Annotated in this window: 55 protein-coding genes (1 of these 55 cut by a window edge); 20 read left to right on the top strand and 35 right to left on the bottom strand. The window is 70.8% G+C overall.

All coding sequences use genetic code 11. From position 1 onward, the window contains the following. The 4 genes from DOO78_RS20750 to DOO78_RS20735 all read left to right on the top strand — a co-directional run. Window positions 1-837, top strand: the 3' portion of a protein-coding gene (locus DOO78_RS20750; protein WP_111471792.1) for a cbb3-type cytochrome c oxidase subunit I. Its footprint begins 513 nt before the window's first position; only the last 837 of its 1,350 coding nucleotides appear in the window; its start codon lies off the left edge, out of view; its stop codon occupies window positions 835-837. Further along, entirely contained in the window at window positions 834-1,640 is an 807-nt protein-coding gene (locus DOO78_RS20745; protein WP_111471791.1) for a CbbQ/NirQ/NorQ/GpvN family protein, read from the top strand. Before DOO78_RS20750 ends, DOO78_RS20745 begins: the two co-directional genes overlap by 4 nt. A 4-nt stretch (window positions 1,641-1,644) precedes the next feature. Beyond that, the gene (locus DOO78_RS20740) at window positions 1,645-3,582 is read left to right on the top strand and encodes a nitric oxide reductase activation protein NorD (protein WP_111471790.1); all 1,938 of its coding nucleotides are present in this window, start codon (window positions 1,645-1,647) and stop codon (window positions 3,580-3,582) included. 152 nt (window positions 3,583-3,734) lie between these two features. Next, window positions 3,735-4,208, top strand: coding sequence for a DUF4142 domain-containing protein (locus DOO78_RS20735; protein ID WP_165839004.1), 474 nt, complete (start codon window positions 3,735-3,737; stop codon window positions 4,206-4,208). A 281-nt stretch (window positions 4,209-4,489) separates the two neighbouring features. Here DOO78_RS20735 and DOO78_RS20730 read toward each other — a convergent pair whose 3' ends face one another. After that, window positions 4,490-5,404, bottom strand: a complete 915-nt coding sequence (locus DOO78_RS20730; RefSeq protein ID WP_111471788.1) for a ferritin-like domain-containing protein — start codon at window positions 5,402-5,404, stop codon at window positions 4,490-4,492. Between the two features lie 263 nt (window positions 5,405-5,667). On the opposite strand from DOO78_RS20730, the gene DOO78_RS20725 reads away from it, so the two are divergent. From DOO78_RS20725 to DOO78_RS20680, 9 genes are all read left to right on the top strand, one after another. Continuing rightward, window positions 5,668-7,863, top strand: coding sequence for a NosR/NirI family protein (locus tag DOO78_RS20725; RefSeq protein ID WP_111471787.1), 2,196 nt, complete (start codon window positions 5,668-5,670; stop codon window positions 7,861-7,863). Between the two features lie 14 nt (window positions 7,864-7,877). Beyond that, entirely contained in the window at window positions 7,878-9,827 is a 1,950-nt protein-coding gene (gene nosZ, locus DOO78_RS20720) for a TAT-dependent nitrous-oxide reductase (RefSeq protein WP_111471786.1), read from the top strand. Beyond that, window positions 9,824-11,176, top strand: a complete 1,353-nt coding sequence (locus DOO78_RS20715; protein WP_111471785.1) for a nitrous oxide reductase family maturation protein NosD — start codon at window positions 9,824-9,826, stop codon at window positions 11,174-11,176. The genes nosZ and DOO78_RS20715 overlap by 4 nt, the downstream gene beginning before the upstream one ends. Next, window positions 11,173-12,087 (top strand): ABC transporter ATP-binding protein, encoded by a 915-nt coding sequence (locus DOO78_RS20710; RefSeq protein ID WP_111471828.1) that lies wholly within the window; start codon window positions 11,173-11,175, stop codon window positions 12,085-12,087. The genes DOO78_RS20715 and DOO78_RS20710 overlap by 4 nt, the downstream gene beginning before the upstream one ends. Next, the gene (locus DOO78_RS20705) at window positions 12,084-12,914 is read left to right on the top strand and encodes an ABC transporter permease (RefSeq protein WP_111471784.1); all 831 of its coding nucleotides are present in this window, start codon (window positions 12,084-12,086) and stop codon (window positions 12,912-12,914) included. The genes DOO78_RS20710 and DOO78_RS20705 overlap by 4 nt, the downstream gene beginning before the upstream one ends. Then, window positions 12,914-13,513 (top strand): nitrous oxide reductase accessory protein NosL, encoded by a 600-nt coding sequence (locus DOO78_RS20700; protein WP_111471783.1) that lies wholly within the window; start codon window positions 12,914-12,916, stop codon window positions 13,511-13,513. Before DOO78_RS20705 ends, DOO78_RS20700 begins: the two co-directional genes overlap by 1 nt. Window positions 13,514-13,525: 12 nt before the next feature. Next, the gene (locus DOO78_RS20695) at window positions 13,526-14,524 is read left to right on the top strand and encodes an FAD:protein FMN transferase (protein WP_111471782.1); all 999 of its coding nucleotides are present in this window, start codon (window positions 13,526-13,528) and stop codon (window positions 14,522-14,524) included. A 317-nt stretch (window positions 14,525-14,841) separates the two neighbouring features. Beyond that, window positions 14,842-15,537, top strand: a complete 696-nt coding sequence (locus tag DOO78_RS20690) for a Crp/Fnr family transcriptional regulator (protein ID WP_111471781.1) — start codon at window positions 14,842-14,844, stop codon at window positions 15,535-15,537. 688 nt (window positions 15,538-16,225) lie between these two features. Then, entirely contained in the window at window positions 16,226-16,912 is a 687-nt protein-coding gene (locus DOO78_RS20680) for an HAD family hydrolase (protein WP_111471779.1), read from the top strand. Window positions 16,913-17,017: 105 nt separating this feature from the next. On the opposite strand, the gene DOO78_RS27670 is transcribed toward DOO78_RS20680, so the two are convergent. The 6 genes from DOO78_RS27670 to DOO78_RS20655 form a co-directional block, all read right to left on the bottom strand. Further along, window positions 17,018-17,173: a hypothetical protein gene (locus DOO78_RS27670; protein WP_165839003.1), complete on the bottom strand. Its 156-nt coding sequence runs from the start codon at window positions 17,171-17,173 to the stop codon at window positions 17,018-17,020. A gap of 108 nt (window positions 17,174-17,281) precedes the next feature. Next, window positions 17,282-17,749, bottom strand: a complete 468-nt coding sequence (locus DOO78_RS20675) for a hypothetical protein (protein WP_111471827.1) — start codon at window positions 17,747-17,749, stop codon at window positions 17,282-17,284. A gap of 327 nt (window positions 17,750-18,076) precedes the next feature. Next, window positions 18,077-18,868 carry a carboxymuconolactone decarboxylase family protein gene (locus DOO78_RS20670; protein ID WP_111471778.1) on the bottom strand — a complete coding sequence of 264 codons (792 nt, stop codon included), beginning with the start codon at window positions 18,866-18,868 and terminating at the stop codon, window positions 18,077-18,079. Window positions 18,869-19,136: 268 nt separating this feature from the next. Then, complete coding sequence (locus DOO78_RS20665; RefSeq protein WP_111471826.1) at window positions 19,137-19,898, bottom strand: glucose 1-dehydrogenase; 762 nt, start codon at window positions 19,896-19,898, stop codon at window positions 19,137-19,139. 55 nt (window positions 19,899-19,953) lie between these two features. Further along, window positions 19,954-20,700, bottom strand: a complete 747-nt coding sequence (locus tag DOO78_RS20660; protein WP_111471777.1) for an SDR family oxidoreductase — start codon at window positions 20,698-20,700, stop codon at window positions 19,954-19,956. A 64-nt stretch (window positions 20,701-20,764) separates the two neighbouring features. After that, window positions 20,765-21,160: a (R)-mandelonitrile lyase gene (locus tag DOO78_RS20655; protein ID WP_111471776.1), complete on the bottom strand. Its 396-nt coding sequence runs from the start codon at window positions 21,158-21,160 to the stop codon at window positions 20,765-20,767. Window positions 21,161-21,291: 131 nt separating this feature from the next. Between DOO78_RS20655 and DOO78_RS20650 the strand changes: the two genes are divergently transcribed. Further along, complete coding sequence (locus DOO78_RS20650; RefSeq protein WP_111471775.1) at window positions 21,292-22,191, top strand: LysR family transcriptional regulator; 900 nt, start codon at window positions 21,292-21,294, stop codon at window positions 22,189-22,191. 410 nt (window positions 22,192-22,601) lie between these two features. Continuing rightward, window positions 22,602-23,495: a LysR substrate-binding domain-containing protein gene (locus DOO78_RS20645; RefSeq protein WP_111471774.1), complete on the top strand. Its 894-nt coding sequence runs from the start codon at window positions 22,602-22,604 to the stop codon at window positions 23,493-23,495. A 50-nt stretch (window positions 23,496-23,545) separates the two neighbouring features. Here the strand turns inward: DOO78_RS20645 and DOO78_RS20640 are convergent, their stop codons facing one another. Then, window positions 23,546-24,652 carry a YeiH family protein gene (locus tag DOO78_RS20640; RefSeq protein ID WP_456309801.1) on the bottom strand — a complete coding sequence of 369 codons (1,107 nt, stop codon included), beginning with the start codon at window positions 24,650-24,652 and terminating at the stop codon, window positions 23,546-23,548. 308 nt (window positions 24,653-24,960) lie between these two features. Here DOO78_RS20640 and DOO78_RS27140 point away from each other — a divergent pair, with 308 nt between their 5' ends. Beyond that, window positions 24,961-25,341: a hypothetical protein gene (locus DOO78_RS27140; RefSeq protein WP_128080103.1), complete on the top strand. Its 381-nt coding sequence runs from the start codon at window positions 24,961-24,963 to the stop codon at window positions 25,339-25,341. On the opposite strand, the gene DOO78_RS20635 is transcribed toward DOO78_RS27140, so the two are convergent. The 10 genes from DOO78_RS20635 to mbfA form a co-directional block, all read right to left on the bottom strand. Beyond that, on the bottom strand, window positions 25,317-26,273 hold the full coding sequence (locus tag DOO78_RS20635; RefSeq protein ID WP_111471772.1) for a zinc metalloprotease HtpX: 957 nt from the start codon (window positions 26,271-26,273) through the stop codon (window positions 25,317-25,319). The two genes, DOO78_RS27140 and DOO78_RS20635, sit on opposite strands and share 25 nt — an antisense overlap. A gap of 420 nt (window positions 26,274-26,693) precedes the next feature. Next, window positions 26,694-27,185, bottom strand: coding sequence for an Hsp20/alpha crystallin family protein (locus DOO78_RS20630; RefSeq protein WP_111471771.1), 492 nt, complete (start codon window positions 27,183-27,185; stop codon window positions 26,694-26,696). A 20-nt stretch (window positions 27,186-27,205) separates the two neighbouring features. Next, on the bottom strand, window positions 27,206-27,601 hold the full coding sequence (locus DOO78_RS20625) for an Hsp20/alpha crystallin family protein (RefSeq protein WP_111471770.1): 396 nt from the start codon (window positions 27,599-27,601) through the stop codon (window positions 27,206-27,208). Between the two features lie 15 nt (window positions 27,602-27,616). Further along, window positions 27,617-28,030: an Hsp20/alpha crystallin family protein gene (locus DOO78_RS20620; RefSeq protein WP_243634683.1), complete on the bottom strand. Its 414-nt coding sequence runs from the start codon at window positions 28,028-28,030 to the stop codon at window positions 27,617-27,619. Between the two features lie 333 nt (window positions 28,031-28,363). Then, complete coding sequence (locus DOO78_RS20615; RefSeq protein ID WP_207802990.1) at window positions 28,364-28,837, bottom strand: NADH dehydrogenase ubiquinone Fe-S protein 4; 474 nt, start codon at window positions 28,835-28,837, stop codon at window positions 28,364-28,366. A gap of 116 nt (window positions 28,838-28,953) precedes the next feature. Beyond that, complete coding sequence (locus DOO78_RS20610; protein ID WP_111471767.1) at window positions 28,954-31,773, bottom strand: ATP-dependent Clp protease ATP-binding subunit; 2,820 nt, start codon at window positions 31,771-31,773, stop codon at window positions 28,954-28,956. Further along, a complete protein-coding gene (ftsH, locus tag DOO78_RS20605) occupies window positions 31,773-33,638 on the bottom strand; it encodes an ATP-dependent zinc metalloprotease FtsH (RefSeq protein WP_111471766.1) in 1,866 nt (621 codons plus the stop codon). Before ftsH ends, DOO78_RS20610 begins: the two co-directional genes overlap by 1 nt. Before the next feature lie 77 nt (window positions 33,639-33,715). Then, complete coding sequence (locus DOO78_RS20600) at window positions 33,716-34,219, bottom strand: phosphate-starvation-inducible PsiE family protein (RefSeq protein ID WP_111471765.1); 504 nt, start codon at window positions 34,217-34,219, stop codon at window positions 33,716-33,718. Next, window positions 34,216-35,340, bottom strand: coding sequence for a S1C family serine protease (locus DOO78_RS20595; RefSeq protein WP_243634681.1), 1,125 nt, complete (start codon window positions 35,338-35,340; stop codon window positions 34,216-34,218). Before DOO78_RS20595 ends, DOO78_RS20600 begins: the two co-directional genes overlap by 4 nt. A 126-nt stretch (window positions 35,341-35,466) precedes the next feature. Further along, window positions 35,467-36,453 (bottom strand): iron exporter MbfA, encoded by a 987-nt coding sequence (gene mbfA, locus DOO78_RS20590; RefSeq protein ID WP_111471763.1) that lies wholly within the window; start codon window positions 36,451-36,453, stop codon window positions 35,467-35,469. A gap of 280 nt (window positions 36,454-36,733) precedes the next feature. Between mbfA and DOO78_RS20585 the strand changes: the two genes are divergently transcribed. From DOO78_RS20585 to trxC, 3 genes are all read left to right on the top strand, one after another. Continuing rightward, window positions 36,734-37,486, top strand: a complete 753-nt coding sequence (locus DOO78_RS20585; RefSeq protein ID WP_111471762.1) for a rhomboid family intramembrane serine protease — start codon at window positions 36,734-36,736, stop codon at window positions 37,484-37,486. Beyond that, window positions 37,486-38,307, top strand: coding sequence for an SDH family Clp fold serine proteinase (locus DOO78_RS20580; RefSeq protein WP_243634686.1), 822 nt, complete (start codon window positions 37,486-37,488; stop codon window positions 38,305-38,307). Before DOO78_RS20585 ends, DOO78_RS20580 begins: the two co-directional genes overlap by 1 nt. A gap of 124 nt (window positions 38,308-38,431) precedes the next feature. After that, window positions 38,432-38,857, top strand: a complete 426-nt coding sequence (trxC, locus tag DOO78_RS20575) for a thioredoxin TrxC (protein WP_111471760.1) — start codon at window positions 38,432-38,434, stop codon at window positions 38,855-38,857. Between the two features lie 121 nt (window positions 38,858-38,978). Here the strand turns inward: trxC and DOO78_RS20570 are convergent, their stop codons facing one another. The 8 genes from DOO78_RS20570 to DOO78_RS20540 all read right to left on the bottom strand — a co-directional run bounded on the left by DOO78_RS20570 (window position 38,979) and on the right by DOO78_RS20540 (window position 47,293). Continuing rightward, window positions 38,979-40,811: a pectate lyase family protein gene (locus DOO78_RS20570; RefSeq protein ID WP_111471759.1), complete on the bottom strand. Its 1,833-nt coding sequence runs from the start codon at window positions 40,809-40,811 to the stop codon at window positions 38,979-38,981. 12 nt (window positions 40,812-40,823) lie between these two features. Further along, the gene (locus tag DOO78_RS20565; RefSeq protein WP_111471758.1) at window positions 40,824-42,824 is read right to left on the bottom strand and encodes a phage tail protein; all 2,001 of its coding nucleotides are present in this window, start codon (window positions 42,822-42,824) and stop codon (window positions 40,824-40,826) included. Then, window positions 42,824-43,177, bottom strand: a complete 354-nt coding sequence (locus DOO78_RS20560) for a DUF6950 family protein (RefSeq protein WP_111471757.1) — start codon at window positions 43,175-43,177, stop codon at window positions 42,824-42,826. Before DOO78_RS20560 ends, DOO78_RS20565 begins: the two co-directional genes overlap by 1 nt. Next, entirely contained in the window at window positions 43,174-43,749 is a 576-nt protein-coding gene (locus tag DOO78_RS20555) for a hypothetical protein (protein WP_111471756.1), read from the bottom strand. The genes DOO78_RS20560 and DOO78_RS20555 overlap by 4 nt, the downstream gene beginning before the upstream one ends. After that, on the bottom strand, window positions 43,749-44,435 hold the full coding sequence (locus tag DOO78_RS20550) for a hypothetical protein (RefSeq protein WP_111471755.1): 687 nt from the start codon (window positions 44,433-44,435) through the stop codon (window positions 43,749-43,751). Before DOO78_RS20550 ends, DOO78_RS20555 begins: the two co-directional genes overlap by 1 nt. Then, complete coding sequence (locus tag DOO78_RS20545) at window positions 44,432-46,600, bottom strand: tape measure protein (protein ID WP_111471754.1); 2,169 nt, start codon at window positions 46,598-46,600, stop codon at window positions 44,432-44,434. The genes DOO78_RS20550 and DOO78_RS20545 overlap by 4 nt, the downstream gene beginning before the upstream one ends. Before the next feature lies 1 nt (window position 46,601). Beyond that, entirely contained in the window at window positions 46,602-46,751 is a 150-nt protein-coding gene (locus tag DOO78_RS27665) for a hypothetical protein (RefSeq protein WP_165839002.1), read from the bottom strand. 164 nt (window positions 46,752-46,915) lie between these two features. Next, window positions 46,916-47,293 (bottom strand): hypothetical protein, encoded by a 378-nt coding sequence (locus tag DOO78_RS20540; RefSeq protein WP_111471753.1) that lies wholly within the window; start codon window positions 47,291-47,293, stop codon window positions 46,916-46,918. 165 nt (window positions 47,294-47,458) lie between these two features. Between DOO78_RS20540 and DOO78_RS20535 the strand changes: the two genes are divergently transcribed. Beyond that, window positions 47,459-48,415 (top strand): hypothetical protein, encoded by a 957-nt coding sequence (locus tag DOO78_RS20535; RefSeq protein ID WP_111471752.1) that lies wholly within the window; start codon window positions 47,459-47,461, stop codon window positions 48,413-48,415. A gap of 80 nt (window positions 48,416-48,495) precedes the next feature. On the opposite strand, the gene DOO78_RS20530 is transcribed toward DOO78_RS20535, so the two are convergent. The 9 genes from DOO78_RS20530 to DOO78_RS20490 form a co-directional block, all read right to left on the bottom strand. After that, window positions 48,496-49,452 carry a phage tail tube protein gene (locus tag DOO78_RS20530; protein WP_111471751.1) on the bottom strand — a complete coding sequence of 319 codons (957 nt, stop codon included), beginning with the start codon at window positions 49,450-49,452 and terminating at the stop codon, window positions 48,496-48,498. 12 nt (window positions 49,453-49,464) lie between these two features. Beyond that, window positions 49,465-49,893 carry a hypothetical protein gene (locus tag DOO78_RS20525; protein ID WP_111471750.1) on the bottom strand — a complete coding sequence of 143 codons (429 nt, stop codon included), beginning with the start codon at window positions 49,891-49,893 and terminating at the stop codon, window positions 49,465-49,467. Then, window positions 49,890-50,612, bottom strand: a complete 723-nt coding sequence (locus tag DOO78_RS20520; RefSeq protein WP_111471749.1) for a DUF6441 family protein — start codon at window positions 50,610-50,612, stop codon at window positions 49,890-49,892. The genes DOO78_RS20525 and DOO78_RS20520 overlap by 4 nt, the downstream gene beginning before the upstream one ends. A gap of 3 nt (window positions 50,613-50,615) precedes the next feature. Further along, the gene (locus DOO78_RS20515; RefSeq protein ID WP_111471748.1) at window positions 50,616-50,924 is read right to left on the bottom strand and encodes a head-tail joining protein; all 309 of its coding nucleotides are present in this window, start codon (window positions 50,922-50,924) and stop codon (window positions 50,616-50,618) included. Window positions 50,925-50,930: 6 nt separating this feature from the next. Further along, window positions 50,931-51,206: a hypothetical protein gene (locus DOO78_RS20510; protein WP_111471747.1), complete on the bottom strand. Its 276-nt coding sequence runs from the start codon at window positions 51,204-51,206 to the stop codon at window positions 50,931-50,933. Beyond that, entirely contained in the window at window positions 51,203-51,859 is a 657-nt protein-coding gene (locus tag DOO78_RS20505; protein ID WP_111471746.1) for a structural protein, read from the bottom strand. The genes DOO78_RS20510 and DOO78_RS20505 overlap by 4 nt, the downstream gene beginning before the upstream one ends. Then, window positions 51,856-52,167 carry a DUF2190 family protein gene (locus DOO78_RS20500; RefSeq protein ID WP_243634680.1) on the bottom strand — a complete coding sequence of 104 codons (312 nt, stop codon included), beginning with the start codon at window positions 52,165-52,167 and terminating at the stop codon, window positions 51,856-51,858. The genes DOO78_RS20505 and DOO78_RS20500 overlap by 4 nt, the downstream gene beginning before the upstream one ends. A gap of 122 nt (window positions 52,168-52,289) precedes the next feature. Then, window positions 52,290-54,404 (bottom strand): prohead protease/major capsid protein fusion protein, encoded by a 2,115-nt coding sequence (locus DOO78_RS20495; protein WP_111471744.1) that lies wholly within the window; start codon window positions 54,402-54,404, stop codon window positions 52,290-52,292. A gap of 48 nt (window positions 54,405-54,452) precedes the next feature. Next, window positions 54,453-55,567: ubiquitin-activating E1 FCCH domain-containing protein (locus tag DOO78_RS20490; RefSeq protein ID WP_243634679.1), on the bottom strand; the 1,115-nt coding region annotated here is incomplete at its 5' end.

The raw sequence follows: 55,567 nt of genomic DNA, 5'->3' as shown, positions 1-55,567 counted from the left end.
ACGAACATCGCCGTGGACAAGCTCTACTGGTGGTACGTCATCCATCTCTGGGTGGAAGGCGTGTGGGAGCTGGTGATGGCCTCCATCCTCGCCTTCCTGGTCATCAAGATGACCGGCGTGGACCGCGAGGTGGTGGAGAAGTGGCTCTACGGCATCGTTGGCCTCGCCCTCTTCTCCGGCCTGCTCGGCACCGGGCATCACTATTATTGGATCGGCGCGCCGGGCTACTGGCAATGGGTGGGCAACATCTTCTCGACGCTGGAAATCGCGCCCTTCTTCGCCATGGTGATCTTCGCCTTCACCATGGTCTGGCGCGGCCGCCGCGACCACCCGAACAAGGCGGCGATGCTCTGGTCGCTCGGATGCACCGTGGGCGCCTTCTTCGGCGCCGGCGTCTGGGGCTTCCTGCACACGCTGAGCTGGGTGAACTACTACAGCCACGGCACGCAGATCACCGCGGCGCACGGGCACCTCGCCTTCTACGGCGCCTACGCGATGATCAACCTGGCGGTCATCACCTACGCCATGCCCTACCTGCGCGGGGTGCAGCCCTACAATCAGGTGCTCAACATGTGGAGCTTCTGGATCACCACCTCGGCCGTGGTCTTCATGGCGGTCACCCTGACCTTCGGCGGCGTCGTGCAGGTTCACCTGCAGCGGGTGATGGGGATGACCTACATGGAGGCGCAAGACCAGATCGCGGTCTTCTACTGGATGCGGCTCGGGGCCGGCTGCTTCGTGCTGCTCGGCGCGCTGCTCTTCGTCTGGTCCATCTTCGGCCCGGCGCGGGTGGAGCGCCCGGCGCATATGGTCGCCGAGCCGCAGCCCGCCGAATGAGCGCGGCGGCAACGGGGGCGGCGGGGCAGGCCGTCCCCTACTATGCCCCGACCGGCGACGAATGCGCGCTCTTCGAGCACGCCTTCCGTCACCGCCTGCCGCTGCTGCTGAAAGGGCCGACCGGCTGCGGCAAGACCCGCTTCGTCGCCCATATGGCCGCCCGGCTCGGGCGGCCCCTCTTCACCGTGGCCTGCCATGACGACCTCACCGCGGCCGATCTCACGGGCCGCTACCTGCTGCAGGGCGGCGATACGGTCTGGACCGACGGCCCGCTGACCCGCGCGGTGCGGCAGGGCGGCATCTGCTACCTGGACGAGGTGGTGGAGGCGCGCAAGGACGTCACCGTCGTCCTGCATCCCCTGACCGACGACCGTCGCGTCCTGCCGCTCGAGCGTACGGGGGAGCTCCTCCAGGCCCCCCGGGAGTTCATGCTCGTCGTCTCCTACAACCCTGGCTACCAGAACGTGTTGAAGGGGCTGAAGCCGAGCACGCGGCAGCGCTTCCTGGCCCTGGAGTTCGGCTTTCCGCCGCCCGAGGCGGAGGCGGCCATCGTTGCCGCGGAGAGCGGCCTGCCGCGCGATCGCTGCGTGCCGCTGGTGCGGCTGGCCCGTGCGCTGCGCGACCTCAAGGGCCAGGACCTGGAGGAGGGCGTCTCCACCCGGCTCCTGGTCTATTGCGCCACGCTCATCGCCGCCGGGATGAAGCCCGAGCGCGCCATCCGCGCCGCGATGATCGAGCCGCTGACCGACGAGCCCGATATCCGGCAGGCGCTGCTGCGCGTCGCCGAGATCACGCTGGGCTAGCGGCATGGGCTGGAGCTTCGAGCCGGAGGAGAGCGTCGGCCAGCACTGGCACAGACTTGTCGGCGGCGCCCATTCCTGGCCCCGTCACCCGGCGGCCGCCCTGCGGCTGGATGAGGTCCGGACCCGTCTCGGCATCCTGTTCCGCGCCCTCGGCGGGGCGGGCGGGGTGCAACTCGCGGCGGGCGACGCGACCCTCTCCCGGCACCGCCTGGGGCTGCGCGCCCGGCTCGGCCTCGGCGACACGGAGCGGCTTGACATCGCGCGCTTCGATGGCGCGACGTTGCACCTGCCGCCCGTCATCGACCTGCTGCCCGATCGCGCCGCGAACGGGGCTCTCTACGAATGGTTGGCCGCCTGGTTCGCCGTCGCGCCGGTACCGTCGCCGGCCGGTCCCGACCCGCTGCGGCGGGATGCGGAACGCTTGCGGGCCGCGCGGGCCCAGACGGCCAGGCTGCTCGCGGCGTTCCCCGGATTGCGCCCGTTGCACAGCGATCTCGCCGCGGCCCTCCTCACAGCGCGCCCGGCCCGCCGCCTCTCCGGCAAGGAGGCCGCGATGGAGGCGGCGGTGCGCGCCGCGCTCGGCGACCCGGCGCCGCTGCCGCCGGCTGCCGCCGCGCTGCTCGACCCCGATGTTCCGCTCGACGGCTTTCACGCCGGCCGCGGCTACCGCCCCTTTCTGCCTGTGCCCCTCTGGGGTGAGGTGGAGGCGCCCGCGCCGAGCGCGGCGCGCGACGCTGCCGGGCAGGAGGAGGGCAGCGGCGCGGCGGCCGAGGCGGGCGGGCGCCGCCGCCGGGCCCGCCGCCGCGAGGCCGATCAGACGCGCCGGCGCGACCCGCTGCTGCTGAACCGCTTCGAAACCATCCTTGGCCTCGCCGAGATGGTGAACCTTGCCCGCGCCGTTGAGGATGACGACGAGGCGGGCGCCCGCCAGGCCGCCGAGGACCTGGACGAGATCGGCATCGGTGAGCACCAGCGCCACGCCGCCACCCGATTGCGGATGGAACTCGACCTGTCGCCCACCAGGGCGGCGGAAGGGGCGCTGGCGGCGGCGCCGGAGAGCTTCACCTATCCGGAATGGGACCATCGCAGCGGCCGCCACCGGCCGGCGCATTGCCGCGTGCTCGCCGAACCGGCGCCGGAGGACGCCACGCCAGGCGAGGACTGGCGCCCGGACGAGGCGGCTCGCCGACGGATCCGCCGCGTGCGGCGGCAATTCGAGGCGCTGCGTCCGCGCCGCCAGGTGCTGCATGGTCAACCGGATGGGGAGGAGCTCGACCTCTCGGCCCTGGTGCGCAGCCTCGCCGACCGCCGGGCCGGCGCGCCGGGCAGCGACCGGGTGCACAGCGCGGCGCGCAGCCTCCGGCGCGACCTGTCGGTGCTGGTGCTGGTGGATGTCTCGCTCTCCACCGAGGCCTGGGTCTCGGATCGGCGGGTGCTGGATGTGGAGCGGGAGGCGCTGCTCGCGCTCGTCGGCGGGCTGGACGCCTGCGGCGACGAGCATGCGGTGCTCACCTTCACCTCGCGCCGGCGCGACGCGGTCTGGCTGTGCATGGTCAAGGATTTCGACGAGCGGCTGGCCGCGGCGGTGGTCCGCCGCATCCGGGCGCTCCGCCCCGGCCACTACACCCGGATGGGCGCCGCGGTCCGGCACGCGGCGTATCTGCTGGCGCAGCGCCCGTGCAGCCACCGGCTGCTGCTGCTGCTGACCGACGGCAAGCCGAACGATGTCGACCACTACGAGGGCCGCTACGCGATCGAGGACACCCGCATGGCCATCCGCGAGGCGCGCCGGGCCGGCTGCAAGGTCTTCGGCATCACGGTGGACCGTGAGGCGCGGGACTATGTTCCCTATCTCTTCGGGCCCGGCGGCTACGCCATCGTCCCGGACATCAGCCGGCTGCCAGTGGCGCTGCCAGCGATCTACCTGCAAGTCACCGGCTGAACGATGGCCAGATGCGGGAGGACACCAGGATGATGAGACGGACCACCCTCCTGCTCGTGGGCGCCGCCGCGCTGGCGGGAGGCGCGGCGGGCGCGCAGACCCGGCTCACACCGGATCCGACGCCGCGCCTACCGCCGCAACCCGGCCAGGGCATGGCCATCGCGGACCTGCGCACGCTGCAGCGCGCCGCCCTGTTCTGCGAGGCGCAGGCCGAAGCCGGGCAGATCGGGGCGCAGCGGGCCGCCGCGCCGGCCGTGCGGCAACTCGCCCAATCCATCGCCGCGGACCATGAGCGCTTCCGCCAGGACATCGCCACCCTCGCCGCCGAGCGGCGGCTGGACCTGCCGAACCGGGCCGCGGCGCGCGTCCAGGATCCCTCCCTCGACACCCTGCGCCAGGCATCCGGGGACGGCTTCGACCGGGCTTTCCTGGCGCGTCAGCTCGGGCTCTACCGGCCGATGGCGGAGCTGTTCCAGACCATGGCCTCGAACTCGCCCGACCCGGCCCTGCAGCGCCTCGGCATCAGCGTGCTCGCCGCCGTGCGGGCGCATTTCGAGACCGCGCGGACGCTCGGCGAACCGATGGGCCTGCGCGTCGAGACCATCGAGACCCCGCCGCAGTACTGATCGGCTGCGACGCCGCCTGAAGCGTGGTCGCCTGAGCTGGAAACAGCGAAGGCGTGAATCACGCGACACAACAACACGCCAGACCATGGTCCGTGAACCCGAGTGAACGGATCATGGTCTGGCCACCGCCATGCCCTCCTGAGGTCATGGAGCACGCTTCTTGAAGATGCGGAGGCCGCATGCCACGCAGCATCGTCCTGCTGGCACCCCTGCTGCTCGCCGCTGGAGAACGCGCCCCCCATTGGTGCCGTGCCTGCCGCACCGTTCATACGGCGGCGCCGTCAGGGCAGCATCCGTCCGGCAGGTGCAGCGGCGGCATGTCGCAAGACGGCAACGTGAGCGATGGCCCGCTCGGCCAGGGACTGCAGCCGCCGCACCACCGCTTCGTCGCGCCCCGCATCGGCGGCGTCCAGATAGGCTTCGGAGGCTTGCTCGGCGGCATGCCAGGCAGCGGTCAGGAGATCCGTCCGGACGGCGGATGCTGTTGGCGCGCTGCCCGGAAGCGTCTCCTCGCCGGCCAGCGCCGCACCCTCGGCGGCCATGGTGGATGCCTCACCCGCCAGGCGACGCCAGACCGTCGCCTGTCCGGCGTCCGGTTCGGCCTCGGCGAGGATCGGCAGGAGCGAGGCCAGCCGCAGCTCGGCCCCGATGGCCCGCCCCAGCGGAGACGGCCTTCCCGAACCGGCTGCGTCGCCACGCTCCTCATGATAGGCTCGCCGCCGCTCGCGCCGTAGCAGGGCAGCGTGGCGCAGTTCCTCGCCAGCCATCCGCTCCGCCGCGGCGCGGATGGCCGGTGCCTCGGCATGAGCCGCGATATAGGTCCAGAGGGCGAAGGCCCGCTCCTCGTTCCGCACCGCCATGGAGAGGGCGCGGTAGGCGCTGGCCAGCCGGGACAAGGCGAGTTGGCGGGCCTCCTCTTCATCGAAGGTCTCGGGCGGCTGCCAGCGCAACAGACGATGGTCGGGGAGCATGCCCGTGGTCCCGCGAGCCCAGTCCTCGATGCGCTGGGCATGCCCGCGTTTCTCATCCACGAGGTGCCGGAACACCGCAGCGACCCGAGGCATCTGCAACGCCTCCATCTCCTCCGCCAGGGCGGCGTAGCGGCTGGCCGCCTCCTCCTCGAGCGCGTGCGCGATGGCAAACAATTCCGGCAGCGAGGTGACCCGCGCCGGAGGTTCCGCCTTGAGCAGCGACATCGGTGTGTCTCCGTCCTGCCTCCGTCGTCGATAGCGCGTTTCCACGAAACGGGAACCCGTCTTCCGCGTTGCGGGCGACAAAAGGCAATTGGGGAGGGACAAACAGGCGGTGGTTGTCCAGGATCAAAGAGGCGGCTGCCTGTGAAGCGTAAACTTCCCGACCTGGTGCGGCGGAGACAGTCTCCTTGCAATGGTCGTCGATTGGGATTGCCGTAAGCCGGTGGCATCGGGCCGCGGCCCTGGTCGTCCTCCTGCTCGGCATCATGGTGCTGCCCGCCTCCGCCGCGCGGCTCTCCGAATTCCTGCCCCGCATACAGCCTGGCGAGATCTTCCCGGGGGCCGACCGCATCGGCCCGCCCGAGGGGGAGCCGCCGATCGCACCGGTCTTTTCCGGCAGCCGGCTGGTCGGCCATGTCTGGCTGAACACCGACGTGACGGACTCGACGGGCTACTCCGGCAAGCCCATCGCCGTCCTGGTCGCCGCTGACACGGACGGTGTCATCCGCGGCATCAGCCTGCAGGAGCACCATGAGCCGATCGTCCTGATCGGCATCCCGCAGCGGAAGATCGTCGATGCCCTGAACCATCTGGTCGGCGCGGCCATGGGGCCGGTGGCGCGTGGCGAGCAGCGCCCGCCGCAGGCCGACATCGTCAGTGGCGCGACCGTCACCGTGCTGGTCATCAACGACAGCGTGGTGCGCTCCACGGTGAAGCTGCTGCGGGCCGGGCGGCTGGGCGTCGCGGCCGCGGGCGGCGCGCCGGGCGCGGCGCCGGCCCCGCCGCGGGCAGCGCCGACCCTCGCCCCCGGGCCCGGTGAGGTCCGGGACTGGGAGGGCCTGCTGGGCGACGGTTCCGTCCGGCGGCTGCATCTCTCCATTGGCGAGGTCAACGACGCCTTCGCCCGCAACGGCAACCAGACCGCCGCCGACAACCCCGAGCCCGGCGACCCGGACGACACCTTCATCGACCTCTACGCCGCCTCGGTCAGCGTGCCGACCATCGGCCGCAGCCTGCTGGGCGAGGACGGCTACCAACGGCTGACCCAGCGCCTGCGGCCCGGTCAGCAGGCGGTCCTGGTGGCGGGCGAGGGCGCCTACTCCTTCAAGGGCTCCGGCTATGTCCGCGGCGGCATCTTCGACCGGATCGAGCTTGTCCAGGACGGCCGCACCCTGCGCTTCCGCGACCGCGACCACACCCGGCTCGGCGACATCGCCGCCGCCGGGGCGCCGCGCCTGCCCGAGATCTCGCTCTTCGTCGTCCCGCCGGATTTCGACCTCGACCCGGTCGAGCCCTGGCAGCTCCAGCTGCTCGTGCAGCGGGCCATCGGTGCACGCGACAAGGCGTTCCTGACCTTCGAACTCGGCTACCGCCTGCCTGACCAGTACCTGGTCCAGCCGCCCCCCGCCCCGGCCCTCGCACCGGCCGCGGCGCAGCCCGCGCCGCAGGCCGCAGGCGAAGGTCCGCTCGAGGAGCCGCTGTGGCAGCGGATCTGGCAGGCCAAGACCTGGGACATCGGCGTCACCGCCGTCGCGCTGCTGATCCTGACCGGCATCTTCTTCTTCCAGGACCAGCTGGTGCGGCGCCCCACGCTGTACCGTTGGGTGCGGCGCGGCTTCCTGCTCTGGACCCTGCTCTGGCTCGGCTGGTACGCCAACGCCCAGCTCTCGGTCGTCAACGTCCTGACCTTCGCCAATTCGCTGCTGACCGGGTTCAGCTGGGACTACTTCCTGACCGCCCCGCTCATCTTCGTGCTCTGGTGCGGCGTCGCCGCGGCGCTGCTCTTCTGGGGGCGCGGCGTCTTCTGCGGCTGGCTCTGCCCCTTCGGCGCCCTGCAGGAATTGCTGGCGACGGTCGCGCAGGCGCTGAAGGTGCCGCAATGGACCCTGCCCTGGGGCCTGCACGAGCGCCTCTGGCCCATCAAGTACATCGTCTTCCTGATCCTGTTCGGCGTCTCCTTCCACTCGCTGGCAATGGCCGAGCAGATGGCGGAGGTCGAGCCGTTCAAGACCGCCATCATCCTGAAATTCATGCGCGACTGGCCCTTCGCGCTCTATGCCGTCGCGCTGCTGCTGGCCGGGCTCTTCGTCGAGCGCTTCTTCTGCCGCTACCTTTGTCCGCTCGGCGCCGCGCTCGCCATCCCCGGCCGGATGCGGACCTTCGAATGGCTGAAGCGCTGGCCGGAATGCGGCAATCCCTGCGGGCGCTGCGCCCGCGAGTGCCCGGTCCAGTCCATCCACCCCGAGGGCAACATCAATCCGAACGAGTGCATCTACTGCATGCACTGCCAGGAGCTGTACCGCGCCGAGGACCGCTGCCCGCACAACATCCAGCGGCGCCTCAAGCGCGAGAAGCAGATCGCCATGTCCGCGGTGCCGCTCCCCGGGAGCAAGGGCCCGCCGAAGACCAGCATCACCCGGACCGGGGCCAAGGGCGACGCGCCCGCCGCCCCGGGCCAATGAGCCAGGAGACTCACATGTCGGCCGACAACGAGAACAGGGGCCTGAACCGCCGCAAGCTGCTGGGGACCACCGCGGCCGCGGGCACGATGGGGTTCGCGGGCGGAGCCGCGCTGTCGCCCTTCGGCAGCACCCCCGCCGAGGCGCAGACCCGGCCGCAGACCCCGGCGCGGCCGCAGGCCGCCCCGTCTGGCCGCCAGAGCATCGAGGTCAAGCCCGGCGAGCTCGACGAGTACTACGTCTTCTTCTCCTCCGGCCAGTCCGGCGAGGTGCGCATCTACGGCCTGCCCTCGATGCGCGAGCTGATCCGCGTGCCGGTCTTCAACCGCGACAGCGCCACCGGCTGGGGGCAGACCAACGAGAGCCTGAAGGTGCTGACCGAGGGGCTGACGCCGGAGGCGAAGGCGCATCTCGCGCGCATCGGCCGGCAGACCTACGACAGCGGCGACCTGCACCACCCGCACCTGTCCTTCACCGACGGGACCTATGACGGCCGCTACCTGTTCGTGAACGACAAGCTGAACACCCGCGTTGCCCGCATCCGGTTGGACGTGATGCGCTGCGACAAGATCATCCAGCTGCCCAACCAGGCCACCGTCCATGGCCTGCGGGTCCAGAAATACCCCCGCACCGGCTACGTCTTCTGCAACGGCGAGGATCGGGTGCCGATTCCGAATGACGGGCGCGACCTCGACAAGCCGGAGAACTACCGCTCCATCTTCACGGCGGTGGACGGCGACACCATGCAGGTCGCCTGGCAGATCATCGTCGACGGCAACCTCGACAACACCGACGCCGACTATCAGGGCAAGTACGCCTTCTCGACCTGCTACAACTCGGAAGGCGCGGTCAACCTGGCCGGGATGATGGCGAGCGAGCAGGATTGGGTCGTCGTCTTCAACCTCAAGCGCATCGAGGAGGCGGTCCGGCGCAAGGACTACCGCGAGATCGGCGGCGTTCCGGTGCTGGACGGCACGCATGGCTCGCCGCTGACCCGCTACATCCCCGTGGCGAACAGCCCGCACGGCATCAACACCGCCCCGGACGGCATCCATGTGGTGGCCAACGGCAAGCTGTCGCCGACCGTCACCGTCTTCGATGTGCGGAAGTTCGACGCCCTGTTCGACGACAAGATCCAGCCGCGCGACACGGTGGTGGCGGAGCCCGAGATCGGCCTTGGCCCGCTCCACACCGCCTATGACGGCAAGGGCAACGCCTACACCACGCTGTTCATCGACAGCCAGGTTTGCAAGTGGAACATCGAGGCGGCGAAGCGCGCCTTCAAGGGCGAGAAGGTGAACCCGATCATCCAGAAGATCGACGTCCACTACCAGCCGGGCCACAACCACACATCCATGGGCCAGACCAAGGAGGCGGACGGCCGCTGGCTCATCTCGCTCAACAAATTCTCCAAGGACCGCTTCCTCAATGTCGGCCCGCTGAAGCCGGAGAACGACCAGCTCATCGATATCTCCGGCGACCGTATGGTGCTGGTCCATGACGGCCCCAGCTATGCCGAGCCGCATGACGCGACCATCGTCCACCGCTCCAAGATCAACCCGGTGGATAGCTGGAAGCGCGACGACGCCTTCTTCGGGGACGCGCTGGGGCAGGCGCAGGCGGATGGCGTGGATCTGCTGGTCGACAGCAAGGTCGTCCGCGACGGCAACAAGGTGCGGGTCTACATGACCTCCGCGGCGCCGCAATACGGGCTCGAGGAGTTCCGGGTGAAGCAGGGCGACGAGGTGACGGTCTATGTCACCAATATCGACGACGTGGCGGACCTCTGCCACGGCTTCGCCATCACCAACTACGGCATCAGCATGGAGATCCAGCCGCAGGCGACGGCCTCGGTGACCTTCGTCGCCGCGAGCCCGGGCGTGCACTGGTACTATTGCACCTGGTTCTGCCATGCGATGCACATGGAGATGAAAGGCCGCATGCTGGTCGAGGCGCAGAACGCGTGAGGGGCTCCACGCCCTCATTCGCCCTGCTGCTTGCCGCGGTCCTGGCGACCGCGGCCCTGCCCGCCTGGGCGCGCGTCATCGCGCCCGGGGACGACCTGCAGGCGGCTATCGAGGCCGCCGGGCCCGGGGAGGCGCTGGAGCTCCTCCCCGGCACCCATCGCGGGCCCGTGCGCCTCGACCGGCCGGTCACCCTGGCGGGCCGGGAGGGCGCGATCCTGGAGGCGCCGGACCGGGGGAGCGTCATCACCGTCCTGGCGCCGGGCGCCGCGGTGCGCGGCCTGCTGCTGCGCGGCTCCGGCTCCAGCCTCGACGGCATGGATAGCGCCGTCTTCCTCGAGCAGTCCGCCGCCCGCGCGGTGGTCGAGGGCAACCGGATGGAGGGCAACCTCTTCGGCGTCTATGTCCACGGCGCCCCTGGGGCGATCGTGCGCGGCAACACCATCCTCGGCCGCCGGGGCGGCCGGATGTCGGAGCGCGGCGACGGCATCAGCCTCTGGAACGCGCCGGGGACCCGCATCGAGGGCAACGACATCCGCTGGGGCCGAGACGGCATCTTCACCAAGGCGAGCCAGCGCAACGCCTTCATCGGCAACCGCTTCCGCGACCTGCGCTTCGGCGTGCACTACATGTACACCAACGACAGCGAGGTGAGCGGCAACGCCTCCTTCGGCAACCATGCCGGCTACGCCATCATGTACTCGCAGCGGCTGACCGTGCGCGGCAACCTCTCGGATGGCGACCGCGACCACGGGCTGCTGTTCAATTACGCGAACGGCTCGCAGATCACCGGCAATTGGGTGATCGGCCGCGTCGCCTGGGCGCGCCGCGCCGAGGACGGGGCCGAGGACCGGGAGCATGCCGCCCTCGTCGCGGGCGAGGCCGGTGGCCCGGCCCCGGGCAAATGCGTCTTCATCTACAACGCCAACAACAACCGCTTCACCGGCAACCGCTTCGAGGGCTGCGGCATCGGCGTCCACTTCACCGCCGGCTCGGAGGGCAATGTCATCGCCGGCAACGCCTTCATCGGCAACCGCAACCAGGTGAAGTATGTCGGCACCCGGCACCTGGATTGGTCGCGCGACGGGCAGGGCAATTACTGGTCCGACAACCCGGCCTTCGACCTGAACCGGGACGGCACCGCCGACGCCGCCTACCGGCCGAACGACCTCGTGGACCGCGTGCTGTGGACCGCGCCGCGGGCCAAGCTGCTGTTGAACAGCCCCGCGGTCCAGGTGCTCCGCTGGGCGCAGTCCCAGTTCCCCGCCATCCTGCCCGGCGGCGTGATGGACAGCCACCCGCTGGTCGCGCCGCCCCCGCCACCGGAGGCCGGGTCGGGGTGGCGGTCATGAAGGCCGACCTGCATGTCATCGAGCTGGAGGGGGTCGCCAAGCGCTACGGCGCGGTCGAAGCCGTCCGCGACGTCTCCTTCGGCCTGCCCCAGGGCGCCCGGGTGGCGCTGGTCGGCCACAACGGCGCCGGCAAGACCACGCTGATGAAGCTGATGCTCGGCCTGATCCGCCCGAGCGCCGGAAGCCTCCGGGTTCTGGGCGAGGACCCGGCCGCGGGCGTGGCCGGGGTGCGCCAGCGGCTTGGCTGGCTGCCGGAGAATGTCAGCTTCAACCCGGCGCTGACCGGGCGGGAGGTGCTGCGCTTCTTCGCCCGGCTGAAGGGCGAGCGGGCCGCGGCCGCGGATGAGCTGCTGGCGCGCGTCGGCCTCGCCGAGGCGGCCCGGCGGCGGGTCGGCGGCTATTCGAAGGGCATGCGCCAGAGGCTGGGCCTTGCCCAGGCGATGCTTGGCCACCCCCGCGCCCTGCTCCTCGATGAGCCGACCACCGGCCTCGACCCGGCCGTGCGGCAGGGGCTCTACGAGATGCTGGCGACGCTGGCGGGCGGCGGCACCACCGTCCTGCTCTCCTCGCACGCGCTGGAGGAGCTGGAGGGCCGGGTGGAGCGGGTGGTCATCCTCGACCACGGCCGGGTGGTGGCGGACGGCAACATGACCGAGCTGCGCCAGCTGGCCATGCTGCCCGTGCGGCTGCGGCTGACCCTGGCGGCGGAGGCGGTGCCGGATTGGGTGGACGGCCAGGCCCGCCGCATCGGTCCCCGCCTGTTCGAGCTGTCCTGTCTCCAGGAGGACAAGATGACGCTGCTTCGCCGGGCGGCCGGGGATCCGCGCGTCGCCGATCTCGAGGTGCTGCAGCCGACGCTCGACGAGCTCTACGGCCATTTCCTGCGGAACCGCGCCGGGAGGGGCGAATGAAGGCCGTGCTCCTGGTCGCGGAGAAGGAGATCCGCGAGGGCATCCGGAACCGCTGGGTCGTCGCCGCCACGCTCCTCCTCGCGGCGCTGGCCCTGACGCTGGCCTTTCTCGGCGCCGCGCCCGCCGGGCGAGTCGGTGCCGGGGCGCTCGAGGTGGTGGTGGTCAGCCTTTCGAGCCTCTCGGTGTTCCTGCTGCCGCTGATCGCCCTGCTGCTGTCGCACGACGCCGTGGTCGGCGAGATCGAGCGCGGCACGCTGCTTCTCCTCCTGACCTACCCCGTTGCGCGCTGGCAGGTGCTGGCCGGGAAATTCCTGGGCCATGTCGCCATCCTCGGCATGGCGACGCTGCTCGGCTATGGCGCGGCCGCCGTCGCGCTGGCGGCCACCGGGGCGCAGGTCGCGCCCGCGGGCTGGTGGGCCTTCGCCTGCATGCTCGGCTCCTCGGTCCTGCTCGGCGCCGCCTTCGTCGCGCTCGGCACGCTGGCCAGCACCCTGGTGCGGGATCGCGGCACGGCGGCAGGCATCGCGGTGGGGCTGTGGCTGCTGCTGGTGCTGCTCTGGGACATGGGCCTGCTCGGCGTGCTGGTCGCCGACCAGGGCGAGCACCTCTCCGGGGGCGCGGTGGATGCGCTGCTTCTGCTGAACCCGGCCGACGCCTACCGGCTGTTCAACCTGGCGGGGTTGGCGGATGTCCGGATGCTGTCGGGCATGGCGGCGCTGGGCGGGGAGAGCGGCCTGACGCCGTCCCTGCTGCTCGCCGCGCTGGCGGCCTGGGCGCTGCTGCCGCTGGGCGTCGCGGCCGCCCTGTTCTCGCGGAGGGAGCTGTGATGCGCCGCCTGCCGGTCCTCCTCATGCTGCTCGCCCTGCTGCCGGCCGCCTGCGACGACGAGACGACGGCGGCCAAGGCGCCGCCGCCCGTCGCGCTGACCCGGGAGGCCATCGGGCATTACTGCGGCATGGCGCTGCTCGAGCATCCCGGCCCCAAGGGCCAGATCCTGCTGCGCGGCGACGACCGGCCGATCTGGTTCACCTCGGCCCGCGACACCGTCGCCTTCACGCTGCTCGACGAGGAGTCGAAGGCGATCCGCGCCATCTACGTTTCCGACATGGGGACGGCGCCGAGCTGGGACCAGCCGGGTCCCGACAACTGGGTCGAGGCGCGCCGGGCATGGTTCGTCCTCGGCAGCGACCGGCGCGGCGGCATGGGGGCCGAGGAAGCCGTGCCCTTCTCCGACCGCGCCGCGGCGGACCGCTTCGTGGCCCAGCATGGCGGTCGTGCCCTGCGCCTGGCAGAGCTGCCGCGCGACTGGGTGCTGGGCGATGTCGGCGGCGGCGCCGAGGCCGGGGCCACCCCTGCCCCTGCCGTGGAGCACGCCCATGAGGGCCACCAGCACGGCGCCCCGGCCCCGGCGCCGCAGGCGCACTGAAGGAACGAGCGCATGCGCCGACGCGTCCTCTGCATCCTCGCCGCCGCCGCAGGCCTTGGCCTGCCCAGGCTCGGCGCCTCGGCGACGGATGTGCCCGCCGCGCCGAGCCTCCTCACCTGGACGGGGCCGGTGCTGGGCGGCGTCGGCAGCATCCATCTGCACCACCCGGACCCGGAGGCCGCGCGCGGGCTCATCGCGCAATGCGTCGCCGAGATCGAGCGCCTCGAGAGGCTGTTCAGCCTCTGGCGGGAGGACAGCCAGCTCTCGGCGCTGAACCGCCACGGCGCGCTGGCGGCGCCCCCGCCCGACATGGTGCGCCTGCTGGGCGCGGCACGAGACGCCACCATGCTGACAGGCGGGCTGTTCGACGTGACGGTGCAGCCGCTCTGGGCACTCTACCGCGACCATTTCTCGGCGGCGGGGGCAGCCCCGGCGGGACCGCCCCGGGACGCCGTCGAGGCTGCCCTGGCACTGGTGGATCAGCGACGCCTGCTCGTCTCGCCGGACCGCATCGCGCTGACGCGCAAGGGCATGGCCGTGACGCTGAACGGCATCGCCCAGGGCTACCTCACCGACCGCGTGGTGGACCTGCTGCGCCGTGCCGGGGTAAGCCGAACCCTGGTCGATCTCGGCGAGACGCATGCGATTGGCCGTCACCCTGCGGGCCGCCCCTGGCGGGCGGCGCTGGAGGATCCGGACGCGCCCGGCCGCCTCTGGGGCGAGGTGGAACTGGTGGATCGGGCGCTGGCCAGTTCGGGCGATGGCGGCTTCGTCTTCGACGCGGCCGGGCGCTTCACCCATCTGCTCGATCCGCGCACCGGCCGCAGCCCGCAGCTTCACCGGGCGGTGTCGGTCCTGGCGCCGGACGCGACGCTGGCCGATGCCCTGTCGACGGCGTTCTCCCTCATGTCCGAGGCGGAGGTCGCGGCGACGCTGCGGCGGTTGCCCGGCGTCGAGGCGCGCATCCTGCGGCACGACGGCACCGACGTCGCGCTGCGGGGCGACGCATAGGGCGAACCGGGCTCACGGTTGGAGGAAAGCCGGCCGAGCCGGGGCGGCATATGCCCTGACAGGGCCGAGCGCGGGCATGCGCAGATCCTTGCGATGGATGGTGGAGAGGGCTGTACGGCTGCCCAGGCAGCGGCATCCTCGCCAGGAGCGGTGCCCGCCGGCCTGAGACCGATCTTGCTTCCCGCAACGCCCTCGACAGATCGTCCGAGTTCGGGGATGGGCGAAACGAACAGGTTCGGTGAGGTGCTGTCAGCCAGCGTCGTCGCTGACCGGCATCAGGGCGAGGCGGCCCAAGCGGAACTGGACAGGAACACAGCATGCCTCAGCAGGGTGACGCGGACTTCCTGGGCTGCACGGAACTGTTCGGCGGTTTGGACCCCAAGGTTCTCGAGGGCATTGCCGCCAGGGGGACATCGCGCCTGGTTCGGGCCGGACAGGCCGTGTTTCGGCAGGGCAGCGAGCCGACGCACCTGCATCTCGTGATGAAGGGATGGGTAAAGATCGGGCATGTGACCGGGAGTGGCGCACCCCTCACGATTGGGATTATGGAGCCGGGCGACGTGCCCGGCTGCGTCGCAGTCTTCCGCCACACCCCCTACCCGGCGACCGCCACGGCGATTGTGGATAGCTGGCTTCTCACCTGGCCCGCCGCGGTGGTCAGCGAATTGATGGAGCGGCATCCCAGGATCTCCGCGAACGCTCTTGGGCTGGTCGGCGGCCGGACAGAGGAGATGTTGCATCGGTCACGAGAATTCGCGACGGAGCCCGTAGAGTGCCGCATCGCCAGGGTGCTCCTGCGCCTCGCGGCCAAAGCAGGGCAGCCAGTCGGGGGAGGCACGGAGATCATTTTCCCGCTCTCCAGGCAGGATATCGCCGAGATGGCGGGTACGACGCTCCATACCGTCAGCCGGACGCTGCGCATGTGGCAGCGGAGCGGCCTTGTCGCCGGCGGCAGGCGGCGAGTCGTCATCCAGGACGAGAAGGCGCTCAGGGCAGTCACCCTGGACCATTGATTGTCACGCTCCTTGGGCAATGCCTGCCCATGCGCACCTCGCGCTTCCTCGACGCCCGCTGCTGGATCCAGTGCCGAGAACCGCGAGGCTGCCGGACGTGATCGGCGTCCCTGGTTGGCAGCCGCCATGTTGCTCAGACGAAGCGCGTTGATGCTGTATGGCATCGAGCCCCTCGGCCCGGGCCAGCACCGGCAGACCCATCTCGTGGCTGGAGCCCGGCTACCCTGGGTGAGGCGGGCGGTGATGGCCTCGCCGAGGCCCATGGCACGGCCGACCTCGCAGATGGCGCTGCGGCTGGCGAGGTGGTCGGCGACCGCCGCTGGCGCTGCGGGCAGGACGGCGAGGTTGGACACGGCGCGATTCCAGCAGCTTGCCGGTGGCAGCGAGGCATGCCCCGCATAACACGCTGGGAAGCCAACAGCGCAAGTGCCGTCTCAGCCAGGGCCAAGCTGCGCATGTCGACGAAGCTCAGACCGCGAACTTGCTTTCCGCGCCCTCACACACAAGCTCATGCGTCTGATCAAGCCGGCCCAAGCCCTTCGCTAGGGCACTTCCCCTGAACACCGGTTCAGGAGAAGTGCCCTAGACTATTGTTTTCAGAGCATCTTCACCCGATCAGGTGAGTCCACCTGATCGGGATCTGCTCTAGATCATTGACCGGATCGAAAGATCCGGCAGGAGATTTGATATGCTGATCAAAGCCGTACTTTTCGATGTGGACGGCACCTTGGTAGACTCTGTGGATCTGCACGCGCAGGCCTGGGTCGATGCCTTCAAGGAAATCGGCCACGACATTTCCTTTGACGATATGAGAGAGCAGATCGGCAAGGGCGGTGACCAGCTCATGCCCGTCTTTCTCTCACCGGCGGAGCTGAAGGAAAAAGGTGAGGCTCTCGAGAAGCGCCGCGGCGAGATCTTTCGTGAGAGCTATCTTCCACGGGTCCGCGCATTTCCCGGTGCGGCCGAACTGTTGCGGCGCGCAGACAAGGCCGGCTTGCGTACCGCCCTGGCCTCCTCGGCCAAGGACGAGGAGCTCGCCGCATTGAAGCGCATCGTCGGCATCGAGGACGACCGGGTAGATGCCGAGACCTCCTCCAGTGACGCTGAGCGTTCGAAGCCCTTCCCTGATATTTTCGAGGCTGCCCTGGCGCGGCTGCCCGGTGTGAGCCCAGGCGAGACCATCGTCGTCGGGGACACACCGTATGATGCCGAAGCCGCAGGCAAGGTGGGTATTCGAACGATCGGCGTGCTCTGCGGTGGCTTCCCGGAACAGGCTCTGCGCGACGCCGGTTGCATTGCGATCTACCGCGATCCTGCACACCTCCTGGAGGAGTATGAAACCTCGCCGCTCGGCGCCGGTGGGATGCCGGATTGAGCAGGATGCTGCGCCCAGGACAGGTAAGGGTGTCGACCCGACACCTCGCTGGGCTGGCGGCGGCCGTTGTCTGGCCTTCTGCTCGATCTCCGTGACCCTGGTTATTCAGGGGACGACATTGGGCTGGTTGGTCAAGTGGCCGGCGTCGCCGACGAGATGACGACACGGCCCAACTGTTCCTGCCGGGCTGTCGTCGAGGAGCTCGGCGCGCCGGCCATGGGCCCGCATGGTGCGGATGCCGCTCTGGCGGGTGTGGGCCATGATGGCCGCGTCGCGGATGCCGGCTTTGCAGGCCTCGGTGATGCAGCCAACCCTGAGCCCATGCCGCGCCGCCGCTCAAGGCCCAAGGCCCTTGCTGGTTGCACCAACTCAGCTCCGGCCCGGGCGCCCCGCCGAGCGAACCAATGCCACGGCCAGTCCGGCCGCCAGCGTGTCCTCACCGAGGGCGCGGGCCCAGTCGCTGCCGGACCGCGTCGTGCCGCCACGCGCCGCGCGGCCAAGCAACGTGCCCAGGACGGCGCCTGCCAGGCCGGCCAGCATGCCCTTGGTCGACGACGCGCCAGGCCCGGCTAATGCCGCGCCGCCTACCGCACCGAGGCCAAGGCGCAGAATGAATGATGGCGCGATGCGCCGGTCGGGCGCGAAGGGCATCTTGTCGCCCGCCATCTCCGCAAGCGCCGCCAGCGTTGCGAGGTCGCGCGCCTCGGCGCTGGCCGGAAGCCAGGCCAGGCGTGTCCGCCCGAGGGAGGCAGCCCAGGTCAGCGCGGCCACCGCCGTCATGCTGCGCATCCCGGTCACGACACCGAGTCCGAACGAGGGCCAGAGATGCGCTGTCATGCCGCACGCCCTCTGCCGCCTGCCCCATGCCTGAATCATCCATGTTCTCCACTGCTGCCATGGAGACGCCGCGCATCGAAGCGCGGTTGCAACCCGCCATGAGGGAGCATGCGAAACCCCGCCCTGGCCGGCGGTGGTGGAGTGCGGACAGCTTGTCGCGGCAGCGGCCAGGGCCATTGTGGGCTGGTTGGAAAACGCAGCGTTTTCAAAGATGAGCGCCACTTGCGGCAGCGCTGGCTAACGCGCGGGAAGTCTCGTCTCCGTCCTTTTTCCGATGCAGGCGTTCCGTCCGCGGGCCTGCCCGGGCGAACCCTCCTCGGGAAGCCCTTAGTTGCGGCGGCTGTCGAAGACGCCCTTCACGACCGGGACGGCCGAGAAGGCATTGGGCCACCCAGCGTAGAAGGCGAGGTGCGCCACCATCTCCGATGCCTCCGCACGCGTGAGGCCGTTGTCCATCGCCCGGTTGAGGTGGGCGCCAAGCTGCGCGAACTGCCCGGCAGCGACGAGGACGCTGACCGTGACGAGGCTCCGGTCGCGCGGCGCGAGGCCTGGCCGGAGCCACAAGTCGCGGAACAGGACGTCGGTGGTGAATTGGTCGAGGCCCGGCGCCACCGGGCGGACTTGCTGCCCGACACGCGTCGCGCGCTCCGCCTCGGCCGCCTGGTCGAGCGGGAGGAGCGCCGGCTCGGCGGGCGGCAGCTGCTCCGCGCCGATGCCGCGCCGGGCGAAGGCGTCCCGCACCGCCGGAACCGCCGCCAGGGCGCTGCCCCAGCCGGCGTAGAAGGCGAGGTGCGTGACGAGTTCGGAGACCTCTGCGGGCTGCACGCCGTGCTCGAGCGCCAGGTCGAGGTAGCGGAGTAGCTCGGCCGTCTGGCCGCGGGCGACCAGGGCCGCCAGCGTGACGAGGCTGTGGTCCCGCGGCGAGAGGTCGGGGCGGCGCCACAGATTGCCGAAGAGGATGCCCTGCTCGTAGCGCTCCAGGGCGGGGGCAACCATCCGGACGTCGCCCTGCGCCGATGCGGACGAATCTGGCCTTGGCTGGACGATGCCCTGCTGCGCCTGCCCCTGCGACGCGGCGGCGAGGGAGAGCGACAGGACCGTTGCGGCAACCCGTTTCATTGTCTGTCCTTCCATGTCGGCGGGCCTTGCCTCGTCCTCTCAGGCCCTGGTGCATGTGCAGCGGCAGCACCGGCAGTGCGAGGCCGATCACGGGGAAGGCGACGAGCACCACCGTCATGATCGGCAGCAGCGTGACGATGCCGGACCGGGTCGCCGTGGGTGGTTGGGCCGCGCAGGGGTAGGAGGGGGCTTGCGGATCTGTCCCGGCCTGGTGCCTCGACCTTCGCCGCCCACGCCCGGAAGCCCGGAATCCTCGGCCGGATTGGCTTCAGTGCGCGGTGAAGCCACCGTCCACGACGAGCGCGTGGCCGATGACGAAGCTGGCGCCCGGGCTGCACAGCCAGAGGACGGCGGAGGCGATCTCCTCGGGTCGGCCGAGCCGCCCGATGGGCTGATCCCGCAGGATCTCCCTCATCGCGTCCGGCTCCTTGGCCAGCATCTCCGCGACCATCGGCGTCTCGATGGTGCCGGGGCACACCGCGTTGATGCGGATGCCCTTCGCCGCATATTCGAGGGCGGCGCTCCTGGTCATGCCGATCACGCCGTGCTTGGAGGCGTGGTAGGCGGCCCGTCCGGGCAGACCGATCAGCCCACCGATGGAGGAGTTGTTGACGATCGCGCCGCTTCCCTGCTCCCGCATCCGGCGCAGCTCGTGCTTCATGCAATTCCAGACGCCGCGGAGGTTGACCGCCATGACGCGCTCATACTCGGCGTTGCCGACATCCGCGATATCCGCCGCGGGGGATTGCACGCCCGCATTGTTGAAGGCCACGTCCAGCCTTCCGAAGGTGTCCACGGCCTGCCGGACCATGGCGATGACCTGACCCTCATCCGCCACGTCGCAGACCACGCCAAGCACCGTGTGACCGGCGGACTTCAGCTCGTCGGTGGCGGCGCGCAACGCCGCCTCGTTGCGGTCGGCCAGCACCACGGCCGCCCCGGCCTCGGCGAAGGCTTGCGCCGTGGCGCGGCCCATGCCGAGGCTGGCGCCGGTCACCAGGGCGACCTTGCCATCGAAGTCAGACGTCATCATTCCAGTCCTCGTGCTTCGGGGGAGACCTCCCTGTCGGCGCTCCCGCCTCGCCTCACAGCGCCTGGCGCGTGGGCCGGAACAGGATCTCGTTGATGTCCACCTCCTCCGGCTGGCTGATGGCAAACGCCACGGCCCGGGCGAAGGAATCGGCTGGGATCGCGGCCTCGGCGTAGAATTGGCGGATCCGCGCCGCGGCCTCCGGGTCGGTGACGCTGTTCGGCAGCTCGGTCGCCACCGCGCCCGGCGAGATCACCGTGGTGCGGATGTTGTAGGGCTTCACCTCCTGCCGCAGCCCCTCGGACAGGGCCCGCACGGCGTGCTTGGTCGCCGCATAGACGGCGAAGCCAGGCCCGACCTTGTGCCCGGCCACGGAGGAGACGTTGACGAAATGCCCGGATTTCTGCCGCTGCATCTGCGGCAGGGCGGCGGCGATGCCGTAGAGCACGCCCTTGATGTTGACGTCGATCATCCGGTCCCAGTCCGCGACGTCGAGGCGCTCGAGAGGCGCCTGCGGCATCAGCCCGGCATTGTTGATCATCACGTCCAGCCGCCCGTATGCCTGGACGGCGGCATCCACCAGCGTCTGGACGTCACCGCGCCGGGTGACGTCCGTGGGGACGGCGAGGGCCTTCGCACCCTTGGCGGCCAAGGCGTCGGCCAGGGACTTGATGCGGTCCTCGCGCCGCGCGCCCAGCACGACGGTCGCACCCTCTGCGGAGAGGAGTCGGGCACTCGCCTCGCCCAGGCCGCTGCTCGCGCCCGTGATGACGATGACCTTGCCTGCGATGGTGTTGCTCATGGGATGGATCCTGCCTGCCCTGCCGCCATCCGGCGGCGGGCGCTTTGCTGCGGCGCCGGGGCTGTCAGCGCCGGTACTGCTCGTCGGTGACCTTTTCCATCCAGGTGACGGGCGACCCGTTCAGCCTTTCCTGGATGGCGATGTGGCTCATCGCCGTGGTCGGCGTGGCGCCGTGCCAGTGCGTCTCGCCGGGCGGGAACCAGACCACGTCGCCGGGCCGGATCTCCTCGACCGGCCCGCCCTCGCGCTGCACCCAGCCGCAGCCGGCGGTCACGATCAGGGTCTGTCCAAGGGGGTGCGTGTGCCAGGCGGTCCGTGCCCCCGGCTCGAAGGTGACCAGCGCCATGCCGACGCGCGCCGGCTCGGGCGGACTGTTCAGCGGGTCGATGCGCACCGTGCCGGTGAAGTAATCCGCGGGTCCCGTGCCGGAGGGCTGGGAGCCCGCGCGCCTGATCTCCATCGCTCTCTCCACTGCTCCCGTCCCCCGGTACCGTCGCCTGCGTCCCGGGGTTGGGCGAGGCCGGGATAGCCGCTGCGCCCACGGCGGATTAGGTGGTAAGAACCGCATGCCGTCATAAGCAGGGCTTCTGAATGCCGCGGACCGAGCTCGGCGACCTCCAGGCCTTCCTCCTGGTCGCGCGGGAGCGGAGCTTCACCCGGGCGGCGGCCAGGCTCGGGGTGTCACAATCGGCGCTGAGCCAGGCCGTCCGCGGGCTCGAGGAGCGGCTCGGGCTGCGGCTGCTGACCCGCACCACCCGCAGCCTGGCCCCGACCGAGGCGGGCGAGCGCCTGCTCCGCACCCTCGGCCCGGCGCTCGACGACATCGACGCGGCGCTGATCGGGCTCGGCGCGCTGCGCGAGAGGCCCTCCGGCACCATCCGGATCACGGCGACCGAGAACGCCACCCGGGCGGTGCTCTGGCCCGCCCTGATGCGGCTGCTGCCGGACTATCCGGAGATCCGCGTGGAGATCGCTGTTGGCTATGGCCTGACCGATATCGTCGCCGAGCGCTTCGATGCCGGGGTGCGGCCCGGCGAGATCGTGGCCAAGGACATGATCTCCGTGCGCATCGGGCCGGACATGCGCATGGCCGTGGTCGGGGCGCCGTCCTACTTCGCCGCGCGGCCGCGGCCGAAGACGCCGCAGGATCTGACCGGCCACAACTGCATCAACCTGCGCCTGCCGACCCATGGCGGGCTCTATGCCTGGGAGTTCGAGAAGACCGGGCACGCGCTGAAGGTGCGGGTCGAAGGGCAGCTCGTGTTCAACACCGCCGCGCTGCTGCTGGAGGCGGCCGTGGCCGGCTTCGGCCTCGCCTACCTTCCTGAGGAACAGGTTCAGGCATGCCTCGATGACGGAAGGCTTATCCGGGTGCTGGAGGACTGGTGCCCACCCTTCCCGGGATACCACCTGTATTATCCGAGCCGCCGCCAGCCCACGCCCGCCTTCGCCCTGCTGGTGGAGGCGCTGCGCCACAAGGGCCGGCGATAGCTGCTCCAGACGGGCCGGTTCACCTCTGCCGGGACCACGAAGCCGCCAGTCCTGCGGTCCCTGGATATGTGGCAGCGCACCGAGGAGGCGCGCGGCTTCATCCGTCGCGCATGTCGTGCCCTTGTGGCAGCCGCGCACCAGGGAGGCCCAGCCGGCGGGTCCCTGGCGGATGATTGGCCGCGGCGCCCGAGCCGGATCGGTGCAGGGCAGGGCGTGCGGCTCGAAGCGCCGGCAGGGGTGGCGCAGCAGGTCCGTTGCTGGAAGAGCGATGCAACGCATAGGATCGCCGTGGCGAAGCAGGTCGGCAGGGGCGGCGGGACGGCTGTCCTTTGGCGGAACACCCCGGCCTAGCCGCTCACCCGTTCCGCCATCTCAGCCCAGGACATTGGCCAAAGTCGAGCTAAGAGCCCATGACGCCTGAGCAGCTCCGCGTCTTCGTCGCCGTTGCCGAGCGACAGCACGTGACCCGCGCGGCAAAGGCGTTGAACCTCGCCCAGTCCGCGGCCAGCGCGGCAATCGCCGCCCTGGAGGCGCGCCACGAGGTGGTGCTGTTCCACCGCGTCGGCCGCGGCATCGAGTTGACCGAGGCGGGCCGCGCCTTCCTCCCGGAGGCCCGGGCGGTGCTGGCGCGGATCGAGGCGGCGGAACTCGCCCTGGCCGAGTTGGGCGGCCTCGCCCGCGGAACCTTGTCGGTCATGGCAAGCCAGACGGTCGGCAGCTACTGGCTGCCACGCCATCTCGTCGCCTTCCGCCAGGCTCACGCAAGGATCGCGGTCCGGCTTGCCATCGGGAACACGGCCCAGGTGGCCGCCGCCGTGCGGGACGGCACGGCCGAACTCGGCTTCGTAGAAGGGTCTTACGATGATCCGGCACTGGAGGATCGGCCGGTCGCAGCGGATGGGCTGGTGCTCGTCACCGCGCCCAGCCATCCTTGGACCACGGTCCCGCCCAGGACGCTCGCAGAGCTCGCCTCCGCCCCGGCCTGGGTGCTGCGCGAGCTCGGGTCCGGTACCCGATCGGCCTTCGAGGACGCCTTGCGGGCCGCGGGCGTGACGCCCACCGCCCTGAATGTCGTACTGGAATTGCCCTCGAACGAGGCTGTGCGATCGGCGGTGGAAGCGGGCATCGGGGCGACGGTGCTCTCTGCCTCCGTCGCCGCGCCATCCATCGAGGCGGGGCTGCTGCACCACGTTCCCCTCGCCCTGCCCGAACGGGCATTCCGGGTGCTGTGGCACCGGGAACGGCGGCGCAGCCGGGCGGCCGAGGTGCTGCTGGGATTGATGGATGCCCCTGCTAGGGCGTGATCGCCTGAGGTGGGATCATGCTTCGCGCACCGGCGTAAGCGGAGCGTGGTCTAGGCCACGCCGAGAAGGCGGATCAGGCCCAGGCTGATCGTCCCGAGCGCGACCAGCGACAGCACCGCCGCCGCCGTGACCGAACCGCCCGCTCGGGCCACTGCCCGCATGTCCACGCCGAGGCCGAGGGCGGCCATCGAGACCACCGTCAGCGCGGTGGCAGCGGCCGCCAGCGAGGGCATCAGCGCGTCGGGGATGAGCCCCAGCGAGCGCAGCGCGACCATGCCAAGGAAGCCGAGAATGAACCAGGGCACCAGCCGGTGCAGCGGCGCTCGGCCGGGCTTGGGACGGTCGCCGGCCGTGACGCGCGGGGTGGGCGCGTCCGTCTCCTGCCGCAGCTGAGGCAGCAGCAGCGACAGGGCGAGGATGACCGGTCCGAGCATCAGGACGCGCACCAGCTTCACCAGCGTGCCCACCTGCACGGCGATCGCCGCGACCGGTGCGGTGGCCGCCAGCACCTGCGGCACGGCATAGACGGTCAGCCCCGCCAGCACGCCGTACTGGTGGCCTGTCAGGTCCAGCAGCGGCGCGAGCAGCGGCAGCCCGAGCACGGCCCACACGCCGAGCACCGCGGTAAAGGCGATGGAAGCCGCCACGTCGTCGCCGTCCGCGCCGATCACGGGCGCCACGGCGGCGATCGCCGAATTGCCGCAGATCGAGTTGCCGCAGGCCACCAGCAGCGCCATCCGGACGGACAAGCCGAGCAGGCGGCCGATGCCGTAGCTGGCGAGGATGGCGACCGCGACGACGCCGGCGATACCGAGCAGCATCAGGGGCCCGATCGCAAGCACCGTCGCGGCGCTGAGGCTGGCGCCGAGCAGCACCACGGCCAGCTCGAGCAGCGTCTTGGCGGCGAAATCGATGCCTGGCCTCCAGCGCGCCCCGGGCGCCCAGGCGGTACGGATCGCGGTGCCGATCAGGATCGCCAGCACCAGCGGCTCCAGCCAGGCACGGCCGAACAGGGCTGCCTCGGCATGGTCCAGGGCCAGCGCGGCGAGCGTGACCGCGGCGCAGAGGCCCAGGCCCGGAAGGGCGCGCATCGGGCAGGACGAAGGAGCCGCCGAGGCGACGGCAGGCTCGACGGGAGGCCGGGTCTTGGTCTTCACGGGCGCGATCCTTCTTCTTGCCCGGAAGGTGGCGGGACCGATCGATCGGCTCCAACGCAGTCTTGCGCTTAGATCAATCGCTTCTATGGATGAATTGGCCCGGTTCCAGAAACGCGCACGGCCATACGCGCCTTCAGCGACGAGGGGAGTGCGGGGCTCACCCCCGATGAGAGGTCCGCGATGGACCGCGCGCCTCTCAACCTGTCGAGGACAGTCGAAGCCGCCTTGCGTGACACCTGACGCTGCGCAGTCGCCGGACGAGGACGATCGCCAGGCTCTCCCGCGCGAAGTCGTCGATCATCGTCCACATGCAGAATTACCATCTGCCATGGGTGACGATCTTCAACGTGGCCGGGGATGAGGCAAAATGCGCCGCTCGCCGCTTCTTTGGTCGGGTGATGGAGATGCTGAAGCCCGCCCGGCGGGCTGCGCCAAAGACCTCCTGGTTGGCAGAAGCAGCCGACCCGCAAGGTCCGGAGCGTCTCCCCAATTGCGGAGAGCCAGCCCAGTATGGTTTTACTATCGAACCATCAAGGGCAAAGCCGAGGAGCGTAGAAAATCCGCGGCTCGGTGCAGCGCCAGTATTCTGGAGGATGTTCAGGGGAGGGACCGACTGGAGCAGCGGTGGGAACCGGGAACTGAAATTCTCTGGGCTGCACCTTCTTCAAAACCAGAAGCCCGATCGATGAAAGCGAGGTGCCCGCGGGCGAGGCACTTCGAGCCCAAACTCCCTGTGAGGCGGGATGGCGAGATCCCCACCCCGCGGACCCAGCAGTGATCGCAGCTTCCTGATCCGCTCCTCCGTTGGCGGGTGCGTGCGCAGGAGTGACGGTTCGGGGATCCGGCGCCCCGGCAGGAACATCTCCTCCCAGATACGCCCGACCCGACGCTCAAGCTTGGCCAGAGCCGAGGCGAGGCCCTCGGGGTCGCCCGTCAGCCGCACCGCCCCGAGATCGGCATCGAACTCGCGCCTTCGCGAGAGCGCGAGCTGCAGCAGGGCCATCACGGTCGGCGAGAAAGCAAGGGCCAGCGGCGCGATCCAGGGAAGCGTCACCGCTCCCGCGACAATCAGGGGCAGGTTCGCGAAAAGCAGGATCTGTCCGAGCCAGCTCGCCAGCGAAACCGCCCGCGACATGGTGTCCGCGAGGCCCATGAGCCACAGGTCACGGTGCGCGATATGCGCGATTTCATGCGCAAGAACGCCCGCCATCTCGCGTGGGGACAGGAGACGAAAGAGACCGTCCGAAACGCAGACGACACTATCCTCCGGATTTCCCATCGCGAACGCATTCGGCAGCTGGCTCGGGACGTACCAGAGTTCCGGGCAACGCGGCAGTCCGGCGCGTGCGGACAGGGTCTCGAGCAGCGCGAACCCCTCGGGCCAGTCGCGTGCGCCGAGTTGCCGCGCGCGGTAGCCGCGCAGCAGAAGCTCGCGCGACAGCGCGGGCGCGAACAGGAGCCCTCCGGTCATCACCGCAACGATGACGAGGGTTGTCTCGGGTCCCGCGATCATGCCGACGACGAGCCAGGCGATCGCAGCCATGCCGCCGAGCAGCAGGACCGTCTGTGCGAGGTTGTTCAGCCGGTGGGCCAGCGTGGGGGCGATGACGAATTGGAGCATATCGCGATCAGAATCTTCCGGGCGGAACGCCGAGCATGTTCAGCACGACGCGCGCCAGAACCTGGCCTGCAAACGTGATGCCTGACGCCCACCTTCACGTCCGCCCCGCGTCCAGCCATCGCCCCGCGCGATGACATTGGGCGCCCCCCTGCGCCGGTGCCGCCGATCTTGCAGATCGCGATCCGCGGATCGGCCGGCAGCCCATCGAGCGCGCCCCAGGTCAGTGCTTCGTGGGAGCCGCCGCCCTGGGGGGGCGAGATCCACCGATCTCACGGGCACGCCGTCGGCAATGCCGGACATCGGTGCCCCGCGGTCCGGCAGCCTGCATCGAGGCCGGGCACGGCCGTGACCGGACCCATTGGTCCCGAGGCGGAGCGGAGAGCGGGGCATGTGCCTTGCCATGCCCCGCCGCGGTGCATCTCAGCCCGCCTTCACCTCGATCCGCTTGACCTTGGCCTGCGCCTCGGGCGTCTGCGGCAGGCGGATGGTCAGCACGCCGTTCTTGAAGCTCGCCTCGGCCTTGCTGCCATCCACCCCGGGCGGCAGCGGCACGGCGCGGTAGATCGAGCCGTAGCTGCGCTCGGAGAGGTAGTAGCCCTTCTTCTCCTCCTGCCGCTCGATGCGCTTCTCGCCCTTGACCGTCAGCATGTCGTCGGCGACCGCCACCTCGATGTCCTTCATCTCCATCCCCGGCAGTTCGATGGAGATCTCCACCGCATTGTCGGTCTGCACCACGTCCGACTTCGCCTCGCTCTGGCCCCAGGGCCAGTCGAGCTTGCCGAAGCGGTTCCAAAAGTTCTCGAACACCTGGTTCATCTCCCTCTGCAGTGAGGCGATGGCGTTCGGTTCGGCGGCCTTGGCCTCGGGCGCATCGCCCTTACGAGCCCAGGGGATAAGGTCCTTGATCTGCATGTCGGTTCCTCCTTCTTGGTTCAGGCGGCCTTGACGCGGATCGTGCGGGGCTGGGCCTCAGCCGCACGCGGCAGGCTGAGCGTCAGCACGCCGTTTCGCATCACGGCCTCGATCCGCTCAGCGTCGAAATCCTCGGACAGAGCGAAGGCGCGCTCGTAATCGCCCGGCTCGTATTCGAGGTGCGCGGGGCGCAGGTTCTCGGGCTGCGGGTTGCGGCCGCGACCGCGCACGGTCAGCACCCGCTTCTCGAGCGTGACTTCCACATCCTCGGGCGCGACGCCCGGCATTTCCAGCACCAGCATCGGGCCGTCGCGCGTCTCGACCACGTCGGTCAGGGGGCGCCAGACTGGAACGCCGCGGGTCGTCTCGGGCGCGGCCGGGGTCTGGGCAGGGGTGGCGGTCAGTTCGGTGCTCATGGGGCGATCCTCCTTTCAGCCAGCCTTGATCTCGATGCGCCGCGGGCGATCGGCCTCGGGGCGACGGACGGCGATGCGCAGCACGCCGTCGGCGAAGCGCGCCTCGACCAGGTCGGAATCGACGCGAAAGGGCAGGCGGATGGCGCGGGAGAAGCGCCCGAAGGCACGCTCGCGGCGCTGCCAGGACGCGCCCTCCGGCAGGTCGGGCGCGCGGCGCTCCCCGGCGATGGTCAGGACGTCATCCTTGACGGAGATGTCGATATCCTGCGGCTCGACGCCCGGCACTTCTGCGATGATCGCTGCCGCCTCGTCGTTCTGCCACACATTGACGGCCGGAAAGACCGGCGCCGCCGTGCTGAAGGAGGCACGGTTCAGCGCCTCGCTGACGCGCCGCAGCAGCGCGAAGGGATCAGCGGGGTAGAGTGTCATTGGATTGAGCATGACTTCCTCCTTTCGCGGCCCTCGCGGCCCGCCGTGACGGAAGCCATGCCATGGGGCGCGTGGCGTGCCCCTGAAGCCGACGGCACCAGTCTGCTCCCCGCTTCGCGGCGGAACCCTGGTGGCCTGCCGTGATGGCCAGACCCGTCAACCTGCGAACCCCGATTGGGCGTTCCGACGACGATCAAGGTCGCCCACGACCGAGATTCAAGACGCGCATTATGCGTCGCGCGTCGGGCAGCCATACCGCCGGCGCGAGCCACCGGCGGGGCAGCCGAATTGTCCTGCTGCGCACCGAAACCGCCCGACGGCACCGCGACCGCCTCACGCGATCCTCACCCCGGTCCAGGCGGGAGGATCGCTTGCCGGAAAGGACTCTAGACTGGCCTCCTCGACCGGATCCTGTCTCGGCTCATCCTCGGCATGGGCAGCAAGGAGCCAAGGCCGAACGCGGCTGATCGCGTCGCTCATGTCGCTCCGCAGCTGCTCCGCGTAGCTTCTGTAGCGCACGCGACGCGGGGGTGGCTCCGCGACCTCGTAGCGCCATCCGTGCCGCTCGGCGAAGGCTTCCGCGCTCTGCCTGTCCGGGAACTCAAGTCGCACGAGCGCGAGCGGATCCGTGCTGCCGATCCATCCGGTGAGCGGGTCGATCGGCGGCGGCGACGATGGCACGAACTCCAGGACCCAGCGCTGCCGTCCTGGCGCGGATTGCGTGACGGAACGACCCGGCTGATGGATGCGCACGAGCGGGAGCCGCCATCGGCCGGCCGATGAAGCGCCGCCCGGCAGGAGCGGCACCGATTCTTCCCGGCCGGTCCCGCTCCCCGCTCCGGTAGCTGGCCCCACTGCCTCGCCCCAAGTCGGAAGAGAGGCCGGAAGGACTGAAGGTGGGCGTGAGGCCATGGCGGCAGCGTCTAGTCCGCCGCTTCGGGCGCGCCCTCCACCGCGGGCTTGGGCGGCGCCGTTCCGGGCCGCGGCTCGAGGACTACCTGCTCCGCGGCCGCATCCCAGCGCAGCGTCACGGTGTCGCCCTTGGCGACCTCGCCGCCCAGCATGGCGCGCGCAAGGCGGGTTTCGACCAGGCTGCGGATCTGCCGCTTGAGCTCGCGCGCGCCGTATTCGGGCCGGTAGCCCTCGGCGGCCAGCATCGCCGTGAGGCTTTCGTCGAACTCCAGCGTCACACCCTGGGTCGCCGCGGTGCGCTTCACCCGGTCGAGCTGCAGCAGCACGATCTGCCGGATCTCCTCCTTCGAGAGCGCATGGAAGACGATGATCTCGTCGATGCGATTGAGGAACTCGGGGCGGAAATGGCCGCGCAGCACCTCCATCAGCTCGGCCTTCAGCTTCTCGGGCTGCTCGGCCACCGTGCCGCGCAGGTGCAACCGCTTCTGGATGCGATCCGAGCCCAGGTTCGAGGTGGCGATGATGATCGTGTTGGTGAAATCCACCACCCGCCCCTTGCCGTCCGTGAGGCGCCCATCGTCGAAGACCTGCAGCAGCACGTTGTAGACGTCGGCGTGCGCCTTCTCGATCTCGTCGAGCAGGATGACGGAGTAGGGCTTGCGCCGCACCTTCTCGGTGAGCTGGCCGCCCTCGTCATAGCCGACATAGCCCGGCGGCGCGCCCACCAGGCGAGCGACCGCATGGCGCTCCATGTACTCCGACATGTCGATGCGCAGCAGTGCGCCCTCGTCGCCATAGACCACCTCGGCCAGCGCCTTCGCGAGCTCGGTCTTTCCCACCCCCGTGGGCCCGAGGAAGAGGAAGGTCGCGACCGGCTTCGAGCCCTCGCGCAGCCCGGCACGCGCCAGCCGCACCGCGTCCGAGACCGCCTTGATCGCCTGCTCCTGGCCGATCACCCGCTCGTGCAGGCGCTCCTCCATCTTCAGCAGCTTCTCTCGTTCGGCCTCCGTCAGCTCGCTGACCGGGATGCCGGTGAGCTTGGAGACGATCTGCGCGACATGGCTCGCCTGCACCTCGGCCGAGCCGGTGGCGCGCTCCTTCTCCCAGGCCTCCGTCAGCTCCTTGAGGCGCGCCTCCTTCGCCGCGATCTGCTTGCCGAGGTCGGCGGCCTTCTCGAACTGCTTGCGCGAGGCGGCATAGTCCTGCTCGCGCTTGATCTGGTGCAGTTCCGCCTCGATCTCCTGTACTTCGACCGGCCGCGCAGTGGCCGAGAGCTTCACTCGCGCCGCCGCCTGGTCGATCAGGTCGATCGCCTTGTCGGGCAGGAAGCGGCCCTGGATGAAGCGGTCGGAGAGCTCGGCGGCGGCCAGGATCGCCTCGTCGGTGATCGTCACCTTGTGGTGCGCCTCGAAGGTGTCTCGCAGGCCGCGCAGGATCATGATCGCCTGCGCGACGGTCGGCTCCGCCACCATCACCGGCTGGAAGCGCCGCTCCAGCGCGGCGTCCTTCTCGATGTGCTTCTGGTACTCGTTGAGCGTGGTGGCGCCGATCAGGTTCAGCTCGCCGCGCGCGAGCATCGGCTTGAACACATTGGCGATGTCGAGCCCGCCCTCGCCGCCGCCCTGGCCGGCGCCGACGATGGTGTGGATCTCGTCGATGAAGAGGATCATCTCGCCCTGGTGCTCGGTCACCTCCTTGAGGATCTTCTGCACCCGTTCCTCGAACTCGCCGCGGTACTTCGAGCCAGCGACCATCGAGTTGATGTTGAGCTCCACCAGCCGCTTGCCGCGCAGCGCCTCGGGCACTTCGTCGTCCACGATGCGCTGCGCGAGGCCCTCGACGATCGCGGTCTTGCCGACGCCCGGCTCGCCGATCAGCACCGGGTTATTCTTCTTGCGCCGGGCGAGGATCTCGATCGTCGTCTCGATCTCCTGCGCGCGGCCGATCACCGGGTCGAGCTTGCCGTCGCGCGCCATCTTCGTGAGGTCGCGCGAATATTTGTCGAGTTCGGGCGTGTTAGTCGGTGCTTCGGCGCGGCCCTCCTCTGCCCCCTGCTTGCCGACCACACGCGCCACCTGCTGGCGCAGGGCCTGCGGCGTGAGGCCCAGCTTGCGCAGGATGTTGGCCGCCAGGCCCTCGCCCTCCTCGGCGAGGCCGATCAGCAGATGCTCCGGCCCGACATAGGAGTGGCCCATGTCGGTCGAGGCGGTGAAGGCGCGGCTGAGTGCATCCTTGACGCGTGGCGCGACGCCGATCTCGCCCTCATGCGGCTTTTCGCCGCGCTTGGCCTCCTGCTCGATCTGCGTGCGCAGCTGGTCGGCCGAGATCTTGAACTGGCCGAGGACCGTCTTGACGACTTCCGAGCCGAGCAGCGCCAGCAGCAGGTGTTCCGTGTCCACCTCCGGCCTGCCCCGTTCGGCCGCATGGCGGGCCGCCTCCTGCAACAGCCGTTCGGCCTGGTCGCTGATGCGCGCGGCAAGGCCGCCGCCCGGCCGGCGTGCCGAACCGCGCCGCTGGCTGCGACGCGGCGAATCCGAGGCGGCGGCGTCGCCAAAGGTGGCATCCACAACCTCCTCATCCTCCTCTGCGGCGGGCAGGTCGCGCCCGAGGCCACCGATCAGGCTGCCGAAGGGGCGGTCGCCGAAGAACTCCTCGAACAGGCTGCCATGGCTGCCGAACAGGGCCTCAAGAGGCGAGGCGGTCCGCCCCTGGCGGCGGAGCGTGTCGCGGTAGTGCTCGTCGCAGAGCTCAAGATCCTGCCGCCGCCCATTCACCGAAGCGCGGACGCGCACCGTCGCCGCCCGCCCACAGACATCGCATTTGCCGTTCATCAGCGTTGCTCCTCCGCATGATCCACGGTGGCGGTGGATCTGGTGATGCCCTGTTGCCCGGCCGCCGCCGCTTGCCGCAGCGCCGGGAAGTCATCCGGGGTGATGGTCTCGCGCGCCAGCAGCTGCCGCGTGCCGGCATCAAGATCGGCGCGGCGTTCGGCGAGCAGCGCCCTGGCCCGCGCATAGGCCTCGTCGATCAGCCCGCGCACCGCGACATCCACCTCGCGCGCCGTGGCCTCGGAATAGTCGCGCGGCGTGAGGCCCGGCACGCCATCGCCGAGGAAGCTCTGCCGCTCGGCCTCCAGCACCGCCTGGCCGAGCGAGGGATGCATGCCGAAGCGGGTGACGATCTGGCGCGCGATGTCGGTCACGCGCGCGAGGTCGTCCGCCGCGCCGGTCGAGATCTCGCCAAGCACGAGGTCCTCCGCCGCGCGGCCGGCCAGCAGCACGACCATGCGGTTCTCGAGGTCGCGCCGGGTGATGAGGAATCGGTCCTCGGTGGGCCGCGTCATGGTGTAGCCGAGCGCGCCGATCGAGCGCGGGATGATCGAGACCTTGTGCACCGGATCGGCGCCGGGCAGGGAGGCGGCGGCGAGCGCATGGCCCATCTCGTGGATCGCGATCGCCTCGCGCTCCTTCTGATTCAGCACGCGCCCCTTGCGTTCGAGGCCGGCGACGATGCGCTCGACGGCCGCGGAGATGTCGGCCATGGTGACGGCCTCCGCGCCGCGGCGGGTCGCCTGAATCGCCGCCTCGTTCACGAGATTGGCGAGTTCGGCGCCCGAGAAGCCCGGCGTCAGCGCGGCGATCTGCTCGATGTCCAGCCCTGCGTGCTTCACCTTCTTGAGGTGCACGCGCAGGATGGCCGCGCGGCCGGACTTGTCCGGGCGGTCCACCACCACCTGGCGGTCGAAGCGTCCGGCACGCAAGAGCGCGGGGTCGAGGATCTCGGGCCGGTTGGTGGCGGCGAGCAGCACGATGCCCTCGCGCGGGTCGAAGCCGTCGAGTTCGGTCAGCAGCTGGTTGAGCGTCTGCTCCTTCTCGTCATGGCCGCCGCCGAAGGCGCCGGCGCCGCGCCGCCGGCCGAGCGCGTCCAGTTCGTCGATGAAGATGATGCAGGGGGCGGCCTTGCGCGCCTGCTCGAAGAGGTCGCGCACGCGCGCGGCGCCGACGCCGACGAACATCTCGACGAACTCGGAGCCGGAGATGGAGAAGAAGGGCACCCCCGCCTCGCCGGCCACGGCGCGCGCGACCAGGGTCTTGCCGGTCCCCGGCGGGCCGACCAGCAGGATGCCCTTCGGGATGCGCGCGCCGAGCCGGCCGTACTTCTCGGGCTGCTTCAGGAAATCGACGATCTCGCGCAGCTCGGCCTTGGCCTCGTCGATGCCGGCGACGTCGTCGAAGGTGACGCCGGTGTCCTTCTCGACATAGACCTTCGCCTTGGAGCGGCCGACCGACATCAGCCCGCCGAAGCCCTGCTTCTCGGCGATGCGGCGGAAGACGAACATCCACAGGCCGAAGAAGACGACCGCCGGCACCACCCAGGAAAGCAGGTTCGTCAGGAAGGTGTTGGTGATGGTGCCGTCGTAGCGCGCGCTCGACTGCTCGAGCCGGCGGGTGAGGTCCTCCGGCACGATGGTGGTCAGGAAATGCGTCCGCCCGTCGATCGGCTCGCGGTAGCGGCCGACGATGCTCTCGGGGCGCACCTGCACCTCGGCGATGCGGTCCTGCTGCAGCAGTTCGAGGAAGCGCGAATAGGGGATGCGCTCGGTGACCGATGCGCCCTGCCACCAGCCCTGGAAGAGCAGGAGCAGCAGGAAGGCCCCGATCCAGTACCAGATGTTGATCTGCTGCTGCTTGTTCACTTACGGCTCCGGCCGCTGGCGCGGAGCGGAGTAAAGCGCGAACAGCCCTCCGGCCGCAAGGGAAGGAAGCGGGCGGATCAGGGCGGCCTCGTCTCGGTGCTTTCGAGGGCCGCGGCCTCCGCCTCGCGCCGGTCCTGGTCGCGCACCAGCCAATAGACGATGCCGAGCGCCAGTATCGCCGCACCGAGCGCGAGCAGCTTCATCGCCTCGGTCTGGCTGAGATCGAGGATGATGAACTTCCGCACCACCGCGAGCATGGCGATCATCACCACCGCGCGCACCTGGACGATGCCGAAGCGCCGTTCCACGACGACCAGGAGGGATCGCTTGAATTCGAGGGCGATGACGACCGTGAAGATCGCGCCGAACACGGTCTGGAACACCACCGGCTCCGTGGGATCGAAGATGCCCACCAGAAACAGCGAGGTGGCGACGAGCTTGAGCAGGTTCCACAGCGCGGCCAGGACGATCAGCGCGATCAGGATCGTCAGCACAAAGACGACGACCTGCTCGAACTTCTCGTAGAAGGTCAGGGACCGCCAGAGCACGGAGTTGCTACGCGGTGATTTCGCTTCGCTCATCGGCCCGCATCCAATGTGACAGTGATCGTGAGGCGCGTGCCGTCGCGCAGGATCGTCAGCGTAATCGTATCGCCCGGCGCTTGCCGGTCGAGCGCGGCGAGCAGTTCCGCCACGCGGCGCAGCGGGCGCCCCTCTACCGCGAGGATGACATCGCCCGCCTGGAAGCCGCCGTCGCGCATGAGACGGGCCGGGCGGATCCCGGCGCGCTCCGCGGCCGAGCCCGGATCGACCTCGAGCGCGAAGACACCCTCGATGCCAAGGCGCGCCGACAGCGCGGCATTGAGCTGTTCCTCGGCCCGGACGCCGAGGGAGGGGCGGATGTAGCGCCCCTGCGCGATCAGCCGCGGCACCACGCGGTTCACCGTGTCCACCGGCACCGCGAAGCCGATCCCGGCCGAGGCGCCGGAGGGGCTGTAGATCGCGGTGTTCACGCCGATCAGCCGGCCGGCGGAATCGAGCAGCGGCCCGCCCGAATTGCCCGGGTTGATCGCGGCGTCGGTCTGGATCAGCCGCTCGATCACCGCGCCGGTCTCGCTCGGCAGCTCGCGGTTCAGCGCGGAGATGATGCCGGTGGTCAGGGTCCAGTCCAGGCCGAAGGGATTGCCGATGGCGAAGACCTTCTGGCCGACGCGCAGGTCATGGCTGGTGCCGATCGGCAAGGGCTCGGGCCGGCCGGTGCCGACGCCGATTCGCAGCACCGCGAGGTCATGGGCCGGGCTCGTGCCCACCAGCACGGCGTCGTAGGCGCGGCCATCGGCCAGGCGGACCATCGCGCCGGACGCGCCGGCGACGACATGATCATTGGTGACGACATGGCCGAGCCGGTCCCACAGGAAGCCCGAACCGGTCCCCCGCGGCACCTGCAGCGCGTTGCGCGTCCAGGGGTTGAGCACGCGCTCGGTGGTGGCGATGAACACCACCGATCCCCGCGCCTGCTCGAAGAGCGCGATGGTGGAGCGTTCGTCCTCCGCTAGGTCGCCGCGCGGCGTGACGACGCGCGGCTCCGCCCGGCCGGCGAGGAGTTCGGCCTGCAGCAGCGGGAAGCTCTGCCAGGCGGCGATGAGGACCAGCGCCGCCAGCATCAGCAGCATGGTCCGGAACATGAATCGCGCGTTGTCCAACGCAGCACTCTCCTGCCAGCCGAGTTCCCGGGATGCAGGGTGCCGCTGCCGCCCGATGATGCGAAGCCCCGTTCTTCGGCCGCGCCCTTTCGCTGGAGCGGCCGGGCGGGGCCGGGCATCTGCCCATCAACCGCTGCCGATCAGGATGCCGGCGGCGAGCACCAGGCTGCCGCCGAGGACCACCTGGAACACCGCCCGCCGGATCGGCGTTTCCATGTAGCGGTTCTGGATCCAGGCGATCGCCCACAGCTCGATGAAGACCACCGCGATGGCGATCGTGGTCGCCGTCCAGAAATGCGGGATGAGGTAGGGCAGCGCGTGCCCCAGGCCGCCAAGCGCGGTCATCACCCCCGAGGCGAGGCCCCGCTTCCAGGGCGCGCCGCGGCCGGAGAGCCTGCCATCGTCATGTGCGGCCTCGGTGAAGCCCATCGAGATGCCCGCCCCCACCGAAGCCGAAAGCCCGACCAGGAAGGTGGTCCAGGGATCCTGGGTGGCGAAGGCGGTGGCGAAGATGGGCGCGAGGGTCGAAACCGAGCCGTCCATCAGCCCGGCCAGCCCCGGCTGCACCCATGTCAGCACGAATTGCCGGCGGGCGGCGAGGCTTTCCTCGCTCGCCGCCCCGCTCCGCGCGAGCTCGGCCGCCATCGCCTCGACGTCGCTCTCGTGCCGCGCCTCCTCGGCCGCGAGGTCGCCGAGCAGCCGGCGGGTCTCGGCATCCGTCGTGCGCTCGGCGGCGGCGCGGTAGAAGGCCTCGGCCTCCCGCTCCATGGCCATCGCCTCGGCGCGAATGCGGTCGAGGCCGAGATTCTCGACCAGCCACACAGGCCGGCGGGCGTAGAAGTCCGCGACATGCTCGCGACGGATGGGCAGGATGAGGTCGCCGTAGCGGGCGCGGTAGAGGTCGATCAGCCGGCGCCGGTGCTCGTCCTCCTCGGCGGCCATGGCATCGAAGATGCGGGCGGTCGCGGGATAGGAGTCGCGCAGCCGCTTGGCATAGAGCGCGTAGATGCGCGCGTCCTCCTCCTCGGAGGCGATGGCGAGGGCCAGGATCTCCTGCGCCGAGAGGCTGGCGAAGCGGCGGCGGCCGAAGCTCGGCAGGGGAAGAAGGCGCATGCGGCTCTGGGGGAGGCTTGGGGGCAGGACCGTTCGGACGATACCCGCCTCGGCCAGCTTCCGCCACCGGGCCGGCCGACCTCGGCAAAGCCGTGCGTGTCGGAGCGACGGCGCAAGGTGATGCGGACCGGCGCTTGGGGGAGCGGCTGCAGCGCCAGCCGGGGCATTCCGCTGAGGCTCCGCTGATGCCATGATCGCGATGCGCGCCACCCGCCCAAGGCCTCCAAGCGGCGCGCGGAGGTGAGGCGGCGGGCGGCTTCTCCTTGTGCGGGATCCTTCGATGCTGCCCCTGCAGGATACAGTTGCGTCCCGCTTCCCGCCCTTCGTCGTGTGGTGCCTGATCGGAGCCTGCGTCCTCGGGTTCCTCCATCAGACGTCGCTGCCGCCGCGCGAGCTGGAGGCCTTTCTCTATCGCCACGCCCTGGTGCCGGCGCGCTTCTCCGGCGCCTTGCCCGCGGCGTCGCCAGGGGGGTGGAGCGCATTCCTGACCAACATGTTCCTGCACGGTGGCTGGCTCCATCTCATCCTGAACATGTGGACGCTTTGGATATTCGGGCCCGCCGTGGAGGACCGGCTGGGCGCGGTACGGTTCCTGGCCTTCTACCTGGTCTGCGGCATCGCGGCCGGCCTCGCGCATGTGCTGGCCAATCCGGCCTCGACCGTGCCCGCCCTCGGCGCCTCGGGCGCGATCGCCGGCGTGATCGGGTGCTATGCGCGGCTGTTTCCGGCGGCACGGCTCGTGATGGTGGTGCCGATCCTGTTCATTCCGTTCTTCTTCGAGGTGCGGGCGATCGGCTTCGCGCTGATCTGGTTCCTCATGCAGATCGTGCCGGGGCTTCTGACGCTGGGCCAGGAGGGGGATTCCGGCGGAACCGCCTGGTGGGCGCATATCGGCGGCTTCCTGGCCGGATGGCTCCTCGCCCCCTTCGTCCGGCGGGCGCGGCGCGTGTATCGGCCCTACTATCGCGACGAGGGGATGTACGGGTTCCTGCCGGATGGCCGGCGCAGTGGAGGAGGCGGACCGTGGGGGTGATGGATCTTCTCTGGCTGTTCTTCATGCTGTCGGCCCTGCAGCCCGTGCTGCAGCGGCGCTACCTGGATGCCATGCGGGCGCGCAAGATCGCACAGATCGAGAGGGCCCGCGGCAGCCGCGTCATCCTGCTGGTCCACAGGCAGGAGACGATGAGCCTGCTCGGCTTCCCGCTCCTGCGCTACATCGACGTCAATGACAGCGAGGAGGTGTTGCGCGCGATCCAGCTCACGGATGACGAGGTGCCGCTCGACATCGTGCTGCACACGCCAGGCGGCCTGGTGCTGGCAGCCACGCAGATCGCGCGGGCGATCCAGGGGCACAAGGGGAAGGTGACGGTCTTCGTGCCGCATTACGCCATGTCAGGCGGCACGCTCATCGCACTGGCTGCCGACCAGATCGTCATGTGCCGCCATTCCGTGCTCGGCCCGATCGATCCGCAGCTTGACGGCATGCCGGCCGCCTCGATCATCAAGGTCGCCGAGGAAAAGCCGCTCGCCGAGGTGGACGACCGGACGCTGGTGCTGGCCGATGTCGGCCGCAAGGCGATCGCGCAGGTCGAGGCGGCCGCGACCCGGCTTCTCGCCGAGAAGATGGAGGAGGAGGCGGCCCGGAGGCTGGCCGCCCGCCTCGCGACCGGCACCTGGACGCATGACTATCCGATCGCGGCTGAGGAGGCGCGGGAGATGGGCCTGCCCGTCGCTGTGGAGATGCCGCCGGAAGTGCTCGAACTGATGACGTTGTATCCACAACCTGTGCGGCGGCAGGGCGGCGGCGTCGAGTATCTTCCGCAGCCACGCCAGCGTGAGGCACGGGGAGGGTGATGACGGACAACCGCTTGGGCGGATTCGTCGTGATGGTCACGGCGCGGTTTCCGCCTCGGCCCTGCGCGACGTCAATTCCGACATCGTACATGAAGAACGACACATCTGAGCGGAGGATCAATCCGTGCCAACCGTTGCCTGCCCCGATTGTGCGACCACAAACCGGGTTCCGGAGACGCGCCTCAACGAAAATCCACGCTGCGGTCGCTGTGGCGCGGCCCTGTTCCAGGGCGCGCCGGTCGTCCTGACGGCGAACAACTTCGAGCGGCATGTGACTGCGGAACTACCCTTGCTGGTCGATTTCTGGGCTGCCTGGTGCGGACCCTGCAAGGTCATGGCACCACAATTCGATGCTGCGTCGCGCATGCTGGAACCCCGGTTCCGCCTCGGCAAGCTGGACACGGAAGCCGAGGCCGACATTGCCGGCCGCTTCGGCATCCGAGGGATCCCGACGATGATCTTGTTCAAGTCAGGCAAGGAGATCGCCCGCACCAGCGGCGTCATGTCCGCGGCTGATATCGTTCGCTGGGCCTCCGCGCAGGCCGGGTGAGCCGGAAAGTTGCCCTATCGTGGGACGTCTCGTGCAGCATTCGCCGCCCGGATTGCCGCAAGATTTCGGGCCAACGGTGCGCGGCAATGTGGCGAAAGTCGCGGTCGATGATTGTCTCGGATCACGGCAATCGCCGCTTCACCACCTGCACCGCCAGCGGCGCCGCGGCGAGGTCCACCGTCGACGCGCTGACGTTCCGCGCGGTGACGCGCACGCTGTTGTTGCTCCACACATGGCAATCCAGCACGAAGGCGATGCTGCTGGTGTCGAGCGAGGCATCCGCGAAGTCGCCGCGCCGTGCGCCAGGAACGGTGATGTCGACGTTGGCCGTCGCGCCGGGGCCGAGGCTTGGCAGGTCCCAGCTGGTCTCCAGCGCCAGCGTCCGCGTCCCCGCCGGCAGCGAGGGACAGCCATAGAGCACCGCCGGCGCATCCTCCGGCAGGCCGTAGAGCCGCAGCGCCTCGAGCTCGATCTGCCCGTCGAAGCCGATGAGGCCGATCTGCGCGAAGGCCACGCCCGAACCGAGCCGCACCGTCTGCCGCCGGTTCAGCGAGCTGTCTTGCATGACAGCGCCCGCCTGCCAGCTCTTCGACGCGGTGTCCCACTGCATCGTGGTGCCGGACGCCAGCACGTCCTGCGGCTGGTTCTCCCGCACGGTGCCCGCCCCGTCGAAGCAGCGGACGCAGAGCCGCCCGCCATCCGCGCCGCCGACCAGCCAATGCGCCAGCGCGAACTCCTTCGCGTGCGTCGTCTGCACCACGAAGGCGACGCCGCGGTTCGCGTTCAGCAGCAGCCCCCGCCCGGTCGCGGCGATGCCGTCCAGCCCGTTCCAGGACAGCGCCGCCATGGTGGTCTCGGTGGTGGTGGAGGTGGCGATGATGCAGGCCCCCTCCACGCCGATCTCGGTGTTGCTGTGCCGGAAGGCCGCGGCGCGCAGGTTCGGGATGTTCGCCAGCAGCCGGGTCAGGCGCGAGGCCGGCGCGCGATGGCGGTTGTAGACGGCGTTGCCGGCCCGGGTCGCGGTCGCGGTGTAGTCGATGCCGATGGCGTAGGTCTGCGCCCAGGCCACCTCGTACTCGCAGTCCGTCGCCGCCTCGGTGTGCCGCGCCGCGAGCGGCGAGCAGGCCTCCATGCGCATGCCGCGGGCAATGATCGCGGTGCCGCTGGTTTCGTTCAGGAAGGGGACGGCGACGTTCGGGTCGAGCTGGCGGAGTTCGAAGTTCGGCCCGTCGAAGATGTGGCGGTTGTGGTTGTTGTAGGCCCCGGCCTGGCGCGAGAAGCGTACCCCGAAGCGGTCGATGGTCGGGTTGATCCCGGTCGCGCAGGCGAAGTGCCCGCCGTAGTAGCGGATCGAGGTGTTCCAGGCCGTCGCCGTTGCGCAGTGCGCGTCGAGCCCGTAGCGGTTGTTCAGGATCCGCCCGAGGACCAGCGTGGAGTCCTCGAAGCCGCGGCCGTCACCGAGAGTTCGCAGCCCGATCGTGAAGCCCGAGACCAGGCGGAGGTCGAGCAGCGAGGAGTCGAGGTTGCGGGCGACGATGCCGATGTCCGCCTCGCTGGCCCAGTCCGACTGGATCTGCCGCGTGACCTGGAGGTTGAGGTAGAGCTTCTCGCCGTTGCGGGTGGTGCCGCCGTCCCCGAGCGTTAGCAGAGTGGCCGGCGCATTGGCCGCGCCGGTGTACTGGATCACCCCCTGCATGATCAGCCCGCGGGCGCCGCCGCCGAGCGTGACGCCGGCGTCGACGTTCCAGGTGCCAGGCGGGATGACGGCGAATTTCTGGTCCGCCGCGGCGCGGTCGAAGCAGGCCTGGATGGCGGCGCGGTCGTTCGCCGCGCCATCGCCGAGGCCGCCGAAGTCGCGCGGCAGCACGGCTTCGCGGTCGCGCAAGTACTTCGCCAGGTCGGTCTTGGAGATGTTCTGGCCAAGAACCATCAGGTCGTCGATGCGGGCGGCCATGGCTACCTCCGATCAGAGCACGGTCGCGGTGACCGGCCCGGCGAGGGCCGAGACGTTGCCCTCGGCGGAGACGGCGCGGAGCCAGTACCAGCGGGCCTGGCCCGCGGTGAGGCCGGTGCGGTCCCAGGGCAGCGCGGTGGGCTCGGTGGCCAGCTTCACGGCGGCGGCAAGACTGGCGCTGCTGGCCTCGAACACCTGCAGCTGCGCCGCATCGGCCGGGAAGCCGGCCGATAGGCGCACGCCCCCGGTGATGCCAAGCGCGGCCGGCGCTGTGACGGCGCCTGGGATGGCTGCCTCCCGCCAGCCCGACACCGCCCCACTGCGCGCCACCGCGCGCGCCCGGAAGGCGGTGGGCTCGGTGGTCGGGACCGAGGCCGCGGTCGCGCCGAGGGCGCCACCGTAACCCTGCCAAGCGGCAACGGAGGCAGGGCGGAACTCGAGCTCGTAGCCGGCGAGATAGGCGCTGCCGACCGCGACCCAGGACACGCCGAGCGCGGCAAAGGCGGCGCCCGTGGGCGTGTCCACCGTGATCGAGGCCGGCGTACCGATGACGCCGGGGTTCGGCAGCACGACGGAGGGGCTGTCACCGGCGGCGCGCTCGTCCACCGCCGGGTTCCAGTCCCACACCGCCGGGTCCTCCTCGGAGAGGGTGAGGTCCACGCCGCCATCCGGCGACAGCCGCCAGCCGGTTACCCGCGCCGGGAAGGGCCCGACCCGGTCGAGCGCGACCGTCACCCCGTCCCAGGGGCGCAGCCGCAGGGCCGAGAGGTTGGCCGGGAAGGCCACCTCGCGCTGGCGGCGGATCCGCTCCAGCTCGGCCTTCATGAGGCGCTGGACGGTGCTGACCGAGGTGGTCAGCGGGAACTCCATGTCGAGGTAGATCTGCTCCCCGCCGTCCTCGGCGACGTAGTTGCTGGCGAGCAGCGGCGGCGCGTCGGTGGGCTGCCAGTTCTTCGCCGGGTCGACGTAGACGGCCCGCACCCCGTTGAAGAGGTCCCGCCGCGGCCGGCTGCCCTGGATGGTGACGTCGCCGCGCAGGTCGTCCGAGGTGAGCGTCGCCGCCGGCAGCGCCGGGCCGCCGGCATGGATGAAGAACCGCCCGCCCGAGACGACCAGCGCCCCGGCCATGGCGGCGACCAGCTTGCGGGTGATGGCGATCTTTCCCTCGCCCAGCGAGACGCGGCCGTTCAGCGTGTAGCGCCGCTCGGTGACGCCGGCCCGGGTGCCGATCAGCTCGTCGCAGATGTTCGCCGCGGCAATGAGGGCGGGGATGTCGATGTCGTCCCAGGACGCCTTCCAGCCGAAGGGCGCGGTCAGGTACCAGGCGAGGCAAAGCGCCGGGTTGTCAGACCAGCCGGTCGCCCCGGCGCGCGGATCCAGGATGGTGTCCGCGCCCTCGACCAGCGCGGCGATGTTCGGCGGGCCGGAGGGAAAGGCCTCGGCGGTGATCTTGAGGCGGACGGCGACATAGGCGCGGCCGCGGCCACGATGGTCGGCGGTCCACTTGCCCCCGGTCTCGGCGATCAGGTTGGTGTTGGCGGCCTGGTCCGGATCGCCGAGATGGCGGTCGATGCGCACCAGCCCGGCGAACTTCGCGTCGGTCGCCAGCGTGTCGCCGAGCCAGACGTCGCCGATGGTGCGGACGCGGTGCGCGGCGAGCACGACGACCGCGTAGAACCAGCCATCGGCGCGGCCGGTGTCGTCGGTGGCCGAGTGGATGAAGACGATCGGCCCGCCGACCTTGCTGCGGCCGAAGACGATCTGGTGCTCGGTGATCGGCTGGCGGAAGGACTGCGTTCGGCCGGCGCCAGGCGCGGTGGGGTCGTCCCCCGGGCGGAGCGCGGCGGAGGACGTCGGAGCGGTTGGCCGCTTGGCGGGGAAGACCGAGGCGCCGATCGTCGAGACCACGAAGGCGGCGCCGGCGCCGACGATCGCGCCGATGATGCCGCCGCCCACGGCGGCCGAGGCGACGCCGCCGGCGACGACGGCGATCAGGGGAACGGCAGCGGGCATCAGCCGATCCTCCAGGCGATGGTGCAGAGGGTGATCGGCGCGCGCAGCAGCCCGCGCGGCCCGACAAAGGCGACGCGGCCGGCGTCGAGCACCACGCCGAGACGGTGGGGATCAGGCGCGAGGACGATGTCGCCCATGCCGGCACGCAGTGGCGCCACGCGCGGGAAGCCGGCGCTGTCGGCCGTGGCCATGAGGTCGGGCAGGATGCGAAGGCGCGGCCGGGCGCCCGTCACGGCCTCCACCGCGGCCAGAGCGAAGCGGCCGCAATTCCAGCGATGGCTGTCGAAGGGGCGCGTCTCCACCGCCGACAGCAGGGCTGCCAGCCGCGCCGCCCAGTCCGACCGCCGCGTCACTGCGCGGGCAGCCGGATCTCCGCTTCCTGCAGGGCGGGGACGTACTCGAAGAAGCGGTCGCCCGGATACTCGGCCTGCTGGTCGGCGTCGGTGTAGCGGCGCACCTCGGCGCGCTCGAGGTCGACGAGCCGGCTCTCGCAGGTGAGCGCGACGCGCGGCTCCGCTCCGTCTGTCACCTCCATCGTGTCCATCAGCCCCGCCCAGAGCGGGAACGGGTCGGCGACGAAGGCGCCCTCGGCGTCGAGCAGCGCGCCCCAGAGCCGGGCGGGGCGCAGCCGGAAGCTTCGCTCGGCGAGCGCGATGTCCACCACCTCCTGCGGCACGGGGGAGAGCGCGAGCGTCAGGCGTACGGCGCGCAGTTCCACCGTCTCCTCGACCTCGCCCACCGCCCCGATCGAGCCTACGCCCTCGAAGACCTTCCCCGCCCAGTTCAGCGGGCCGAGCCCGGTCCAGGCGCGGAAGGGGCCCGAGGCGAAGTCGAGCTCGACCAGCACGACGGGCGCTGCAACCGGCGAGGTGGCGGAGGAAGCCGCATGCGGCGACAGCCGTGGCGTGCCGTTGGTGTCGGACACTACAGGGCCTCCTCAAGGCGGATGGTGATCGCGGTGAAGCGTCCGGGCCGGGTCGGGTTGGCGGCCTCGTCGTCGGAGACGAGGCGCATGGCGACGGTGGGCTTGGTGAGGACCAGCGGCTGGTTGATCAGCAGCGCCTCGCGCAGCGGCGGGGCGATCGGTATCGTCGCCGTGCCCGCGCCCGCGGCGGTGACGGTCTCGGTGGCGATGTGCAGCCGCCCGGCCAGGCCGATCAGGTCGCCCGCGCCGACCGCGACGCCGTTCGGCCACCAGCCTCCTGTCTGGATCGCCAGCGCCCCGCGCGGCGCGCCGGCCGCCAGCGCAGGATTGCCCGAGCCGACCACGAAGCCGGTGCCGTCGGTGAAGATGGTGGCGTCCGAGTAGGAGAAGGGCCCGCTCGGCACGTCGCCCTGCACCCGCGGATCGCCGGTGCGGAACTCGCGGCGCCAGTCCCAGATCCGGACGGTGTTCACCGAGCCTGCCAGCGCCGCGAGCAGCCCTTCGAGGAGGCCTGTGCGCACGCGGTCGAGCGGATCGAAGGTGGCCTGCGCGACCCAGCGCGCGCCCTCCCGCCGCAGCACCTGCGTGGCGCGGCTGACCGGCGAGACGAAGCGCGTGGTGTTGTGCTGGAGATAGAAGGTCAGCCGCGTCGGGCGCAGCGCCTCGGGCCAGACGTATTCGGTCATCCCCGCACCGTCTCGTAGGCGCTGCCACCGCGGCGGATGGCATCGAGAGTCATCGCCGAGGCCTGCCGCGCGATCTGCCCGGCGAGCAGCCGCAGCCGCGCCTCGACCCCGGCGTCCGCTCCGCGCGCATCGATGTTGATGGTCTGCTGGATCACCGGGCCGCCCGGCGCCATGCCGTTCGGCAGCACTGTCCCGCCGCGGTCCGGGACGAACCATTCGGGCCCGCGCTCACCGACGATGTAGGGCTGGCCGGCCGCGACAGGGCCGCCCTCGGCGCGGAACAGCCCGCCGAGCCAGGAGCCGATGCCGTCGAACCAGCTGCCGGCGCCGAGGCTGGTGAGGCCGGCCGAGACGGCGTTGCCCAGCGGCTCGGTGATCGTGCGCCTGGCGATGATGCGGGTGATGTCCTGCAGCAGGCCCTGCATGACCTTGGACAGCTTGTCGCCGCGCACGATCGCGTCCTCGAAGGCGGAGGAGAACGCGAAGCCCAACTCGCGCGCCGCCTCCCGCGTGCCCTCGGTGCTGCGCTGCAGCCGCCGCTCGGCCTCCTCCAGATCCTCCAGCGCGCGCTGCGCCTCCCGCCCGATCGTCTCGTCGGGGATCGGCCGGCCGGCGCGCTCGGCGCGCTGCACCAGGTCGGACAGCCGCTCCAGCCGGCGCTGATAACGCTCATAGGCGGTCTCGTTGTCCTGGATCAGCCGTTCGCGCTCGCGCAGCAGGTCGTTCAGCTGCCGCTCGGCGTCGCGCGCCTCCCGCGCGCCCTCGGTGCTGGCGCGGCGCACGGCGGCAATGCGCGGCTCGAGGCGGCGCAGCGCCTCGTCGCGCTCCTGCAGCGCCAAGGTCTCGAGGCGGGTGCGCTCGGCGGCGGTGACGGCGCCGGCCGCCTCGGCCTCGCGCAGGCGCCGGACCCGTTCCTCGTACTCCCGGTTGATCCGGAAGCGGTCGTCGAGGTCGCGGGTGAGCTCCTGGACGTCCTGCGTCGCGCGGCGGCGGCGGGCATCGGTCGCGGCCTGGCCGGCGCGCTCCTGCTCCTTCAGGCGGCGGTTGAGCGACTCCCGCTCGGCGGTGTCGATCTCGGCCAGGGTCGCGAAGTAGTCGCGGCGCAGCTCCTCCAGCCGCGCACGGCTGTCGACGCCGGCCTGCTGCTCGGCGGTACCGACCAGGCCGGGGCGGATGCTGCCGCGGCGGACCGGGGCGCGCAGGCTGTCGCGGCCGTCGCCCTCGCTCTCCAGCCGGCCGATCTGCGCCGACAGCGCCTCAGCCTGGCGGCGCAGGCCGGCGAGGCGCTCCTCCTCGCTGCGCAGCCCGGCGCCCTGGCGGACGCTGTCCACCGCGCGCGCGGCCGCAGAGAGTGCGCGGGCGAGCGCGTTGGACAGGCCGATGGCGCGGTCGAGCTGGCCGAGGAAGTTCTCGGTCGCCGCCGTCAGCTGCCCGAAGGCGCGGCCGAGCGAGAGCGGGGCGCGGTCGAGCTCGGCGCCGAGGCGCTCGGTGGCGCGCAGCAGGGCGGGAAACACCCGCTCGGCGGTGAGCTTGCCCTCGCTGCCGAGCTTGCGGAGCTCGCCGATCGAAACGCCGAGTTCGCGCGCCAGGCCCTCGGCCAGCAGCGGCATGGCCTCGAGGATGGAGCGCAGCTCGTCGCCCTGCAGCACGCCGGAGGCGAGCGCCTGGGCGAGCTGGAGCGTGGCCGAGGAGATCTCCTGCGTCGACGCGCCGGAGACGATGGCGACGCGCTGCAGGCCGCCGACGAGGCGGACCACCTGGTCGGAGGTGGCGCCGATCTCGCGCGCGGCGATCGAGAAGCGCTGGAAGGCGTCGACGCTCTCGGACACCGCGACGCCGGTCGAGAGAGCATTGCGATACAGCGCCTCGTAGACCTGACCGGCGCGCTCGACCGAGCCGGTCGCGTTCTGCAGGCGCGAGAGGCTCTGGGTGAGCGCGTCGCCGGCCTGGACCAGGGCGCGGGCTGCCACCGCCACGCCGGCGAGCTGGATGCCGCGCGTGGCGACGTCGAGCAGGTCGAGGGAGCGGGAGGCGCGCTCGGCGCCGCCCTTGATCTGGTCGAGGGAGCGCTGGCCGGTCTCGCCGACCTCGCGCAGCCCGGCCTTGACCCGAGCGGCGTCGTCCAGCGAGAGGCGAACCGAGACGCGGCGGGTAGCGTCGGCCATGTCAGCTCGTCTCCCCCTCGCAGCGGGCGGCGCTGCCCTCGGCCATGCCGATGCGGATGGCGAGCAGCAGTTCGGCCGCGGCCCATCCCGCGGCACCGAGCTCGCGCGCCGCGGCGAGCGCGCCGGCGGTGTCGAGCGTCAGGCCGGCCATGGTGACCTCCGCGCATGCGGTGCCGGCGGCCCAGCAGGCGTGCCCCTGGACGCTGGCGGGGGCGTGCGCTGCATAGGGACAGGCGTCGGCGCAGTCGCGACCGAGGGCGGCGCAGCCGCGGCAGTACTCGGGCCCGCGACCGAAGTGCCAGGCGGCGCGGGCCCTCAGCCGTTTCCCTCGGCGGCCACCTCGGTGACCGGGGCTGTGGCGCGGTCCCAGAAGGCGGCGGCGATGTCGTCGAGATCCATGAGCCGCTCGACCGCCTCGGGCGAGAGCGGCAGCGGCTTGCCGGCGGCATCACCGACACCCTGCCAGGCGGTGACGGCGTGGCGGGCGAGCGCCTTGACCAGGAAGGCGAAGGACAGGCCGCGCGACATGTCGGGGTCGAGGTCCGGGTCGGCGATGCGGATCGCGGCGAGGCGACGGGCGGCGGCAGCCTGCGCGGCGGCCATGACCGCAGTTGTCACGGGGCGGATCTCGACGCGGACGCCGCGCGGCAGGTCGAGCCAGTACGGCTCGGCCGGGAGGTCGAGGGTGAGCATCACTGCATCTCCTGATTCAAGATGACTGGGCGCATCTGGTCGTCGCCCACTCTGCGATGGACGACACTTCGCACGGTCGTGGCTCTGACGTCGGGCCACTCCAACGACCGATGCCGGAATACGAACTCGATGATTCTTGGCGATCAGCGACCTACACTGGCCAGCATGAGCCTCTTCGAGAATGCAATTCATTCCATACAGATCGGGGTCGAGGACTTCGCGTCAGACGATCCACGCCGGATCATCTCGGCCGTTCGCAACGTGCAGGCGGGCATGCTGCTGCTTTGCAAAGAGAAGCTGCGGCGCCTCTCTCCGGACGGAGAGGTCCTTCTGATGCAGAAAATCGAGCCTATTCGAGACTCGACAGGCTCCCTTTCCCTGAAGGGCTCCGGCACTAATACCGTCGACGTTCAGGGCATCAAGGAGCGCTTCAGGAGCCTTGGCATCTCGTTCGACTGGAACGACGTCGATCGCGTCACCAAGATTCGGAACGATATGGAGCACATGTTCTACAAGGGTGGCGAAGCGCTCGCCCGTGAGGCTGTTTCAGAAGCCTTCCTGGCGATCCGAGAGCTGCTCACGTCGATACTCGAGGAAGAGCCCGTCGGTGCGCTCGGTGCGGCATGTTGGGGAGCTCTTTTGGAGAACAACAAGCTCTTCCAGCAAGAGCTAGCCGCGTGCCGATCAACGCTCGACACCATCGAGTGGAAGACGAACGGTGCGCAGATTGCCGCCGATGAATTTCTATGCCCAGGGTGTGGTTCGAAGCTGATCAAGCAGCTCGCCCCCGACAACGCTAAACAGGATGAAGCGCAGTTTGTTTGCGCCGCAGTCGGCGAGGAAGCCGATACGGAAGCGCTCATGGTGTCGGCGATTGACGAGGCGTACGGCGCCGACGCCTACATCGCGATGACAGACGGGGGCGAGCCCCCGGTCGGCACATGCCCTGAGTGCGGCAATGAGACTTATGTTTTCTCAGAAGGAGGATGTGCACTCTGCGGGTTCGAAATGCCGGACGACGCCGCTTGTGCGCTATGCGGAGAACGGCTCACGCTGGATGACTACGAGATGGGCTCTGGGCTATGCGGGTACCATCGGTGGATGGCGGAGAAGAATGACTGACGGCACGTATATGCGTGCACGTGCGATGTTCTCGAATCGCGATCTTCTAGGTCACCATTCACGTTCGTCGAGGGACGCATTTACGCATACTCCGTCCCCGCCTGCTGGTTCTTCAGCACCGCGGTCATCATGCGCGTTGCGGTGGCGTTGAAGGCGGCGCGGAACTCGAAGCTCGCCTCGACGCCGGCCGGCCCCTCGATCGGGGTCTTCGCCAGCGCCAGATAGACCTCGTGCAGCGTGAAAGTCAGGCTGCGGTTGGCGTCGATGGTGAACGCGAAGGCGAACTCCGCCGCGGTGCCGTTCTGCGCCTGCGTCAGCAGCGTGGTGTCCGCGAAGCGCGCGGTGATCTGGCCGGTGGCGCGCGCAATGCCGGGATCCGCGCCCTCGATCTTGCGGTCGGCACGGATGGTGCGCACCGCCTCGACGCTGTTCGAGTAGGCGAGCCGCGCGCCGGTCACCTGCGCCAGCGCCGCGCCGCCGCGGCTGATCGAGCCCTGCGCCTTGTTGAACGCGGTGTAGGCCGCCGAGACCGGCGTGCCGCCGGAGGACGAACCTGAGCGCGTCGAGCCCTGCGCGATCAGCTTGATCGTCGCGGTGGCGGGCCCGGTCGGGCTGAAGTCGATCTCCAGCGCGTCGGCACGGACGCCCGCGCAGACGTCGAAGCTCGGCACGTCGGGATAGCCAATCTCGATCGCCTGCGAGGGCAGCGTCGCCGCGCCCGATCCGAAGGTGTGGGTGAAGTTCGGGTTGGTGCCGGTGGTGGTCGGCGCGCCGAGCAGCAGCCGCAGCCAGTGGCCGATGTTGATCAGGTCGACCGGCACGACGACGTCACCCTCGACGGTGACCGTGTCGAAGAACGGCGCGGCGGGATCGCGATTGCCGCCGAGGCCGATGACGTCGGCGTCCAGCAGCGGCTGCTCCGCGCCGAGGTTGCATGAGAGGAAGGGCACGCGCCGCCAGTTGCCGCCGGGCGCGGTGCCGTAGGTGATCTCGGGGATCATGAGCAGGCGCGAGTTCGCGCCGATGGCACGAGGCATCGGAAGCTCCTGTCAGGCCAGCGGCGAGCCGGCGACGGTGAAGGACAGCGTGACGGGGACGGCAGCGGCGCGCGACGCGGCGGCGCCCTCGACCTCCGCGTCGTCGAAGGAGGGCGCGCCGGGCTGCGCCCACTCGACCGCGCCGGCGAGGGTGCGGTCGCCGGCGACCGCGGACGCAATGTCGACCAGCAGCGCGTCGAGCAGCGCGCCGGTGGCCGCGACGACCTCGACTTCCGCCCTGTGCTCGACCGCCCAGGCAAGCGGCGAGAGGATCGCGGTCTCCTCCACCGTCTCGCCGTCGCGGACCACAACCAGTCCGCCGGCGGGCAGGCGCTGCGGCACGGTCTCGTTGCGGAGGACCTTTGGGGCGGGGTTCCGCGCGGCCAGGGCGGCGCCCAGGCGGGCGGACAGGGCGGCCAGGGCGGTCTCGCGGACACTCATCCGGTCCTCGCCGTCTCGGCTTCCCAGGCCGTCAAGAAGCGCCGCGGCAGGCGACGGAGGGCGCGGAGCGACGCCCCGCGCACGTCGAGGCGCTTGGTCAGCTTCACCTGCGGCAGCAGCAGGAACATCGGCACCATCCCCTGTTCGAGCAGGCCGCGCGCCCAGGCCTCGCGGCCCTTGCGGTTGGCGGTGCCGACCTCCGCCACACCGCCGGCGATGAGGCGGGTGCGGCGGCGCCGGCCGGTCTGCGTCCCCTGGCGCAGCGGCAGGCACCAGACGAAGCCGCGGCCGGAGCGGAAGGGCCGGAGGAAGCCCTGGCCGGAGGCGACCATCTGGGCCGGCGTCACGCGCAGGCCCTTGTCGCCGCGGCCGCGCCAGCCGCGGGCGGCGTTGAAGCCGGTGGCGATCGCCAGGAAGCGCCCGCCGCCCTTCGGCCGGATGAGGGCGCCGCGCTCGAAGGCGTCGATGACGAGCGGCGTCTTGCTCCAGACGAGGCCGGCGGCGCGCAGCGACACGCCGGTGCGCGGGAAGACCTGCGAGCGCCAGGCATTGGCGATGCCGCGCGCCTTGCCGCCGAGCGAGCCGGTGACTTGGCCGCGGAGCTCAGTCTTCAGGGCATCCGTCTCGGCACGCACGGCGCGGGAGGCGGCGCGCTCGCCGGCGCGGACCTCCTCGGCCAGCGCCTTGCGGAGATCGCCGACGACAGCGGAGAGGCGCATCGCCTACCGCCGGCAGAGCACGCGCCAGGCGACCCCGGCGGCATCCCGTTCGCCGCTGTCCACCGTCAGCAGGTCCGCGCCGATGGCGAAGGTGTCGCCCGCCTCGACCGCCGCCAGCAGGGCGATGCTGACGGTCAGCACATCGGTCGCGCGCAGCAGCGGCGTGTCGAACGCGTCTGCCACGCGATCAGGGTTCGATCGGAGCACCCGAAGGGACATGGGCGCGCCGGTGCCGGCGGCGCGGTAAGTCGCCTCCACCCCGAGGTTCGGGTCGGCGGCGAGCACCACCAGCGCATCGTCGAACACGCCCATGGCGGATCACCCGAGCCCGAGCCAGGAGGCGAGCTTCGCGCCGACCGCCGCGCCGACGATGCCGCCGGCCGCGGCCGCGCCCGTAGCCGGGATCGCGGGCGACGCGCCCGGCAGTCCGCCCGCCGCCAGCGACAGCCGCGCCGTGAGGCCGGCCATCGCCTTGACCAGCTCGGTCACGGTCCGGGTGAGCTCGCGCATGTCCTTGTCGCCCTCGGCCAGGCGCCGCTCGATCTCGGTCAGGCGGGTGACGATGGTGCCGAGTTCGCGGTCGTGGTCCGTCATCGGGTGACCTCCCGCTGCCGCTGCAGCCGCTGGTGGATGGTCCAGGCCGCGACGCCGATCACCGCGGCGGCGACGCCCCAGGGGCCGAGCGCCCGCAGCACCGCCGCGAGGCCCTCGGCATGCGGCGCCAGGGTGGTGACCGCATCGACCACCGCCGCGGCCGTGACGCCGGCGACCACCGAGCCCGCGGCGGCGCGGACCGTCCCGCTGTGGGCGAGGCCTGGCTGGACCAGGCCGGCCATGCGAAGGCCCTCCGCGATCGTCTCCGGCGCGTAGGGCATGCCGCCGAGCTCGTGGCGGATGACCGCCTCGACCAGCCCGCGCATGGTCGCCGCATCGTGCAGGTCGATGGGATCGTCGAGGCCAACGCCGAGCCGCGCGGCGACCGCCGCCTGGTAGGCCCGGGTGTCATTCTCGCTACTCGGCGCCCAGCGCGCGACGATGCCGCGGACCGTGCGCAGGCCGTGCCGGTCCTGGTAGCTCTGCAGCAGCAGGGCCAGCGCGCGGATGCCGTGCTGGTGCGAGCGGAAGCGGCAAAAGCGCCCGTCTGAGGGCGGCGTCTCGAGGCCGAGCCACTTGTTCGTGGGCAGGTGCTCGATGTTGCCGGGGTTGCGGTTGCGGTAGCCCCGGCTGAGCTTCGGATCGCCGCTCATGCGCCGGAGGCCGGTACACGGGCGAGCATGACGCGCACGGTCGCATCGGCCGCGAGGGCGGCGACGGTGACGACGCCGACCTGGAAGTTGCCCGTCGCGGTGGTCGTCAGGCGGCGGTTGGCGTTGTCCCAGAAGACGCGCGCGCCGACCGCCATGGCCTGGTTCGGGTCCTTAGCGAGCTCGAACTCGCCGCGGGTCTCGCACTCGACGGTGGCGTTCTGCGCGGCGTCGGCCGCGGCGACACCGAAGAAGGCGCCGACCAGCATGCCCTGGCCGGAGAGGATGCCGCCGGCATAAGGCACGACCATGGGGACGGAGCGTGCGTCGGGACGGATGCAGTTGCGCATGGGGATGGGGTCTCCAGAAACGTAGAAGGCGCCCGTGGGGGCGCCCTCTGCGTGGGTTCATGGTGGAAGGAGTGAGCCCGGGATCAGGTGCCCGGGTTGAACCAGGCGCCGCGCCAGTCGATCGCGCCGACGCCGAAGTCGAAGATCACGCTGACCTCGACGCCGTCGGCGCCCTGGACCGGGCCGGTGGTGACCTGCGGTCCCTCCGCGCCGTTGAGGTAGCCGTAGACGTAGACCGGCGCGCTCAGCGGATCGGAGAAGAGGTACCAGCGGTTCGCCCCGATCAGCGGCTCGACGAGGGGCTGGACGAAGCCCGCGAAGACGTTCGCGTTGCCGATCTGGTTGGCGGCGACACTGATGGTGAGCTGCCGGGCCGCGAGCTCCTGGCTCGGGCCGACCAGCAGCCGCATGGTGCTGCCGATCGAGATCGGCAGGCCATCGAGGGTCTTCTGGCGCATGATGGCGGCGCGGGCGACGGCGAGGTTCGGCAGGTCGAGAGCGGAGCCCGCGCCGGCCTTGTTCGCGCGCCCCGCGCCGGTGCCGAACACGGTGGCGTTGCCGCTGGTGAGCGTCGGGCCGTCGCCATTGCCGCTGTTCAGCAGCTGGTAGGCCGTCGCGTTCTCGAACTCGGCGACGCGCCGCCCGATCGCCGCGGCGAAGTCGGTGAAGGCGCCAAGGTCGTCATTGACCAGCATCGGTCGCGTCACGCGGATGCGCCGCGCGAAGGTCTGCAGGACGACGATCTCCTGGCTCTCGGACATGGTGCCGACCTGGATCTCACCGTTCTCCAGCAGCGGCAGAAGGGTCGGGAAGTCGCCGATGCGCAGGTGGCGATGCGGCTTGAAGTCGCGGAAGTCGCGGCGGAGGAAGATCTGCCGGTAGGTCGGCTGCGCCGGCGCGTAGGCGGCGAGCAGCATCTTGTTGGCGGCGGCCGAGAGCAGCAGCGGGAAGTCGGAGCTGGTGTGGAAGGCGCGCTCGGCCAGCACCGTCGGGTTGCGCGGCGGATTGCGGTCACCACGGCGGGCGAGGAGCTCGCGCAGCATGTCGGAGGGGCGCCAGCCCATGAACTCGGCGTGTCGGCCAGCGCCGGGGCCGGTGCTCGGCGGCTGGTAGCCCGGCATGGAGCGGGCTGCGAGCGCCTCGGCCATGGCGTCGAGCAGCTGCGCCGGGTCATCGTGGCCGGGGCCGCTCTCCGGGCGGGCCGGGAGCGTGGAGCGGCTGGTCTGGGTCTGGGTGAAGGCCTCCCACAGGCGGGCGCGCAGCACCTCGGGGCTGGCGCGATCGCGCATCGCGGCCTGGCGCATCGCGTCGATGGTGTCGGCGGGGAGCAGGCCGCGCGCGGCGGCGAGCACCGGCTCGTAGCTGGCGATGCGTTCGGCGACGGCGCGCTCGGCCTCGGCGCGGATCGCGTCGAGGTCGATCGGCGAGGTGGCCGGCGCGGGCGCGGCGCGGGTGGGCTCGGGCGGCGCGGTCGGCGCAGGGCTGGGCGTAGTGGTCACGGTGGTCTCCTGGGGCGGGGTGGACGGCGCGGCGGAGGGCGGCGCCGCAGGCGGGGCAGCCGGGGTCGCCGGCGTCGTCTCGGGCATGGATGGATCCTCGTCAGGCAGGGCGGGTTCGATCGCCGGCGCTGGGAGGCCCTGCTCCCCCTGCGCGCGGACCGCCGCATCGCGATCCACCGGGACCGGCACGACGGAGATCTCGAAGGGCTCCCAATCCACCGCGCGGTGGACGGTCTCGCCGGTGGCGGCGTCCGGCCGCGGCTCGTAGCGATGCACGCGATAGCCGACGCTCACCGCCCGCAGCGTGCCGTCGGCGATGCGCTGCCAGATCGGCTCGACGTCGCCGGCGGCGGAGAACTGCAGCGTGGCGTAGCCTCGCCCGCGCTCGAGGCGGGCGGCCGTGACGCGGCCAAGGACGTCACGCGCATCGCCGCGGCGGTGGGTGTTGAGCACCGGGGCCTGGCCCGATCGCAGCGCGTCCATGCGCACCGCGTTCGGCGACATCTCCAGCTCCTCGGTGATGAGGCCGAGGGCGGGGACGAAGTTGCGGGCCCGGGCGCCGGTTGACCACACCACCTCGACGGTGCGCGCGGCACGATCGACGGTGGCGGGCGCCGCCAGCGCGCGCTGCGCCACGATCGGCATGGCAGGGGCATCCGGCGCGGGGTCGCCCCCGCCCGGCTCGGTCGGTTCGGACATGTGGATAAGCCTGTGGCTAAGCGCGGGAAAAGCTGTGGGCGACGGCCGTCACGGCGCGGCGTAGCCCTGCGCGTTGACGTAGACCTGAGCGCCGGTGGTCAGGCAGGCGAGGTTCACGGCCGTCGCCGCCGTGCCGCGCAGTGGCGTCGGGAAGGCGATGTCCACCGGGGTCGCCATCGCCGCCGGCAGCAGCTGCCGCCAGATCACCGTGGCGCCGTCCTTGATCACCACCTCCGTCGCCACCGTCGCGTGCGCGTTCCGCAGGTCGATCGAGGTGACGTAGTTCCGGATGCCGGCGGCGGCCGCGGCCTTCAGAACCACGTCGGTCGTGCCGGTGATCCCGCCCGCGGCGCCGGCGAACTGCCAGTCCGCCTCCGGGATGGAGAAGGGCTTGTTGACCAGCGCGCCGATCAGCGTCGCCAGCAGGTCGATGCCTCGGCCGGTGGTCACGGCCGTCGGGTTCGTCGAGAGGCCGGTCGCCACCAGCACCGGCAGTGCGCCGTTCGTATTGCGCGCCTGGCCGCCCACCGCCGTCAGCGTCGGGGCGATGGTGCTCAGCACGTTCACCCCGAGCCCCTGGCCCGCGACGGACTGGCCGCGGCCGGCGGTGATCTCGGTGGTGAGCTCGGCGTAGTCCGCGATGGTGACGAACTGCACCTTCACATCGGTGCTGGAAGCTGGCGCCAGGTTCCGGCTGACCGAGGCCCAGCCGGTGTTCAGGTAGGCGCCGGAGAAGGTCGAGCCGACCAGGTCGAAGCTGTTCGCGTCGATGACGGTGATTGTGAACGTCCCATTCGCGCCGGGAACCCCCGAGACGTCGGCGACCGTCACCACGTCGTTCGTCGCGAAGCCATGCGCCGCGCGGGTGATCCGCACCAGGCCGGAGCCGTTGTTGGCCACAGCCGAGATGCCGTTGATGAACTGCCGGTTCCGCACCCGGATCCGGAAGCGGTAGAGCGCATTCGGCTCCGGGATCTGCTGGTGGCGGACATAGGAGTTCGATCGCGCCGCCGTCGTGTCGAGCTGCCGGCCGTGGAACCAGCACTCGTCGTTGGTCGGCTGTTGAATGCCAGTGAGAGCTGACCCGAGATTGCCATGAGGAATTGACCCGGGTTGTGGATGGAGGAGCGGGGTTTTCGGTCTGGTCAGGTGAGTTGTGGCTT

The organism is Roseicella frigidaeris (assembly GCF_003258945.1).
In the GTDB taxonomy this organism is placed as follows: domain Bacteria; phylum Pseudomonadota; class Alphaproteobacteria; order Acetobacterales; family Acetobacteraceae; genus Paracraurococcus; species Paracraurococcus frigidaeris.
The sequence above is the reverse complement of the archived record's forward strand: the minus strand, read 5'-3'. Positions and strand labels throughout refer to the sequence as shown.

Bases quoted from the DNA above. Each gene is read 5' to 3' on its own strand.
- DOO78_RS20745 (WP_111471791.1), top strand. From the start codon at position 834: ATGAGCGCGGCGGCAACGGGGGCGGCGGGGCAGGCCGTCCCCTACTAT.
- DOO78_RS20740 (WP_111471790.1), top strand. From the start codon at position 1,645: ATGGGCTGGAGCTTCGAGCCGGAGGAGAGCGTCGGCCAGCACTGGCAC.
- DOO78_RS20735 (WP_165839004.1), top strand. From the start codon at position 3,735: ATGGCCATCGCGGACCTGCGCACGCTGCAGCGCGCCGCCCTGTTCTGC.
- DOO78_RS20730 (WP_111471788.1), bottom strand. From the start codon at position 5,404: ATGTCGCTGCTCAAGGCGGAACCTCCGGCGCGGGTCACCTCGCTGCCG.
- DOO78_RS20725 (WP_111471787.1), top strand. From the start codon at position 5,668: ATGGTGCTGCCCGCCTCCGCCGCGCGGCTCTCCGAATTCCTGCCCCGC.
- nosZ (WP_111471786.1), top strand. From the start codon at position 7,878: ATGTCGGCCGACAACGAGAACAGGGGCCTGAACCGCCGCAAGCTGCTG.
- DOO78_RS20710 (WP_111471828.1), top strand. From the start codon at position 11,173: ATGAAGGCCGACCTGCATGTCATCGAGCTGGAGGGGGTCGCCAAGCGC.
- DOO78_RS20705 (WP_111471784.1), top strand. From the start codon at position 12,084: ATGAAGGCCGTGCTCCTGGTCGCGGAGAAGGAGATCCGCGAGGGCATC.
- DOO78_RS20700 (WP_111471783.1), top strand. From the start codon at position 12,914: ATGCGCCGCCTGCCGGTCCTCCTCATGCTGCTCGCCCTGCTGCCGGCC.
- DOO78_RS20695 (WP_111471782.1), top strand. From the start codon at position 13,526: ATGCGCCGACGCGTCCTCTGCATCCTCGCCGCCGCCGCAGGCCTTGGC.
- DOO78_RS20690 (WP_111471781.1), top strand. From the start codon at position 14,842: ATGCCTCAGCAGGGTGACGCGGACTTCCTGGGCTGCACGGAACTGTTC.
- DOO78_RS20680 (WP_111471779.1), top strand. From the start codon at position 16,226: ATGCTGATCAAAGCCGTACTTTTCGATGTGGACGGCACCTTGGTAGAC.
- DOO78_RS27670 (WP_165839003.1), bottom strand. From the start codon at position 17,173: ATGGCCCACACCCGCCAGAGCGGCATCCGCACCATGCGGGCCCATGGC.
- DOO78_RS20675 (WP_111471827.1), bottom strand. From the start codon at position 17,749: ATGACAGCGCATCTCTGGCCCTCGTTCGGACTCGGTGTCGTGACCGGG.
- DOO78_RS20670 (WP_111471778.1), bottom strand. From the start codon at position 18,868: ATGAAACGGGTTGCCGCAACGGTCCTGTCGCTCTCCCTCGCCGCCGCG.
- DOO78_RS20665 (WP_111471826.1), bottom strand. From the start codon at position 19,898: ATGACGTCTGACTTCGATGGCAAGGTCGCCCTGGTGACCGGCGCCAGC.
- DOO78_RS20660 (WP_111471777.1), bottom strand. From the start codon at position 20,700: ATGAGCAACACCATCGCAGGCAAGGTCATCGTCATCACGGGCGCGAGC.
- DOO78_RS20655 (WP_111471776.1), bottom strand. From the start codon at position 21,160: ATGGAGATCAGGCGCGCGGGCTCCCAGCCCTCCGGCACGGGACCCGCG.
- DOO78_RS20650 (WP_111471775.1), top strand. From the start codon at position 21,292: ATGCCGCGGACCGAGCTCGGCGACCTCCAGGCCTTCCTCCTGGTCGCG.
- DOO78_RS20645 (WP_111471774.1), top strand. From the start codon at position 22,602: ATGACGCCTGAGCAGCTCCGCGTCTTCGTCGCCGTTGCCGAGCGACAG.
- DOO78_RS27140 (WP_128080103.1), top strand. From the start codon at position 24,961: ATGCAGAATTACCATCTGCCATGGGTGACGATCTTCAACGTGGCCGGG.
- DOO78_RS20635 (WP_111471772.1), bottom strand. From the start codon at position 26,273: ATGCTCCAATTCGTCATCGCCCCCACGCTGGCCCACCGGCTGAACAAC.
- DOO78_RS20630 (WP_111471771.1), bottom strand. From the start codon at position 27,185: ATGCAGATCAAGGACCTTATCCCCTGGGCTCGTAAGGGCGATGCGCCC.
- DOO78_RS20625 (WP_111471770.1), bottom strand. From the start codon at position 27,601: ATGAGCACCGAACTGACCGCCACCCCTGCCCAGACCCCGGCCGCGCCC.
- DOO78_RS20620 (WP_243634683.1), bottom strand. From the start codon at position 28,030: ATGACACTCTACCCCGCTGATCCCTTCGCGCTGCTGCGGCGCGTCAGC.
- DOO78_RS20610 (WP_111471767.1), bottom strand. From the start codon at position 31,773: ATGAACGGCAAATGCGATGTCTGTGGGCGGGCGGCGACGGTGCGCGTC.
- DOO78_RS20600 (WP_111471765.1), bottom strand. From the start codon at position 34,219: ATGAGCGAAGCGAAATCACCGCGTAGCAACTCCGTGCTCTGGCGGTCC.
- mbfA (WP_111471763.1), bottom strand. From the start codon at position 36,453: ATGCGCCTTCTTCCCCTGCCGAGCTTCGGCCGCCGCCGCTTCGCCAGC.
- DOO78_RS20585 (WP_111471762.1), top strand. From the start codon at position 36,734: ATGCTGCCCCTGCAGGATACAGTTGCGTCCCGCTTCCCGCCCTTCGTC.
- DOO78_RS20580 (WP_243634686.1), top strand. From the start codon at position 37,486: ATGGATCTTCTCTGGCTGTTCTTCATGCTGTCGGCCCTGCAGCCCGTG.
- DOO78_RS20570 (WP_111471759.1), bottom strand. From the start codon at position 40,811: ATGGCCGCCCGCATCGACGACCTGATGGTTCTTGGCCAGAACATCTCC.
- DOO78_RS20565 (WP_111471758.1), bottom strand. From the start codon at position 42,824: ATGCCCGCTGCCGTTCCCCTGATCGCCGTCGTCGCCGGCGGCGTCGCC.
- DOO78_RS20550 (WP_111471755.1), bottom strand. From the start codon at position 44,435: ATGACCGAATACGTCTGGCCCGAGGCGCTGCGCCCGACGCGGCTGACC.
- DOO78_RS20545 (WP_111471754.1), bottom strand. From the start codon at position 46,600: ATGGCCGACGCTACCCGCCGCGTCTCGGTTCGCCTCTCGCTGGACGAC.
- DOO78_RS27665 (WP_165839002.1), bottom strand. From the start codon at position 46,751: ATGGCCGGCCTGACGCTCGACACCGCCGGCGCGCTCGCCGCGGCGCGC.
- DOO78_RS20540 (WP_111471753.1), bottom strand. From the start codon at position 47,293: ATGCTCACCCTCGACCTCCCGGCCGAGCCGTACTGGCTCGACCTGCCG.
- DOO78_RS20535 (WP_111471752.1), top strand. From the start codon at position 47,459: ATGAGCCTCTTCGAGAATGCAATTCATTCCATACAGATCGGGGTCGAG.
- DOO78_RS20530 (WP_111471751.1), bottom strand. From the start codon at position 49,452: ATGCCTCGTGCCATCGGCGCGAACTCGCGCCTGCTCATGATCCCCGAG.
- DOO78_RS20525 (WP_111471750.1), bottom strand. From the start codon at position 49,893: ATGAGTGTCCGCGAGACCGCCCTGGCCGCCCTGTCCGCCCGCCTGGGC.
- DOO78_RS20520 (WP_111471749.1), bottom strand. From the start codon at position 50,612: ATGCGCCTCTCCGCTGTCGTCGGCGATCTCCGCAAGGCGCTGGCCGAG.
- DOO78_RS20515 (WP_111471748.1), bottom strand. From the start codon at position 50,924: ATGGGCGTGTTCGACGATGCGCTGGTGGTGCTCGCCGCCGACCCGAAC.
- DOO78_RS20510 (WP_111471747.1), bottom strand. From the start codon at position 51,206: ATGACGGACCACGACCGCGAACTCGGCACCATCGTCACCCGCCTGACC.
- DOO78_RS20505 (WP_111471746.1), bottom strand. From the start codon at position 51,859: ATGAGCGGCGATCCGAAGCTCAGCCGGGGCTACCGCAACCGCAACCCC.
- DOO78_RS20500 (WP_243634680.1), bottom strand. From the start codon at position 52,167: ATGGTCGTGCCTTATGCCGGCGGCATCCTCTCCGGCCAGGGCATGCTG.
- DOO78_RS20495 (WP_111471744.1), bottom strand. From the start codon at position 54,404: ATGTCCGAACCGACCGAGCCGGGCGGGGGCGACCCCGCGCCGGATGCC.